Raw genomic sequence first — 56998 nt, 5'->3', positions numbered from 1 at the left:
GGCCAGCAGGCTGCTGAGCAGGGCCTCGTTGAGGTTGTGCACACTGGTGAAATCAACCTTGTTCAGGCCGTCGCCGACGATGGCCAGGCGGTTTTTGCGCTGCATTTTCAACAGTCGCGGGAAGATGCTCATATCCCCGGCCCCGGTGACAAAGCGCGGGCGCAGGGCCAGCACTTCTAGGCCGAACTCCTGGGCACCGAAGACTTTTTGCTCGGCCAGGTACTTGGTGGCCGCATAGGGATGCTTGAAACGCTTGGGCACTTGCTCTTCGGTCAGCCCCAGGTGATCGCGGCCATCGAAATAGATCGACGGCGACGACAAGTGCACCAGGCGCCCGACCCGCTGTTTCAGGCAGGCTTCGACCACGTTTTCGGTCACCTGCACATTGCCCTGGTAAAAGTCCTGGTAACGCCCCCACAACCCTACGGCACCGGCACAATGCACGACGGCTTCGACGTCGCGGCACAGGTTGCGCACCAGATCCGGATCATTCAGATCACCCTGGATAAACTCGGCGCCGCGCCGTACCAGGTGCTCGACACCCTCGGCCCGCCGCCCGTTGACCCGCACGTCCAGGCCCTGCTCCAGGGCGAAGCGCGCAAAGCGCCCGCCAATGAAGCCGCTTGCGCCGGTGACCAGAATTTTCATGTATTACTCCGTGCTCTTTACATTTTTCATCACAGTTGCGTTGACGCCAGCCGTCACCCCAACGGCACCAACAACTGGCCGGTCGCCCGCGCCAGATGCTCGGTCAACAAGCCGAGCAATTGCCCACCACTGCGCCAATGATGCCAGTACAACGGCACATCAATGGGTTTATCTGGCAATAACTCCACCAGCACCCCACGCTGCAGTTGCTCACGCACCTGTAACTCCGGCACCAGCCCCCAGCCCAGGCCGGCCTCGGCCAGGCGGATAAACCCTTCGGAAGACGGGCATAAATGGTGCTCGAAACCGCCGTCCACGCCCAGCGAGGCGAGGTAGCGATGCTGCAGGAAATCATCCGGGCCAAATACCAGCGCCGGGGTCCGGGCCAACTGATCGGCGCGCACCCCGCCGGGAAAGTGCCGGGCGATAAACGCCGGGCTGGCCAGGGCCCGATAGCGCATGGCCCCCAGCAGCAGGCTGCGGGCACCGGCCACCGGGCGCTCGCTGGCGCAGACGCAGGCCGCCACTTCGCCGGCGCGCATGCGCTTGAGGCCGACGGTCTGGTCTTCCACCACCAACTCCAGCAACACATGCTGTTCGGCGCAAAAGTCCCCCACCGCCTGCCCCCACCATGTGGCCAGGCTGTCGGCGTTGATGGCAATCCGCAGGCGCTCCGGCATGCCCTCCTCGTCCAACGCCGGCACCTGGCTTTGCAGGTCGCGCTCCAGCAGGCGCACCTGCTGCACATGGTTGAGCAGGCGCCGGCCGATTTCCGTGGGGGTGGGCGGCGTTGCGCGCACCAGTACTGGCTGGCCGATACGCGCTTCAAGCAATTTGATGCGCTGGGAAATGGCCGATTGCGACACGCCCAGCACCTGGGCGCCACGTTCAAAGCCGGCCTGTTCCACCACCGCCGCCAGGGCAGAGAGCAATTTGTAGTCGAACATCAGTGTTCCTAATGAGCGATGAGCAATATTGGTTTTTCTTATACAGCGCCAGACCGGAGAATGACCAGCATCCCGTGTTTACCTTCTTTCAAGGATCTTCCAATGGCTGGCGAAACCGCCCTGGCAACCCTACTGCGCAGCATGAGCCCACAGCTCAACGCGGGCGACTATGTGTTCTGCACCCTGGCCGACAACCGCCTGCCCGCCTGCGAAGTGATCGGCAGCTTTCGCGAACAGGAAGGCTTGACGGTGATTGTCGAGCGCCAACAGGCCGAACAGGCCGGCCTGGCCTTTGAGTATGTGGCGGCATGGATCACCTTGAACGTGCACTCGGCCCTGGAGGCCGTCGGCCTGACCGCCGCCTTCGCCACTGCCCTGGGACGTGCCGGGATCAGTTGCAACGTGGTCGCCGGCTACTACCACGACCATTTGTTTGTCGGCCGCAACGATGCCGAGCGGGCAATGGATGTATTGAAACAACTGGCAGCGGGCGCGGAGTAAATCCTATGTGGCAAAGTTATGTGAACGGCTTGCTGGTGGCCCTCGGGCTGATCATGGCTATCGGTACGCAAAACGCGTTTGTGCTGGCGCAGAGCCTGCGTCGCGAACATCACCTGCCAGTGGCGGCCTTGTGCGTGGTGTGTGATGCGCTGCTGGTGGCCGCCGGGGTGTTTGGCCTGGCGACGGTGCTGGCGCACAACCCGTTATTGCTGGCGATTGCCCGCTGGGGCGGCGCGGCTTTCCTGCTGTGGTATGGCGCCCTGGCCTTGCGCCGCGCCTGTTCGCGGCAAAGCCTGGGGCAAGGCGAGGGCCAGAAGGTGCGCTCATTGCGCGCGGTGATGCTCAGCGCCCTGGCCGTAACCCTGCTCAACCCTCATGTGTACCTGGACACGGTGTTACTGATCGGCTCCCTGGGCGCCCAGCAAACCGAGCCGGGCGCTTATGTCGCAGGCGCCGCCAGTGCGTCGTTCCTCTGGTTTTCCGCCCTGGCCCTGGGCGCGGCGTGGCTGGCCCCGTGGCTCGCGCGCCCGGCGACCTGGCGCCTGCTGGACCTTTTGGTGGCGGTGATGATGTTCAGCGTGGCCTATCAATTGATCAGCACCTGAGGAATATTCCAAAACGCTCTGGAACCTCTATCCCACACAGTTGTTGCGTGGTTTTGCCGCACCCCCGGTGCTATGATCCAGCCCCTGCGCCGCAAAGAGTACAAACTCCCCGGCGCTTGTTTGGCCGCCCGTGATCGGCCTTGCGCTCACCGCAACTGACCTGATTAGGAGAATTATCATGGCTTTCGAATTGCCGCCGCTGCCCTACGCACACGATGCCCTGCAGCCGCACATCTCCAAGGAAACCCTGGAGTATCACCACGACAAGCACCACAACACCTATGTCGTGAACCTGAACAACCTGGTGCCTGGCACCGAGTTCGAAGGCAAGACCCTGGAAGAGATCGTCAAATCCTCTTCGGGTGGCATCTTCAACAACGCCGCCCAGGTCTGGAACCACACTTTCTACTGGAACTGCCTGGCGCCAAACGCCGGCGGCCAACCGACTGGCGCACTGGCCGAGGCGATCAACGCCGCTTTCGGTTCGTTCGACAAGTTCAAGGAAGAGTTCACCAAGACTTCGGTCGGCACCTTCGGTTCCGGTTGGGGCTGGCTGGTGAAAAAGGCTGACGGTTCCCTGGCCCTGGCAAGCACCATCGGCGCCGGCAACCCGCTGACCAGCGGCGATACCCCGCTGCTGACCTGCGACGTCTGGGAACACGCCTACTACATCGACTACCGTAACGTGCGTCCAAAGTATGTGGAAGCGTTCTGGAACCTGGTCAACTGGAAGTTCGTTGCCGAGCAGTTCGAAGGCAAAACCTTCACTGCGTAAGTAACCCTTGCAGTAAAAAAGAGCCCGGCAATTGCCGGGCTTTTTTGTGCCAGATTGAAACCACCTCACCCCAACACCCGTGGAACTCACCGACAGGAATTGACCACTGAGCCGGTGAGAGAAATAACTCCCTCATCTATTTTAGGAGTATCAACCATGCTTGGAATAATGGAACTCGCCAAGGGCGCCATGCCAGGGATCGGAGAGCTTGTGGGTGCCTTGGCGGGAGTGCTGGGGAATGCAATAAAGGGCAAGTCAGGTGAAGACGAGGAGAAAGAACCCGGCAAAATAGCCGAAGATGTACACGCCAAAGTCGATATGCAGATTACCTACCCGCACCCTTGAGGCCATCGACGTGCTCTTGCGACAGGCAGAAAAGCCTACGCCTGTACGCCCGCCAGCCGTGCAAAAGGGCGGAAGATTTGATCCGCCCATCGCCTTCCAGATCTTGCCCCGCTAGCGTCCAGACGCCACGCACCGCAATGTTCCTTTGACTGCCACCACGGGATTGCCAATACTCATGGCATATTGAGGCTACCCGCATGGAACAAGGAATAACCCTTTGAAGCTGGAACTCAAAAACAGCTTGTCGGTGAAGTTGCTCCGGGTGGTGCTGTTGTCGGCACTGATAGTGGGCGTGGCACTAAGCGTGGCGCAGATCGTCTTTGATGCCTACAAGACGCGCCAGGCGGTGGCAGGCGATGCCCAGCGCATCCTCGACATGTTTCGCGACCCCTCGACCCAGGCCGTCTACAGCCTGGACCGTGAGATGGGTATGCAAGTCATCGAAGGCCTGTTTCAGGATGATGCGGTGCGCATGGCCTCTATTGGCCATCCCAATGAACCCATGCTCGCCGAAAAAAGCCGGGACTTGCAGCAGTCCCCCAGCCGCTGGCTGACGGACGTGATTCTGGGCCGGGAACGCAGCTTTACCACCCCGCTGGTAGGGCGCGGGCCTTATAGCGAGTATTACGGCGACCTGAGCATCACCCTCGACACCGCCACCTATGGCCGGGGCTTTATCGTCAATTCGGGGATCATTTTTATCTCCGGGGTGCTGCGCGCCCTGGCCATGGGCCTGGTGTTGTACCTGGTCTATCACTGGCTGCTGACCAAGCCCCTGTCGCGGATCATCAGCCACCTGAGTTCGATCAATCCCGACCGCCCCAGCGAGCACAAGATCCCGCAACTCAAGGGCCACGAAAAGAATGAACTGGGGCTATGGATCAACACTGCCAACCAGTTGCTGGCGTCTATCGAGCGCAACACCCATTTGCGCCACGAAGCAGAAAACAGCCTGTTGCGCATGGCCCAGTACGACTTTCTTACCGGCCTGCCGAACCGCCAGAAACTGCAGGAACAGCTGGACAAGATCCTGGTCGACGCCGGGCGCCGGCAACGCCGGGTCGCGGTGCTGTGCGTGGGGCTGGATGACTTCAAGAGCGTCAACGAGCAGTACACCTACCAGGCCGGCGACCAGTTGCTGCTGGCCCTGGCCGACCGCTTGCGTGCCCACAGTGGGCGCCTCGGCGCCCTGGCGCGCCTGGGCGGCGACCAGTTCGCCCTGGTCCAGGCCGATATCGAGCAACCCTACGAAGCCGCCGAGCTGGCACAGAGCATCCTCGATGACCTGGAAGCCGAGTTCGCCCTCGACCACGAACAGATCCGCCTGCGCGCCACCATCGGTATCACCTTGTTCCCCGAAGACGGCGACAGCACCGAGAAACTGCTGCAAAAGGCCGAGCAGACCATGACCCTGGCCAAGAGCCGCTCGCGCAATCGCTATCAGTTCTATATCGCCAGTGTCGACAGCGAGATACGCCGTCGCCGCGAACTGGAGAAAGACCTGCGCGAAGCCCTGGGCCGCAACCAGTTTCATCTGGTGTACCAACCGCAGATCAGCTATGCCGATCATCGCGTGGTCGGCGTCGAGGCGCTGATTCGCTGGCAACACCCGGAACACGGCCTGGTGCCACCGGACCTGTTTATCCCGCTGGCGGAACAGAACGGCACCATCATCCCCATTGGCGAGTGGGTGCTGGACCAGGCCTGCCGGCAATTGCGCGAATGGCATGACCAGGGCTTTACCGAGCTGCGCATGGCGGTCAACCTGTCCACGGTGCAACTGCACCACGCCGAACTGCCACGAGTGGTCAACAACCTGCTGCAGATCTATCGCCTGCCGCCGCGCAGCCTGGAACTGGAAGTGACCGAGACCGGCCTGATGGAAGACATCAGCACCGCCGCCCAGCACTTGCTGAGCCTGCGCCGCTCCGGCGCGCTGATTGCCATCGACGATTTCGGTACCGGCTACTCGTCACTGAGTTACCTGAAAAGCCTGCCTCTGGACAAAATCAAGATCGACAAGAGCTTTGTCCAGGACCTGCTGGACGACGACGACGATGCGACCATCGTGCGGGCGATCATCCAGCTGGGCAAAAGCCTGGGCATGCAGGTCATCGCCGAAGGTGTGGAAACACCCGAGCAGGAAGCCTACATCATCAGCGAAGGCTGCCACGAAGGTCAGGGCTATCACTACAGCAAACCCCTGCCCGCCCGTGAGCTGGCGGCCTACCTCAAGCAAGCCGAGCGCAATAACGCCGCCATCCTGTAAAGCCTTAATGCCGCCCAAGGCACGGCCTTGGGCGGCTGGCGCCTGACTATGAAACTTTTCCTGCGTTAACCCTTTACAGAAAATGCAAATCTTTCGCATTATGTTGCAGTTTTGCGCGCTGCACTGCGCCCCGATCCACTACCGAAGCAGGATGTTCGCCATGATTCGTATGCCCCTGGCCACCGCCAGTCTGCTGGCCATCGCCATTTCTCTCGCCGGCTGCGGCGAGGGCAAAGACAAGGCTGCCGCGCCTCAGGCGCCGACGCCAACTGCCAGCACTACCGCTCCAGCGGCTGCCGCTACCGCCGGCCAGGTTGACGAGGCGGCCGCCAAGGCAGTCGTCGCGCATTACGCAGACCTGGTGTTCGCGGTGTACAGCGACTCCGAGTCCACCGCAAAAACCCTGCAGACCGCGATCGACACCTTCCTCGCCAACCCCAACGACGAGACCCTGAAGGCCGCCCGTACCGCCTGGATCGCCGCGCGCGTACCGTACCTGCAGAGCGAAGTGTTCCGCTTCGGCAACACCATCATTGACGATTGGGAAGGTCAGGTGAACGCCTGGCCGCTGGACGAAGGCCTGATCGACTATGTCGACAAGTCCTACGAACACGCCCTCGGCAACCCGGGCGCCACGGCCAATATCATCGCCAACACCGAGATCCAGGTCGGCGAAGACAAGGTCGACGTCAAGGAAATCACCCCGGAAAAACTCGCCAGCCTCAATGAGCTGGGCGGCTCCGAAGCCAACGTCGCCACCGGCTACCACGCCATCGAATTCCTGCTGTGGGGCCAGGACCTGAACGGCACCGGCCCTGGCGCCGGCAACCGTCCAGCGTCGGACTACCTGCAAGGCGACGGCGCCACCGGTGGGCATAACGAGCGTCGCCGCACTTACCTGCGCGCCGTGACCCAACTGCTGGTCAGCGACCTCGAAGAAATGGTCGGCAACTGGAAACCCAACGTCGAAGACAACTACCGCGCCACCCTGGAAGCAGAACCTGCGACCGACGGCCTGCGCAAGATGCTGTTCGGCATGGGCAGCCTGTCCCTGGGTGAACTGGCGGGCGAGCGCATGAAGGTGTCCCTGGAAGCCAACTCGCCGGAAGACGAGCACGACTGCTTCAGCGACAACACCCACAATTCGCAGTTCTACGACGCCAAGGGCATCCGCAACGTCTACCTGGGCGAGTACACCCGCGCCGATGGCACCAAGCTGACCGGCGCCAGCCTGTCGTCCCTGGTGGCCAAGGTCGACCCGGCCGCCGATGCAGCCCTCAAGGCTGACCTGGCGGCTACCGAAGCGAAGATCCAGGTCATGGTCGACCACGCCAACAAGGGTGAGCACTACGACCAGTTGATCGCGGCCGGCAACACGGCGGGCAACCAGATCGTGCGCGATGCCATCGCCGCCCTGGTCAAGCAGACCGGCTCCATCGAGCAAGCAGCTGGCAAGCTGGGAATCGGTGACCTGAACCCGGATACCGCTGATCACGAGTTCTGATCCACGCGGTTTGAATGAGGCGGCCTTCGGGTCGCCTTTTTTGTATTCATCGTTTGCCCTCGCCACCTCCCCTGTAGGAGCTGGCTTGCCTGCGATGGCGGTGGTTCAGTCAAGCATTCGGGCCTGACCCACGGCCATCGCAGGCAAGCCAGCTCCCACACAAGCCAGCTCCCCATTAAGCCAAGTCCTACATCATATCCGCGCCCCCTTTGCAGCCCCCGGTTTACAAGCCCTGCACCGTAGGTAGAATGGCGCCTCAGACTGTTACCCGAGCGCTGTTCATGGCAATGCCGACCCTGCGGATCATTGGTTTCATCATCGGCATCTTCCTGATTACCCTCGCGGTCGCCATGGTCGTGCCCATGGCCACCCTGATATTTTTCGAGCGCACCAGCGACCTGCCGTCCTTTCTCTGGGCAAGCATGATCACTTTTATCGCCGGCCTGGCCCTGGTGATTCCCGGGCGCCCGAAGCAGGTGCAACTGCGCCCCCGGGACATGTACCTGCTGACGGTCAGCAGTTGGGTGGTGGTGTGCATCTTTGCCGCGCTGCCGTTTTTGCTGACCCAACATATCAGCTATACCGACTCGTTCTTTGAAAGCATGTCCGGCATCACCGCCACCGGCGCCACCGTGCTCAGCGGCCTGGACACCATGTCGCCGGGCATCCTGATGTGGCGCTCGATGCTGCACTGGCTCGGCGGCATCGGCTTTATCGGCATGGCGGTGGCGATCCTGCCGCTGCTGCGCATCGGGGGCATGCGCCTGTTCCAGACCGAATCCTCGGACCGCTCCGAGAAGGTCATGCCGCGCTCCCATATGGTGGCGCGCCTGATTGTGGCGGCCTATGTGGGGATTACCATCCTCGGCAGCCTCGGGTTCTGGTGGGCCGGCATGGGCCTGTTCGACGCGATCAACCACGCGATGTCGGCCATTTCCACCGGTGGGTTCTCCACCTCCGATGAGTCCCTGGCCCACTGGAAACAGCCGGCGGTGCATTGGGTGGCGATCGTGGTGATGATCATGGGCAGCCTGCCGTTTGCCCTGTATGTCGCGACATTGCGTGGCAACCGCAAGGCGCTGATCAAGGACCAGCAAGTACAAGGTTTGCTGGCGATGCTGCTGGTGACCTGGGTGGTGCTCGGCACCTGGTACTGGTGGACCACCAACCTGCACTGGCTGGATGCACTGCGCCATGTCGCGCTGAACGTCACGTCCGTGGTGACCACCACCGGCTTTGCCCTGGGCGATTACAGCCTGTGGGGCAATTTCTCGCTGATGCTGTTCTTCTACCTGGGCTTTGTCGGCGGTTGCTCGGGCTCCACCGCCGGCGGGATCAAGATCTTCCGCTTCCAGGTCGCCTATATCCTGCTCAAGGCCAACTTGAACCAGTTGATTCACCCAAGGGCGGTGATCAAGCAGAAATACAACGGCCATCGCCTCGACGAAGAAATCGTGCGCTCGATCCTGACGTTCTCGTTCTTCTTCGCCATCACCATCTGCATGATTGCCCTGGCCCTGTCGCTGCTGGGCGTGGACTGGATGACCGCCTTGACCGGCGCCGCCAGTACCGTCTCCGGTGTAGGTCCGGGGCTGGGGGAAACCATTGGCCCGGCTGGCAATTTCGCGACCCTGCCGGACGCCGCCAAGTGGATCCTGTCCCTGGGCATGCTGCTGGGCCGGCTGGAGATCATTACGGTGTTGGTGCTGTGCATTCCGGCGTTCTGGCGCCACTGACACTCACCGACGTAGCCTGCAGCCGCGCCCGGTATTCGCCGGGCGTGGCATCGAACCAGCGGCGAAACGCGCGAAAGAAGTTACTCGGGTCGGCAAACCCCAGCAGGTAGGCGATTTCCAGTAGGGTCATGCTCGGCTGCGCCAGGTACTGCTCGGCCAGCTCGCGGCGGGTGTCGTCGAGCAAAGCCTGGAAGCTGGTGCCCTCCTCCTGCAAGCGCCGCTGCAAGGTGCGCTGGGACAAGTGCAACGTCTGCGCCACCACCTCACGCTTGGGCTCGCCCTGGGGCAACAGCCGGCACAGCACCTGGCGAGCCTTGTGGGTCACCCGGCTCTCGGAAAACCGCGCCAGGTACTCCCCGGCAAATCGATCGTGCAGCAGCGCCATAGCCTCATTGGCGGTGGGCAACGGCGCTTCCATGTCCGCCCGCTCGAAGATCAGCGCGTCATACGGCGCGTTGAACACCAGCGGTGCATGAAAGGCCTGCTTGTAAGGCTCCAGGTCCACTGGCTGATCACCCTGCACCAACACCTTGCGCGGCTGCAGCGTGCGCCCGGTCAACCAGCCACATAACGCCAGGGCACAGGCCAGTGAAGCCTCGGCGCTTTGCCGGGTGGGTGGCAGATGGTCGCCGTGGACCGTAAGGATCAGCGCATAGCCTTCGGGTAACAGGCGGAAACTCAGGTCGGCACTTTCGGCAATGATTCGCTGGTAACGCACCAGCCGGGCAAAGCCTTCAGCCAGGGTGCTGCTGGACATCAAGGCATAACCCGCCACATGGAAGGACGCCGGACGCACCACCTTGCCCATATTCAAGCCAATGGCCGGATTGCCCGACAGCTCAACCGCGCGCTGCCAGAGCCGGGTCATGGAGTCCTGGGGGAAACGCGCATCGGGGTCATCCAGGGCGCGGTAATCCAGGCCCAGCTGTTGGAACAGGGCACGGCAATCCAGGCCATCGAGCTCCAGCGCCTTGACTATCCCCATCGCCCAACTTGCAGAAGTGGTTCGTTCGTTCATGGCGTTTTCTTGCGCGCGTTCTATGAAGGGACGGCTGAAACCGCAGCCCGGAACCCAAGGATACTAAAGTGGCGTCTATTGTCACTGGCCCTTGCCTGTGATGACTATAGACTCAAATAAGCTCCCCGCCGAACATCCGTCGGGCACAACAACAAACAGAGGGCCGGCCAACGTGGAAAATGTCAGACAATTCAATAGCTTCGCCGAGTTCTATCCGTATTACCTGAGCGAACACGGCAACAGCACCTGCCGGCGCCTGCATTTTATCGGCACCAGCCTGGTGATTTTTATTCTCGCCTTCGCCGTCGGCAAAGGTGCCTGGTGGCTGCTGTGGGTGTTGCCGGTGGCCGGCTACAGCTTTACCTGGATCGGCCACTTCTTCTTTGAAAAGAACCGCCCGGCCACGTTCCAGCATCCGTTCTACAGCCTGCTGGGCGATTTCGTGATGTACCGCGACATGATTCTGGGCAAGGTACCGTTCTAAACCCGCAAAACAATAAGAGACATGTCGATGAGCCAACAGGCCCGCTTTACCCATATGCAGGACGGCACCCAGGAAGACTGGGCAATCATCGCTGCCGACTTCAGTGCCTACGCCCGCCAACTGCCCGGACGGATCCTCGCGCACCTGCGCCTGCTGGAAGGTGACTTCGGCGGTTTCCCGGTGGACCGCCTGACCCATTCCCTGCAAACCGCCAGCCGCGCCTGGCACGATGGCCGCGACGAAGAATATGTGGTCTGCGCACTGCTCCATGACATCGGCGACACCCTGGGCTCCTACAATCACCCGGACATTGCCGCCGCCATCCTCAAGCCGTTCGTCAGCCCGCAGAACCTGTGGATGGTGGAAAAGCACGGGATTTTCCAGGGTTACTATTTCTTTCATCATCTGGGTATGGATCGCCACCTGCGCGAGCAATTTGGCGAACACCCGCAGTACGAGCAAACCATCGAGTTCTGCGCACTGTATGACGCGGCGGCGTTCGACCCCGCCTATGCCACCCTGCCCCTGAGTTTTTTCGAACCGATGCTGGCGCGGGTCTTTGCCCAGCCGAAAAACTCGCTCTACAAGGCAGCCATGGAACGCCAGGCCAGCCTGTGACCTCTTGTCACTTGCGCCGGGTAGATGAAGGTTTGCGCATTTGGCGAGATAAAAGTCTTTTTGTCATTTGCAGTGCTGTATCCTGCCCAGGCTTTGTGAAAAGCGTGGCACATCTGCAATTGCACAACAGACCTTGCGAGGAGCGACGACGATGCACGAGATTCCCAATCTCCCCTTCCCAAGCCTGCACGAGACTGAGCAGCCAACCCCGCAACAGGCCGGCAGTGACAAACAAGCGCCGGCACAGGCAACACCGGTCGACAGCGATAGCGACGACTGACCGCAGCACCCAGACCGTGTGGAAAGCGTGACATTGCGCGCTTTCCACACCGCCTGAATCAAGAGACACGCCACATGCCCGATACCCCCCACAATTCCCCCGATGAAGCGTTACTCGGCGCCGCCCTGCAAATGGTCGACGTCTGGAGCCGCCTCAGCCCGGAAAAACAGGCGCTGCTGCTCAAGCGCTTTGGCACCCAGGAAAACGCCCTGGCCGCGCTGGTGACCACGCGCATGCTCGACCCCGAAACCCCCTGATTTTTATCCTGTGGCGAGGGGGCTTGCCCCCGTTGGGCTGCGCAGCAGCCCCCCTGTCAGGTAAACCGAGGTGGCTGGTTTTGGGGCGGCTACGCCACCCAACGGGGGCAAGCCCCCTCGCCACAGCAAGCCCCCTAGCCACCACAAGCCCTCTGGTTACAGTAAGCCCCTTTGCCACAGTTGCCGTGGTGAATGATTTTCTGGCAGCGTAAAGCACCGGTATCATAAGCAACCTATCTTTTCCTGCCGCGACAGTGGATCTTTCCCATGCCAGATACCCAGCGCCCCATGGCGGTCACGCTGCAAGTCGTTTCCATCGTGCTGTTCACCTTTATCGGCTACCTGAATATCGGCATCCCCCTGGCCGTATTGCCGGGCTATGTCCACAGCGACCTGGGCTTTGGCGCCGTGATCGCGGGCCTGGTGATCAGCGTGCAGTACCTGGCCACCCTGCTGAGCCGGCCCTACGCCGGGCGCATCATCGACAACCGCGGCAGCAAGCGCGCGGTGATGTACGGCCTGGCCGGTTGCGGCTTGAGCGGGGTGTTCATGCTGGCATCCGCCGCCCTGACCCACCTGCCGACCCTGAGCCTGGCCAGCCTGTTGATTGGCCGGCTGGTGCTGGGCAGTGCCGAAAGCCTGGTGGGTTCGGGCTCCATTGGCTGGGGCATCGGCCGGGTCGGCGCGGTGAATACCGCCAAGGTCATCTCCTGGAACGGCATTGCCAGCTATGGCGCCCTGGCGATTGGCGCCCCGCTGGGGGTGCTGCTGGTCAGTCGGTTCGGGCTGTGGAGCATGGGTGCCAGCATTATTGCCCTGGCGGTGCTGGGCCTGTTGCTGGCCTGGCCGAAAGTCGCGGCGCCCATTGTGGTCGGCGAGCGCCTGCCCTTTATGCATGTGCTCGGCCGCGTGCTGCCCCACGGCTGCGGGCTGGCCCTGGGTTCCATCGGTTTTGGCACCATTGCCACGTTTATCACCCTGTATTACGCGACCCGCAACTGGGATAACGCAGTGCTGTGCCTGAGCCTGTTCGGCGCCAGCTTTATCGGGGCGCGGTTGCTGTTCGGCAACCTGATCAACCGGATCGGCGGGTTTCGCGTGGCGATTGCCTGCCTGTCGGTAGAAACCCTCGGCCTGCTGCTGTTATGGCTGGCCCCGAGCGCCGAGCTGGCCCTGGCGGGCGCGGCCTTGAGCGGTTTCGGGTTTTCCCTGGTGTTCCCGGCGCTGGGGGTTGAAGCGGTCAACCTGGTACCCGCCTCCAGCCGTGGCGCGGCGGTGGGGGCCTATTCGTTGTTTATCGACTTGTCATTGGGTATCACCGGGCCGCTGGCCGGGGCGATTGCGGCGGGTTTCGGCTTTGCCTCAATCTTTTTGTTTGCCGCACTGGCGGCCTTCGCCGGGCTGCTGCTGAGCCTGTACCTGTATCGCCAGGCCCCCAAATACCGCGACGAACGTAACGCCGGCTAGAAATCCACCTTGCCGCGCCCGGCCTTGATGCTGCCGCGCTTGGTCTTGGATTCCAGGCGACGCTTTTTCGAGCCCAGGGTGGGCTTGGTCGGGCGGCGTTTTTTCTCGACCTTGGTCGCGCTGAGGATCAACTCCACCAGGCGCTCCAGGGCATCGGCGCGGTTCTGTTCCTGGGTCCGGTATTGCTGGGCCTTGAGGATCAATACGCCGTCGCTGGTAATCCGACTGTCACGCAGTGCCAGCAAGCGTTCCTTGTAGAACGGCGGCAGCGACGAAGCGCCGATATCGAAGCGCAAATGCACGGCGCTGGAGACCTTGTTGACGTTCTGCCCGCCAGCGCCCTGGGCGCGGATGGCCGTCAACTCGATTTCGGCATCGGGCAGGTGCACGTTACTGGAGATCACCAACATCGAAAGCGGGTCCGTGAGCGAGGGTAGAGGCCGGGTTGCCGGCCCCTACGCGGTGGGCTAGGGGTTCAGCGAGGATACAGCACTCACGTCAGCCTGAGCCTTGCGCTTGTTCTTGAGCACATAGCACACCCACATAAAGGCCAGCCAGACAGGAATCGCATACACCGAGACCTGAATCCCCGGAATCAACAACATGACCCCCAGGATAAACACCACAAACGCCAGGCACACGTAGTTGCCATAGGGGTACCACAGCGCCTTGAACAGCGGCACCTGACCGGTGCGGTTCATGTGCTGGCGGAACTTGAAGTGCGAGAAGCTGATCATCGCCCAGTTGATCACCAACGTGGCCACCACCAGGGACATCAGCAGTTCCAGGGCGTGTTGCGGGATCCAGTAGTTCATCAACACCGCCACCAGGGTGACGGCCGCCGAGGCCAGGATCGAACGCACCGGCACGCCGCGCTTGTCGATCTTCGCCAACGCCGCCGGGGCGTCGCCTTGCTCGGCCATGCCCAGCAGCATGCGGCTGTTGCAGTAGGTGCCGCTGTTGTACACCGACAGCGCCGCCGTCAGCACCACGAAGTTGAGGATATGCGCGGCGGTGTTGCTGCCCAGCATCGAGAACACCTGCACGAACGGGCTGCCGCTATAGGCATCGCCGGAAGCATTCAGGGTCACCAGCAGGCTGTCCCACGGCGTCAGCGACAGCAGCACTACCAGGGCGCCAATGTAGAAAATCAGGATGCGGTAGATCACCTGATTGATCGCCTTGGGGATCACGGTGCGTGGCTGGTCCGCTTCAGCGGCGGTAAAACCGAGCATTTCCAGGCCGCCAAAGGAGAACATGATGATTGCCATGGCCATCACCAGGCCGCCGACACCATGGGGGAAGAACCCGCCGTGTTCCCACAGGTTGGTCACCGACGCCTGGGGCCCGCCGGTGCCGCTGACCAGCAGATAGCTGCCCAGGGCGATCATGCCGATAATCGCCACCACCTTGATAATCGCAAACCAGAACTCGGCTTCGCCAAACACTTTGACGTTGGCCAGGTTGATCACATTGATCAGCACGAAAAAGGCCGCCGCCGAGACCCAGGTCGGAATCTCCGGCCACCAGTAATGCACATACTTGCCGACCGCCGTCAGCTCCGACATGCCCACCAGGATATAGAGGATCCAGCAGTTCCAGCCCGACAAGAAGCCTGCGAAACCGCCCCAGTACTTGTGGGCAAAATGGCTGAAGGAACCGGCCACTGGCTCTTCGACGATCATTTCGCCCAACTGGCGCATGATCATAAAGGCAATGAAACCGCAGATGGCATAGCCGAGGATCATCGACGGGCCGGCTGACTTCAGCACCCCCGCCGAGCCCAGGAACAGGCCGGTACCGATCGCGCCACCAAGGGCGATCAATTGAATATGACGATTTTTCAGGCCGCGCTTCAGTTCGCCTGAATGCGAGTTGGGTCCACTCATGAAAAGGGTCTCACGCAAGGTTTGATGATGTTCAATACACGATGCTGCTTTGAAACCGACTCAAGCAGCGCCGATCAAACCCCAGCGCAAACACCAGGAGTCCAGCGTCTTTCTAACGGTCATGCGTCACCTGTTTGTTTTTATCTGTGACGAAATCGAACCCGTCCGGCTTATGGCCGGGCGGAGTTAACAAGGCAGCTAGCCTTGAAGGCCTTTTGCGTGGGTACGCAAGGGGGGTCACAGTAAAACGCGGCGCATTGTACACCGCTCGATCCGCTAAGGAGGGTTGCGGGAGAGATTGTTCGTCAAATGGAAGATTTTCTTTACACAAAAAGTTCATCAAGAGCACGCCCTGCGTAGGCTAGGCCCAATCGTAAAATAATCGTTACATCGCGGAAGCCATTCCTGACACCCCACCGACTCCCCCGTGGCGAGCGGGCTTGCCCGCGCTGGACTGCGCAGCAGTCCCTTGAAAGAACAACCCAGTCAACCAGGCAGACCGACACGGCAGAGTGTGGGGCTGCTGCGCAGCCCGACGCGGGCAAGCCCGCTCGCCACACAGCGCGCAAAAAAAAACGCCAACCCGCAGGTTGACGCTTTTTCTTACAGCTTGAAGCTTAAAGCTTGCTGCTGCTCTTAAGGCTTCTTACGCCCAAACCCCGGACGCTGGCCGGAACCTGCCGGTGCGCCACGGCGCTTGCCCGACGGCTCGTCCGCGACCAGTTTGAGCCCTGGGCGCTTTTTCGGCGCGGGCTTGGCTGGACGCTTGGCACCTTCGGCTGGGCGATCGGTCTGCGGAGCACCACGGCCGGTATCGCCACGGTTGCTGCGACCGCCCGTTGGTGCTTCGCCACGACCGGCAGGCCGCGGGGTACGCGGTGCACGCTCGCCATCCTGACGGGCTGGAGCCGATGGACGACGATCGCCCTCGATCTGCGGCTGACGGGAAATACGACCGCCTGTGGCCGGAGCATCCAGCGCCGGGCGCAAGGTGCGCGCAACGCGTTCGGTACGTGCCACCGGGCGCGACGATTTACGCTGCATGCGCTCCAGCTTGTCTTTGCTCTTGGCATTCATCTGCGGCATGGCCACAGGGGTCAGGCCCACTTCAGCACTGAGGATGTCGACTTCGTACTGACTCATTTCGCGCCAGCGCCCCATCGGCAGGTCCGAGTTGAGGAACACCGGGCCAAAACGCACGCGCTTCAGGCGGCTGACCACCAGGCCCTGGGATTCCCACAGGCGACGTACTTCACGGTTACGCCCTTCCATCACCACGCAGTGGTACCAGTGGTTGAAACCTTCGCCACCGGGGGCCTGTTTGATGTCGGTGAACTTGGCCGGGCCATCTTCCAGCACCACGCCAGCCTTGAGGCGTTCGATCATTTCGTCATCGACTTCACCCCGTACACGTACCGCGTACTCACGGTCCATCTCGTAGGACGGGTGCATCAGGCGGTTGGCCAGCTCACCGTCGGTGGTGAACATCAGCAAGCCGGTGGTGTTGATGTCCAGGCGGCCGATGTTGATCCAACGGCCTTCTTTAGGCTTGGGCATCTTGTCGAACACGGTTGGACGGCCTTCCGGGTCGTCACGGGTGCAGATCTCGCCGTCGGGCTTGTTGTACATGATCACGCGGCGCACCGATTCGGCGGCCTCTTCACGCTTGATGACCTTGCCATCAATGGTGATCGCATCATGCAGATCGACGCGCTGGCCCAGGGTGGCTTCGACGCCATTGACCTTGATGCGCTTCTGGGTGATCCAGGCTTCTACGTCGCGGCGCGAGCCGACGCCGATGCGGGCGAGGACTTTTTGCAGTTTCTCGCCGGCTGGGCCGATTTCCTGGCTGTCGTTCTGGTCTTGGTCTTTCATCTTAAGCACCTCCCGGTGTGTCGATTCAGGCGTGGCCTGAAGGTATTGAAACTGTTGTCTTGGGCGAACGCATCGCCGAAGGGTCGCGAATCATACGCTCATGGCGCGCATTGCGCATCAGAGACTAGTCGATATGGGCCGGCTCATTTGCTTTTCCGCCGACCGGTGGCACCCAGGGCGATCAGCCGCAGCTCGGCTTCGGCCAGCACTGCGCGCTTGTCGACCTTGTCGAGCTTCTTCCAGGCCCGGATCTCACGCTTGCTGCGCCCGCAGCCGACGCAGATATCGTCGCTGAACTTGCAGAGGCTGATGCAGGGGTCTTTGGTGGAGCTCATATACATTCTCCCTGGTGCAAAAGATCCAATGTGGGAGCGGGCTTGCTCGCTCCCACATTTGCTTCTGGGTCAGTCTTCGAATTCGCGGCGTTCGTTTTCGATGGCTTCGGCCAGTGCCCGGGCTTCGGCTTCTTCTTCGCTCAACTCGGGCTGTTCCAGGGCGGCGACGGCGGCCAGCAGTTTTTCGCGGGCTGCGGCCACGCCGAGGATATCCTCCTCGGGGGCCGCTTCCACGTTTACCTCAAGCTCAGGCTCAGACTCAGGCGCCACCGCCCCATCACGCAGCAAGTCATCAAAGTCGGTCTTGATCCCCTGCTCCATATCGTCCAGCTCCAGCAGCAAGGTGTGGAAACTGGTCTCGTCCTTCGGCTCTTCCGGCTCGGCGCTGGCATCAGCCAGCTCCTGCAAGCCGGGCGGCACCGGGGCATCGTCGAAATCGAGCACCGGTTCGGCCTCGATCTCACGCAGCTCGGCCAAAGGCGGCAGGTCGTCGAGGTTCTTCAGGTTGAAGTGATCGAGAAACACCTTGGTGGTGGCGAACATCGCGGGTTTGCCGGGTACGTCGCGGTAGCCGACAATACGGATCCACTCGCGCTCCAGCAGCGTCTTGACGATATGGCTGTTGACCGCCACGCCGCGCACGTCTTCGATCTCGCCACGGGTGATGGGCTGGCGATAGGCAATCAGCGCCATGGTTTCCAGCATCGCCCGGGAATACCGTTGCGGGCGCTCTTCCCACAGGCGCCCCACCCACGGCGAAAATTTCTCACGGATCTGCAAGCGATAGCCCGAGGCCACTTCGCGCAGTTCAAAAGCACGGCCGTCACAGGATTTGCGCAGGATTTCCAGGGCCTTCTTGAACACCGGCGGTTCCGGGCGCTCGGCCTCTTCAAACAGTTCAAACAGGCGCTCCAGCGATTGCGGCTTGCCCGAGGCCAAGAGGAAGGCTTCCAACAGCGGTGCCAGTTCGCGGGGTTCAGTCAGATTCATCAATTCAGCTCGTTATTCGGCTCGCGCCCGCACGTGGATAGCCGCAAAAGGCTCATTCTGCACCAGCTCGACCAAGGATTCCTTGACCAGCTCGAGGATCGCCATAAAGGTCACCACCACGCCCAGGCGCCCTTCTTCGGCGGTAAACAGCTCGACAAACGGCACAAAGCCGCCGCCCTTGAGGCGCTCCAGCACATCGCTCATACGCTCACGGGTGGACAAGGCTTCGCGGCTGACCTGGTGGCTTTCAAACATATCGCCACGGCGCAGCACCTCGGCCATGGACATCAACAGTTCTTCCAGGCTCACATCCGGCAATAATTTGCGCGCCCGGGCTTCCGGGGCGTCGAGCTTGGGCACCACCACGTCACGGCCCACGCGGCTCAAGCCATCAATACCTTCGGCGGCAGCCTTGAAGCGCTCGTATTCCTGCAGGCGGCGGATCAGTTCGGCGCGGGGATCGTCCTCTTCGGCTTCGATTGTCTCGGAACGCGGCAGCAGCATGCGCGACTTGATCTCCGCCAGCATCGCCGCCATCACCAGGTACTCGGCGGCCAGCTCCAGGCGCACCGACTGCATCAACTCGACATAGCCCATGTACTGGCGGGTGATTTCCGCCACTGGGATATCGAGGATATTGATGTTCTGCTTGCGGATCAGGTACAGCAGCAAGTCCAGCGGACCCTCGAAGGCCTCAAGGAACACTTCCAGGGCATCCGGCGGGATATACAGGTCCAGGGGCATTTCCATGACCGCCTGGCCGTAGACCATGGCAAATGGCAGCTCCTGCTGGGCGCCGGCCTGGCTGTCGACGGTTTCCACGGCCGACATTCAGGCCTCGACCAGGAACGGTGCCGGGTCGCCACAACCCACACGGATCACCTCCGGCTCGCCGTCGGCCAGGTTGATCACGGTGGACGCCTTGTTGCCGCCGTACCCGCCGTCGATGATCAGGTCTACGTGCTTCTCCAGGAGCTGGCGCATTTCATAGGGATCTTCCAGCGGCTCAGTGTCGCCGGGCATGATCAACGACACGCTCATCAGCGGCTCACCCAACTCGGCCAGCAGCGCCAGGGCAATGGGGTGCTCCGGCACCCGCAGGCCAATGGTGCGCTTTTTCGGGTGCAGCAACAGGCGCGGCACCTCGCGGGTGGCATTCAGAATAAAGGTGTACGGCCCCGGCGTATGGGCCTTGAGCAGGCGGAAAGTGCCGGTATCGACTTTGGCGAACAGGCCCAATTGCGACAGGTCGCTGCAGATCAGCGCAAAGTTGTGATTCTTGTCCAGTTCGCGCAGGCGTCTTACGCGCTCCACGGCGTTCTTGTCGCCGATCTGGCAACCGATGGCGTAGGAGGAATCCGTGGGGTAGATCACCACGCCGCCGCCTCGAATGATCTCCACGGCCTGCTTGATCAGCCGCGCTTGCGGGTTTTCCGGGTGAATCTGGAAAAATTGACTCACGTTCTCTACCTGTTCAGACGGTGGCGGTAATGGGGTCATGCTTGAATCGCCCCCACAGGAGCGGCAAGTCTTCCGGGACCGGGCGATATTCGCCGATCTCCGACCAGCCGCCTGGGCCATGGAAATCACTGCCGGCACTGACCAGCAGACCAAATTCACGGGCAAGAATCGCCAGGCTGCCAACCTGTTCGGCGGGTTGATGCCCATTGACCACTTCGATGGCGTGGCCACCCGCTTGAATATAGTCGCCTATCAGCTTGCGACGCTTGCTGCGGGTAAAATCGTAATGCCAGGGGTGCGCCAGGCTGACCCAGGCCCCGGAAGCACGCAACGTGGCAACCGTGTCCTCCAGAGTCGGCCAGTGCAACTTGACGTCCCCCAGCTTGCCGGCGCCCAGCCATTTGCGGAACGCTTCGGCGCGGTCTTTGACGAACCCTTCACGCACCATCCAGTCGGCAAAATGCGGACGGGCCGGCGCATTGCCGCTGTCGCCCAGCTCCTGCTGGATCGCTCGGGCGCCCTCCAGCGCGTTGGGCATGCCCTTGAGCGCCAGTTTGCGGCTTATTTCTTCGGACCGCAGCCAGCGGCCATCGTGCAAATTGGCAATGGCCGCCACCAATGGCGGGGCCGTGACGTCAAAACCGTAGCCCAGGACATGAATGGTCGCGCCGCCCCAGGTGCAGGACAATTCGACGCCATTGACCAGATGCATCCCCAGGGCCGTGGCGGCACTACGCGCCTCTTCCAGGCCTTCGAGGGTGTCGTGGTCAGTCAGCGACAGGACTCGCACGCCTTTTTCAAACGCACGCGCAACCAGTACCGCGGGCGCCAGGGCGCCGTCGGAGGCCGTGCTGTGGCAGTGCAAATCAACATTCACGGAAGTGTGTAACCTCAAGTCAGCTGGCGCTTTCGCTACCAAGGATGTTTGTTATTATGCCGCCACATCCAGCTTCTGGCTCTTACTGTGAAACAATTCATCGACTTCATCCCGCTGTTGCTGTTCTTCATCGTTTTCAAAACCGACCCACGGGTCCTTGATATCGGCGGCCATGAGCTGTCGTTCGGCGGCATCTACAGCGCCACGGCGGTGCTGATCATCAGCTCCCTGGTGGTCTACGGTGCGATCTTCATCTCCCAGCGCAAGCTGGAAAAAAGCCAGTGGCTGACCCTGATCGCCTGCCTGGTCTTTGGCGGCCTGACCCTGGCCTTCCACAGCGAGACCTTCCTGAAATGGAAAGCCCCGGTGGTCAACTGGCTGTTTGCCCTGGCCTTTATCGGTAGCCACTTCATTGGTGATCGCCTGCTGATCAAGCGGATCATGGGTCACGCCCTGAGCCTGCCGGAGCCGATCTGGACCCGCCTGAACATCGCCTGGATCGGGTTTTTCCTGTTCTGTGGCGCGGCCAACCTGTTCGTGGCCTTTACCTTCCAGAGCTACTGGGTCGACTTCAAGGTGTTCGGCAGCCTGGGCATGACCGTGGTGTTCCTGGTTGCCCAGGGTATCTACCTGTCGCGCCACCTGCATGACACCGACCCCACCACGCCAAAAACCGAGGACTGACATGCTCTACGCCATCATCGCCACCGACGTCGCCAACTCCCTGGAAAAACGCCTGTCCGTTCGCCCGGCCCACGTGGAACGCCTCAAGGCGCTGCAGGCCGAGGGGCGCTTGGTGATCGCCGGCCCGCACCCGGCGGTCGACAGCAATGATCCGGGGGACGCTGGCTTCACCGGCAGCCTGATCATCGCCGAGTTCGCCTCCCTGGCCGATGCCCAGGCCTGGGCCAAGGCCGACCCGTATGTGGCGGCCGGCGCCTATGCCGATGTCGTGGTCAAACCGTTCAAACAAGTCCTGCCCTGATCGAGGTGGTGCTGAACCTATTGGGCTCGGCAAACGCCTAATCGCTCATTATTCTCGGTAACCTGCCGACAACGCTCTGAATATTCGTGTGGAATCAGGAGTTCCGATGCGCTTACGTCAGTTGTGTCTGTTGGCAGTGTTAACGATCGGGGCTACGGCCCAGGCTGAAGAAACCTCGAACACCGGCAGTTCCACGCCCCTGTCCTTGAGTGCCGGCAGCCAGATCACCGAGTTGCAGCAACGCTTGAAAGAAAGCGAACGCCTGCGCGAAGAGCTGAGCAAACAATTGCAGACTGCCGATGCTACCCGCGAGAGTGCGCAACTGAGCCGGCTGCGCCAGGACAATCAGCGCCTTGCCCAGCAACTCAAGGAAGCACAAGGTGGCGCCCTGCCACGCTGGCTCACTGACCAGCAGCAGTGGTTTGTGATTGGTGCGGGAGTTGCGCTGGTCGCCCTGCTGTGCGGTATCTTCGCCAGTGGCGGGCATCGGCGCCGTCGACAATGGCTAAATTGAGTGAGTCATGAGCGAGCTGTTACTGATAGATGATGACCAGGAGCTTTGTGAGCTGCTGACCAGTTGGTTGAGCCAGGAAGGTTTCCAGGTGCGCGCTTGCCATGACGGCGTAAGCGCGCGCAAAGCCCTGGCCGAAGCCGCGCCGGCGGCGGTGGTGCTGGATGTGATGCTGCCCGACGGCAGCGGCCTGGAGTTGCTCAAGCAATTGCGCGCCGACCACCCGGAGCTGCCGGTACTGATGCTCTCGGCCCGGGGCGAGCCCCTGGACCGGATCCTCGGCCTGGAACTGGGTGCCGATGACTACCTGGCCAAGCCCTGCGACCCCCGCGAACTGACCGCCCGCCTGCGGGCGGTACTGCGCCGCAGCCACCCGACGGCGGTGTCGACCCAGCTGGAACTGGGCGACCTGTGCTTCAGCCCGGTGCGTGGTGTGGTGATCATCGACCATCAGGAACTGACCCTCACCCTGTCCGAAAGCCGCCTGCTGGAAGCCTTGCTGCGCCAGCCGGGCGAGCCCCTGGACAAGCAGGAACTGGCGCAGATCGCCCTGGGGCGCAAGCTGACCTTGTATGACCGCAGCCTCGACATGCACGTCAGCAACCTGCGCAAGAAAATCGGCCCGCATGCCGACGGCCGCCCGCGGATCGTTGCATTGCGCAGCCGTGGCTACTACTACAGCCTCTGACATCCCCTGCAGGAGCTGGCAAGCGGGCGCCTACAGGTTTGTAAGCCCCCACCCAATCCGTCTTTACCCAAGCTTTACCCTTCCCTGACCGCCGCTGACCTTGATCTTCGTAATCTACTCACATCCGGACTCACCGGAACCGAGACAAGGAGAAACACCATGCGCAAGACCCTTATCGCTCTGATGTTCGCCGCAGCCCTGCCGACCGTCGCCATGGCCATGCCAGAAGGCCATGGCCCGATGGGCGGCCCTGAAGGCCACATGATGGGTGGCCCGGGCCACGGCAGTGAACACGGCATGCGCGGCAAAGGCGGCCCGTTCAGCCAACTGGACCTGACCCGCGAGCAGCGCCAGCAGATCGGCAAACTGATGGGCGAACAACGGGAAGGCCGCCAACAACTGGTCAAGAAGTACCTGGACAAACTCCCGGCCGCTGACCAGAAGGCCATGAAGGACGAAATGGCCGCCGCCAAGCAGAAAACCCAGGCGGATATCCGCGCCTTGCTCAAGCCTGACCAGCAGAAGAAGTTCGACGAAATGGCGAAGAAACGCGCCGAGCGTCAAGCCGAGTGGCAGCAGTTCCAGGCCTGGAAAGCGCAACAACCGCAAAAAGCGCAATAATGCGTTAGCAACCTCCCAGCCCAGTGGCCCGTGCCGCTGGGCTTTTCCTGTTTGAGGGTTTCCTGTGCGTTCACTCTTCTGGCGCATCCTTGCCAGTTTCTGGCTGGCTATCGCCCTGGTTGCCGGGCTGTCGGTCCTGCTTGGGCATATGCTCAACCAGGACGCCTGGATTCTCAGCCGCCATCCCGGCCTCAACAACCTGGCCGAAGAATGGACCCAGCGTTATGAAACCCAGGGCGAGGACGCCGCCCAGGATTTGTTGCAACAGCGCAAACGCCAGTACCACGTCGATGTGCAGGTGCTCAACGAGAGCGGCGACCCGGTGGTGCGTGGCACCTTCCCGCGCCGCGCCGCCGCCTTTGAAGCCCGCCAGCATGAGAGCCACGAGGGCCGGCTGCCCTGGCGCCGCCTGACGGCCGAGTACACCAGTGAAAAAACCGGCGATACCTACCTGCTGATCTATCGTATCGCCCTGCCGGAGCTGGATGCCTGGCACCGCAGCAGCCTGCTCTGGCCCTTGAGTGCCCTGGCGATTGCGTTGGTGGTGCTGACCCTGTTCAGCCTGCTGGTGACCCTGTCCATCACTCGCCCCCTCAGCCGTCTGCGCGGTGCAGTGCATGACCTGGGCCAGACCACGTACCAGCAAAACAGCCTGGCGCGCCTGGCCGACCGACGTGACGAATTTGGCGTACTGGCCACCGACTTCAACCGCATGGGCGCTCGCCTGCAAAGCCTGATCGGCAGCCAGCGGCAATTGCTGCGCGATGTGTCCCACGAACTGCGCTCGCCCCTGGCGCGCCTGCGGATCGCTCTGGCCCTGGCGGAACGGGCCACGCCCGAAGCCCGGGAGAAGCTCTGGCCGCGCCTGACCCTGGAATGTGATCGCCTGGAAGCCTTGATCAGCGAGATCCTGGTGCTGGCGCGGGTCGACGCCGACAACGCCAGCGCCGAAGACATCGACCTCAACGCCCTGCTCAAGACCCTGCAAAAGGACGCCCAGCTCGGCGCCCCGGAGCAGTTGGTGCAACTGCAAGCCGAGCCGGCGCTGCAACTCAAGGGCTGGCCCCATATGATCGAGCGGGCGCTGGACAACCTGTTGCGTAATGCCCAGCGCTTCAACCCTCCCACCCAGCCGATTGAAGTCCAGGCCCTGCGCCAAGGCGAACGCATTGTGATCAGCGTGCGCGACCACGGCCCGGGCGTGGAGGCCGAACACCTGCAAAAACTGGGCGAGCCGTTTTACCGCGCCCCCGGGCAAACCGCCCAAGGTCATGGGCTGGGCCTGGCCATCGCCCGTCGGGCCGCCGAACGTCATGGCGGCAGCTTGAGCCTGGCCAATCACCCGGAGGGCGGATTTATCGCCACCCTGGACTTGCCCTTGCAGCCGGGGATTGCAGCACACCCCTGAAGATCTTCTATGATGGCCCCTCTCTTATGGAGGGCCTTTGATGACTGATCTGCTCACCTCGATCCAGCGTGCAATCGATCTGCCGCCCACGCCGCTGGCGACCACTGCAGCCGGCGCCCTGCCGTCAACCTTCGCTGTCACCGAGCTGGCCTGCGCCAGCATCGGGGCTGCCGGCCAGGCCATAGCCCGGCTGCTGGAACAACACACCGGGCGCCTGCCCCTGATCAGCGTCGACCCGCGCCTGGCCTCCTTCTGGTTCTCCAGCTCCCTGCGCCCACTGGGCTGGAACGTACCGCCGCTGTGGGATCCGATTGCCGGCGACTACGCCTGCGCTGACGGCTGGATTCGTCTGCACACCAACGCCCCCCACCACCGCGCAGCTGCCGAGCGTGTACTGGGGCAGGTCGCGGATCGGGCGGCGATGGCGCTCAGGGTCGCCTCCTGGAACGCTGCCGAGCTTGAGCAGGCGATTGTCGATGAGGCCGGCTGCGCCGCGCAGATGCGCACCTGGCAGCACTGGCAGGCTCATCCCCAAGGGTTGGCGGTCAATCAGGAACCGTTGGTGGCATGGGAGCGCTTCGAGGCAGCCGGCAACACCACCTGGCTGGGCAACGTGGCGCGCCCGTTGGCGGGGGTCAAGGTACTGGACCTGACCCGCGTTCTGGCCGGTCCTGTGGCCAGCCGTTTTCTCGCAGGGCTTGGCGCCGACGTATTACGCATCGACTCCCCCACCTGGAACGAACCAGGGGTCGTGCCGGAAATGACCCTGGGCAAACGCTGCGCGCGCCTGGACCTTAAAAACACCGACGACCGGCAATTATTCGAAGGTTTGCTCAAGGATGCCGACATTCTGTTTCACGGTTATCGGGCCGATGCACTGGAGCAACTGGGTTACAACGCGAGCGCACTGCAGCAACTCGCCCCCGGCCTGATCGACGTCAGCCTCAACGCCTACGGCTGGAGCGGCCCGTGGCGCAATCGCCGGGGCTTCGACAGCCTGGTGCAGATGAGCAGCGGTATCGCCCACGCCGGCATGCAATGGAAGCAGGCGGATAAACCCGTGCCGCTGCCGGTGCAGGCGCTGGACCATGCCACCGGTTACCTGATGGCGGCCAGTGCGATACTGGCCTTGGCCGAGCGCTTAAGCAGCGGGCATGGGGGTTCGGCCCGGCTGTCGCTGGCGCGTACGGCGAAATTGTTGATCGAGGCGGGACAAGACGTGAAGCAGCCAGCGTTGCGTGAAGAAGAACCGGGTGATCAGGGGCTGCTGGTGGAGCAGACGGCCTGGGGGCCGGCGCATCGGTTGCTGGCGCCGGTCACTCTTGCCGGGACACCGCTGCAGTGGGATTTGCCGGCTGGGGAATTGGGCGCGCATCGGGCACGGTGGTGACCTTGAAATGGTCATCGTGGGCAAGCCCGGCTCCCACAGTTGACCGGGTACACGGTCAACTGCGGGAGCGGGCTTGCCCGCGATAAGGCCCTCCCCAGCACAATCAATCAGCAGAGATGCTCACAGGGTCAGCACCCCGCTATACAACCCATACGCCGCCAGGCTCGCCCCGGCAATCACGCAACTGAAAATCCCCTTTTCCAGCAAGGTAAACAGCGGCTGGCCCTGCTCGCGCTTGGCCTGGGCAAACAGAATCACCCCAGGTGCATACAGCAACGCCGACAGCAGCAGGTATTTCAAGCCCCCGGCATACAGCAGCCACACCGCATAGCCCAGGGCAATCACGCCGACCAGCAGGTCCTTGAGCCGCTGGCCATGGGCTTCTTCGTAGGTTTCTCCGCGCCCGCACAACAACACGGCATAGGCCGCCGACCATAAATACGGCACGAGGATCATCGACGACGCCAGGTAGATCAACGTGGTGTAAGTGCTGGCCGAAAACAGCGTGATCACCAGGAACAGCTGGATCATCACATTGGTCAGCCACAACGCATTGACCGGCACGCGGTTGGCATTTTCCTTTTTCAGGAAGGCCGGCATGGTCTTGTCATGGGCAGTGGCGTAGAGAATCTCGGCACACAGCAAGGCCCATGACAGCAACGCCCCCAGCAGCGACACCGCCAGGCCGATGCTGATCAACATTGCGCCCCAGGGGCCGACGATATGTTCCAGCACGCCCGCCAGTGAGGGGTTCTGCAAGTTGGCCAACTCGGGCTGGCTCATGATCCCCAGGGACAGCACGTTGACCAGCACCAGCAGGGCCAGCACTCCGACAAACCCGATCACCGTGGCGCGGCCCACGTCCGAGCGTTTTTCCGCGCGCGCCGAGTACACGCTGGCCCCTTCGATACCGATAAACACAAACACGGTGACCAGCATCATATTGCGCACCTGGTCCATCACCCCACCGAACTGCGGGTTGCCCAGGCCCCAGATATCCCGGGTGAATACATCCGCCTTGAAGGCCACGGCGGCGATCACGATAAACATCAGCAGCGGTACGATCTTGGCCACGGTGGTGACCTGGTTGATAAACGCTGCCTCCTTGATCCCGCGCATCACCAGAAAATGCACAGCCCACAGCAGCAACGACGCGCAACCGATCGCCACCGGCGTGTTGCCTTGGCCGAACACCGGGAAAAAATAGCCCAGGGTGCTGAACAGCAACACGAAATAGCCGACGTTGCCCATCCAGGCACTGATCCAGTAGCCCCAGGCCGACGAGAAGCCCATGTAGTCGCCAAACCCCGCCTTGGCGTAGGCATACACCCCGGAGTCGAGGTTGGGCTTGCGGTTGGCCAGGGTCTGGAACACGAACGCGAGGGTCAACATACCCACGGCAGTGATCCCCCAACCGATCAGGATCGCCCCCACCTCGGCCCGCGCAGCCATGTTCTGCGGCAACGAGAAGATTCCGCCGCCAATCATCGAGCCCACCACCAATGCCACCAGAGCACTGAGACGCAGCTTTTGTGCCGGTTGCGACATAGAAACTCCTGCAGATAAAACAGTTATTGAGCGCTGCACTCGGCTAATTTATCGAAATCAATCAATGTTTATTAGCTATAGCGAATAAAACTGCTCGCCTCATAACTTAATGACATTTCAATTAATCGAGTTTAGGTAAATTTAGAATTTAAATACGGCTTGTCTTTTATCCATGGGAGGTATTTGGCAAAGCCTCTGAAAAAGTTTGCACATCTGCGAAAACGGGCTAGCTTCAAGCGTCCACGTCTTGCGCACAAAAGGATTAACCCGAACGGAGAGATGCTCTGAAATGAGCATATCCGGGCAATTATACGCCTGTAGCATTTATTCATAAGTCTTTAATTCACAATGGAATGTGCCAATGAAGTGATCTAAGTCAGCTATTTGAACAGCGCACAGTTTTATTCTGTGGTCTCTCTTCTCCTGCATTGGAGTCACGCAATGTCTGAATCTCCCGGAAAACTTCGATTAGGCGCCCTTGTTGCTCTTGTTGTGGGCTCAATGATTGGCGGCGGGATCTTCTCGTTGCCGCAAAATATGGCCGCCAGCGCCGATGTCGGTGCGGTGTTGATTGGTTGGGTTATCACTGCCGTGGGTATGTTGACCCTGGCCTTTGTATTCCAGACCCTGGCCAATCGCAAACCTGACCTGGACGGCGGCGTGTACGCCTACGCCAAGGCCGGTTTTGGCGACTACATGGGTTTCTCGTCAGCCTGGGGCTACTGGATCAGTGCCTGGCTGGGCAACGTCGGCTACTTCGTGTTGCTGTTCAGCACCCTGGGCTACTTCTTCCCCATCTTCGGCGAAGGCAACACCCCGGCGGCGGTGATCGGCGCCTCGGTGCTGTTGTGGGCCGTGCATTTTCTGGTATTGCGCGGGATCAAGGAGGCGGCGTTTATCAACCTGGTGACCACCGTCGCCAAGATCGTACCGCTGGTGCTGTTTGTATTGATCGCGCTGTTCGCGTTCAAGCTGGACATCTTCACCGCTGATATCTGGGGCCTGAAAAACCCCGACCTGGGCAGCGTAATGAACCAGGTGCGCAACATGATGCTGGTCACCGTCTGGGTATTTATCGGTATCGAAGGCGCGAGCATCTTCTCGTCCCGTGCCGAAAAACGCTCGGACGTGGGCAAGGCCACCGTCATCGGCTTTATCACCGTGCTGCTGTTCCTGATGCTGGTGAACGTGCTGTCCCTGGGCATCATGACCCAACCGGAACTGGCCAAGCTGCAGAACCCGTCGATGGCCGCCGTGCTGGAGCATGTGGTCGGCCACTGGGGCGCGGTGCTGATCAGCGTCGGCTTGATCATCTCGCTGCTGGGTGCGCTGCTGTCGTGGGTGCTGCTGTGTGCAGAGATCATGTTCGCCGCTGCCAAAGACCACACCATGCCGGAGTTCCTGCGTAAGGAAAACGCCAACCATGTGCCGGTCAACGCCCTGTGGCTGACCAACGCCATGGTCCAGGTCTTCCTGGTGATCACCCTGTTTTCCGCCAGTACCTACCTGTCGCTGATCTACCTCGCCACCTCGATGATCCTCGTGCCCTACCTGTGGTCGGCGGCCTACGCGCTGCTGCTGGCAGTGCGCGGCGAGACCTACGAGGCGGCCCTGGCCGAGCGCAAGAAAGACCTGTTTATCGGCGCCGTCGCTCTGATCTACGCGGTCTGGCTGTTGTATGCCGGTGGCACCAAGTACCTGCTGCTGTCCGCCCTGCTCTACGCCCCTGGCGCGATCCTGTTCGCCAAGGCCAAGCGTGAACTGGGCAAACCGATTTTCACCAACGTCGAGAAGCTGATTTTCGCCGCAGTGGTCATTGGCGCCCTGGTGGCGGCCTATGGGCTCTACGACGGCTTCCTGACCCTGTAACACCTGAATCTTTATGTTCACTGGAGGATCTGTAATGACCACGGAAAAAGTTAAGTACGGCGTACATTCCGAAGCCGGCAAACTGCGCAAAGTCATGGTGTGTTCCCCAGGTCTGGCCCATCAGCGGCTGACCCCCAACAATTGCGACGAACTGTTGTTCGATGACGTGCTCTGGGTTGCCCAGGCCAAGCGGGACCATTTCGACTTCGTCACCAAGATGCGCGAACGCGATATTGATGTGCTGGAAATGCACAACCTGCTGACCGACATTGTTGCCATCCCCGAAGCCCTGGACTGGATCCTGGAGCGCAAGATCACTGCCGATACAGTTGGCCTGGGCCTGGCCGATGAAGTCGGTTCCTGGCTGCGCAGCCTGGAGCCGCGCAAGATCGCCGAGTTCCTGATCGGTGGCGTGTCGGCCGATGACCTGCCGAGCAGCTTTGGTGGCAAGACCATCGAGATGTTCCGCGACTTCCTCGGCCACTCAAGCTTTATCCTGCCGCCGCTGCCCAACACCCAGTTCACCCGCGACACCACCTGCTGGATCTACGGTGGCGTAACGCTCAACCCGATGTACTGGCCGGCGCGACGTCAGGAAACCCTGCTGACCACCGCCATCTACAAGTTCCACCCCGAGTTCACCAACGCCGACTTCCAGATCTGGTACGGCGACCCTGACCTGCAACACGGTGCAGCCACCCTGGAAGGCGGCGACGTGATGCCGATTGGCAACGGCGTGGTCTTGATCGGTATGGGCGAGCGCTCGTCCCACCAGGCCATCGGCCAACTGGCGCGCAACCTGTTCAAGAACAAGGCCGTGGAAAAAGTCATCGTTGCCGGCCTGCCGAAATCCCGCGCCGCGATGCACCTGGACACCGTGTTCAGCTTCTGCGACCGCGACCTGGTCACCGTCTTCCCCGAAGTGGTAAGCCAGATCGTTCCTTTCACCCTGCGCCCTGACGAAAGCAAGCCCCACGGCATTGATATCCAACGGGAGAAAACCAACTTCCTCGACACCGTGGCCGCAGCCCTTGGCCTCAAGACCCTGCGCGTAGTGGAAACCGGCGGCAACAGCTTCGCCGCCGAACGCGAACAGTGGGATGACGGCAACAACGTGGTAGCGGTAGAGCCTGGCGTGGTGATCGGTTACGACCGCAACACCTACACCAACACCCTGCTGCGCAAGGCCGGTGTGGAAGTCATCACTATCAGTGCCGGTGAACTGGGTCGCGGCCGTGGCGGTGGCCACTGCATGACCTGCCCAATCATCCGCGATCCTATCGACTACTAAACGACCGTCTCCCCGGTCGGCACCTACCCGATGCCGACCGGGCCGATTACCGAATCCAAGGAGAATCATCATGGCGTTCAACATCCACAACCGTAACCTGCTGAGCCTGGAACACCACACCCCGCGCGAGCTGCGCTACCTGCTGGACCTGTCCCGCGACCTCAAGCGCGCCAAGTACACCGGCACCGAGCAGCAGCACCTCAAAGGCAACAACATCGCGCTGATCTTCGAGAAAACCTCGACCCGCACCCGATGTGCCTTCGAAGTCGCAGCCTATGACCAGGGCGCCAACGTCACCTATATCGACCCGAACTCGTCGCAGATCGGCCACAAAGAAAGCATGAAAGACACCGCCCGCGTACTCGGGCGCATGTACGACGCCATCGAATACCGTGGCTTCAAGCAGGAAATCGTCGAAGAACTGGCGAAATTTGCCGGGGTACCGGTGTTCAACGGCCTGACCGACGAGTACCACCCAACCCAGATGATCGCCGACGTGCTGACCATGCGTGAACACGCTGACAAGCCGATCCACGACATCAGCTACGCCTACCTGGGCGACGCCCGTAACAACATGGGCAACTCGCTGCTGCTGGTCGGCGCCAAACTGGGCATGGACGTACGCATCTGCGCACCCAAAGCCCTGTGGCCCCACGATGACCTGGTCGGTCGCTGCAAAAAATACGCGGAAGAAAGCGGTGCACGCATCACCCTCACCGAAGACCCGAAAGCGGCGGTCAAGGGCGTGGACTTTATCCACACTGACGTCTGGGTCTCCATGGGCGAGCCAGTGGAAGCCTGGGCCGAGCGTATCGAGCAACTGCTGCCGTACCAGGTCAATGCCCAACTGATGAAAGCCACCGGCAACCCACGCACCAAGTTCATGCACTGCCTGCCGGCGTTCCATAACAGCGATACCAAGATCGGCAAACAGATTGCCGAGCAGTATCCGCACCTGGCCAACGGCATCGAAGTGACCGACGACGTGTTCGAGTCCCCAGCCTGCATCGCCTTCGAGCAAGCGGAAAACCGCATGCACACCATCAAGGCGATCCTGGTTTCGACGCTGGCTGACTTGTAACCCAACACCGCTCCCACTGATGTAACACGGTCAATGTGGGAGCGGGCTTTATGCGGCCTTGCCCGCGATGCAGTCACCTCGGTCTGCCAGGCATATTGAGGTGATGCCATCGCAGGCAAGCCAGCTCCCACATAAAGCCAACTCCGACATTTTGTCCGGTGTTCACAAAGCCGCACTCTAAAAGGACAACCGCTATGCGTATCGTCGTTGCTCTGGGCGGTAACGCCCTGCTCCGCCGTGGTGAACCCATGACTGCGGACAACCAACGCGCCAATATCCGGATCGCCACCGAACAGATTGCCAAGATCCATCCCGGCAACGAGTTGGTGATCGCCCACGGCAATGGGCCGCAAGTCGGCCTGCTGTCCCTGCAAGCCGCCGCCTACACCCAGGTTTCGCCCTACCCGCTGGACGTGCTGGGTGCCGAAACCGAAGGCATGATCGGCTACATCATCGAACAGGAACTGGGCAACCTGCTGGACTTTGAGGTGCCATTCGCCACCCTGCTGACCCAGGTTGAAGTGGACGCCAACGACCCGGCCTTCCAGAACCCGACCAAGCCGATCGGCCCGGTCTACTCCAAAGCCGAAGCGGAAAAACTGGCCGCCGAAAAAGGCTGGGCGATTGCCCCCGATGGCGATAAATACCGCCGGGTGGTGGCCAGCCCACGGCCCAAACGCATCTTTGAGATCCGCCCGATCAAGTGGCTGCTGGAAAAGAGCAGCATCGTGATCTGTGCCGGCGGCGGCGGCATCCCGACCATGTATGACGAGAACGGCAAGCTCAAGGGCATCGAGGCCGTGATCGACAAAGACCTGTGCTCCTCGCTGCTGGCCCAGCAACTGGAAGCCGACCTGCTGGTGATCGCCACCGACGTCAACGCCGCCTTTATCGACTTCGGCAAGCCGACGCAAAAGGCTATCGCCCAGGCCCACCCCGACGACATGGAAACACTCGGCTTCGCCGCCGGCTCCATGGGGCCCAAGGTCCAGGCCGCCTGCGAGTTCGCCCGCAACACTGGCAAAACCGCAGTGATCGGTTCACTCTCGGACATCGAAGCGATCGTCCAGGGCACCGCCGGTACCCGTATCAGCACGGCAAAACCTGGCATCACCTACTTATAAATACACCCCGGGCGGCTGTTGCAGCCGCCCTTCTCCAATGCCTTGTTAGGGAGAGACGCCTATGGCCATTTTTGAACCCGGTCACTTGCATGTTGAACGCCACGCCTTGAATGCCCAGGACCACAGCTACGACCTGTGCATCGACTATGAAGTCAGCCAGGATCCAAAGGAAGGCAAGGGAATGCTCTTCAAGATGCATGGTTCGGTGCAGGGCAAAGAGCTCAAGGAAGAATTCTTCCTGCCCAAGGACCAGGCCTTCGACTTTGCCCGCCATGCCATGAACATCGCGCAGAAATACGGCATGCCGAAAACCGCGGTCCTCAACGGAGGCATGCATAAACAGTACGACTTGATGTTCGAGGATGTGCGCCACCAACTGGATGTAAAGCCGGGCGATCCGATCAAGCCTGAACACCTGGAATAACCCCTGCTCCACGGCCAAAACAGATCAAATGTGGGAGCCAGCTTGTGTGGGAGCTGGCTTGCCTGCGATGAAGGCACCTCGATGTATCAGTCACACCTCGATGAGGCTATCGCAGGCAAGCCAACTCCCACATTTTTGATCTCCACCGTCGCTCAGGCATACTGGCCACCCTCCGCATTGCAGAATCAAAGTCCGCCCCATGCGTATCCACGTCAGCTTCATCGACCGCGTCGGCATTACCCAGGAAGTCCTGGCCCTGCTCGGTGGGCGCAATCTCAACCTGGATGCGGTGGAGATGATCCCGCCCAACGTCTACATCGACGCGCCGACCCTGAGCGTGGAGGTGCTGGAAGAGTTGCGCGACGCGCTGTTCAGCGTCCATGGCGTACAGGCGGTGACGGTGGTGGATATCCTTCCCGGCCAGCGCCGCCACCTGCAACTCGACGCCCTGCTGGCGGCCATGACCGACCCGGTTCTGGCCCTGGACAGCGCCGGCAAGGTGCTGCTGGCCAACCCGGCGCTGATCGCCCTCTATGGCCGCGAGCCGGCTGGCGAAAGCATCGCCGAGCTGTTTGACGATCCGGCGCTGCTGGAAGCCTTGCTCGAACATGGCTTTCGCCTGCCCCTGCGCGAGATCAGCGTCAACGGCCAGACCTTGCTGCTGGATGCCACGCCGATTACCGATGCCGGCGCGCTGCTGACGTTGTACCAACCCAATCGCATCGGCGAGCGGCTCTCGGCGCTGCACCATGACCATGCCGAAGGCTTCGACGCGTTGCTGGGCGAGTCCATGGCCATCCGCACCCTCAAGACCCGTGCGCAACGGGTGGCGGCCCTCGACGCCCCGCTATTGATCCAGGGCGAGACCGGCACCGGCAAAGAGCTGGTGGCCCGTGCCTGCCATGCCATCAGCGCACGCCACAGCTCACCGTTCCTGGCGCTGAACTGCGCGGCGCTGCCGGAAAACCTCGCCGAAAGCGAGCTGTTCGGCTACGCCCCCGGCGCCTTTACCGGTGCCCAGCGCGGCGGCAAGCCAGGGCTGATGGAACTGGCCAACCAGGGCACGGTGTTTCTCGATGAGATCGGCGAGATGTCGCCGTACTTGCAGGCCAAGCTGCTGCGTTTTCTCAATGACGGCAGCTTTCGCCGGGTCGGCGGCGACCGCGAGGTCAAGGTCAATGTGCGCATCCTCAGCGCCACCCACCGCGACCTGGAAAAGATGGTCAGCGAAGGCACCTTCCGCGAAGACCTGTTCTACCGCCTCAATGTGCTGAATGTGGAAGTACCGCCCCTGCGCGAACGCGGCCAGGACATCCTGCTGCTGGCCCGCTACTTCATGCAGCAGGCCTGCGCGCAGATCCAGCGCCCGGTCTGCCGCCTGGCACCGGGCACCTACCCGGCGCTGCTGGGCAACCGCTGGCCGGGTAATGTGCGCCAGTTGCAGAACGTGATCTTCCGCGCCGCCGCCATTTGCGAAAGCAACCTGGTAGACATTGGCGACCTGGATATCGCCGGCACCTCGGTCGCCCGCCAGAGCGACGGCGAAGTGAACAGCCTGGAGCAGGCCGTCGAGGACTTTGAGCGCAGCCTGCTCGAAAAGCTCTACAGCACCTATCCCTCGACACGTCAGTTGGCCAACCGTCTACAGACGTCTCACACCGCTATCGCCCATCGGTTGCGCAAATACGGCATCCCCGGCAAACCCTGATCACCACAGGACCCTGCGTCCACGCTGGATCACCGCCCCCGTCGCACTGAAAAACAGCTGCTGGGCCATGGCTGGGCTGATCCGCGAATAGTAGATCGCAATCACATCGCTGTCGGTCTTGTCGGCCAGGCTGCGAAAGCTCATAAAGCGTTGTTCCGGCCGTTTCAAATGGCCGGCGCTGTATGGCGCGTTGGCCGCCTCGCGTGTGCGGTAATGAAAATGGGCGTAGGCCAGTACCTTGCCGCCAGTGTCCTTGACCAGGTATTCCTGCAGGAAATCATTCTCCCGTTTAAGCGCTATGCGCCCCTCTATCGGTAGGATTTGCACCTCATTCTGGCTCTTGAGGTAGGCAATCCCCTCTTCATCAGGCGCCAGACGCTTGACCATTTCGATACGGATCAGCCTGCCGTGCTCCGCCAGGCGGCTGGAGGCCTGCCCCAGCTCCTTGAGCAGGGGCTCCTGCGTTTGGCTTTGCTCCTGCCCCAGGGCCTTGCGGATCTTATCGGCCACCCCATTGATTTTCCCGGCATGCCGTAACAACCGGGCCTCGACGCTGGCGGGCTGGCTGGAGAGGCGCGCTTCGTTACGCGCCTGCTCAAGCACAGTCGACTGGCGCGCCAGCAGCTTGCGCCCATCGTCCCTGAGCCTTTCCAGGGAGCGCACCGGGCGCACTGGCGGCGTACTGGCCTGGGTGATTGCCTCAAACTCATCACTGCCAGGTGCCTGCCGAAAGCTCGCCACCACACTCTGATCGACCGGGTTGATGACATCGACAATGTGCTCGTTCATCTGCGGCGTACGCGCCCGAACCTGGCCCACCAGATAGCGGCTCTTGCGGTCACGGATCAGGCGCTTGCCAGAGCCAAGCGCGGGCCCGGGCGCGCGTGCAGGAGTCTGCTCACGCTCACGCAGCAGCGCCGCCAGTGAACCGCGCGCTTCATGCTCCAAGGCGTTGAGCATGCGATTCAAGCGCTCGATGCTGCCCTCATAGAGCAGGTCGGAATCCATGTCGCCGTACTCACGCAGGGACGCTTGGGTGTTGTCATAGTCGAGCAAAATCGCGTCATAGCCGTCGATGCGCTGTTGCACACTCAGGGGGCCTGCCTCCTGCAGGTTTTTTTGTGACTGCACCGATTGGGTCGCCTCATCGACCAACGAGCCGATCCGGATGAAATCCTCATATTCCTCGGGCTTCGGCGGCCTGCGCACTATCACCCCGCCCAATGCCTTCAACTGCAGCGACTTCCAGTCCAGCGGCGTGCCAAGTGTGGAGGGAAGCAAGGCTTCAGGCCGCGATTCATACCCGGGTACTTGGGCCAGCCTGGCATAGTTGTTTCGCTCCAGGATGCTCAAGTCGATCAGTTGCTCGTTGTAGCCAATAATTGTCTGCATCGACTCGACGAGCGTGTGGTGCGCAGCCTGAACAACGGCTACGTCTTCATGCTCCAGCTGTTCACCCAACTGGCTGCGACGCTCACCGGGAAACACCTCGTTCGAGCGGTTTGCGATCAGCATCACCATCTGCACACGCAGGGTCTGGACAAGGTCCTCCAACTGCAGGATCTTTTCCGGCTCGAACCGCTCCACGGGTTTGTTGGCATTTTTTGCGATCAACGCGTCCAGCCGGTTGAACTGCGCCCGGCTTTGTTTCTCCAGGGCGGTCAGATAGCTGGCCCGCAGCGCTTGCAGGGATGGATCAAAGAGTTTTTGCTGATCGCCGCCGTGGGCGTGTTCAAAGCGCTCTTCAGCGGCCGCCGCGGCTTTTTCAGCCTCCATCAGGCGTTCCGTCATCTCTTGATAATGACGTTCAAACATCTGGTTCTGACGCTGGATATTGGCGCGGCGGCTGGCAGCCGACAGCTTGGGATGGCCACCGAGCAATTGCAGGCCCAGGTCGACTTTCCACACCCCGCGTGAATCTTTCCTGAGCCAGGGGCCGGCGCGCAGGGGATTTCTCAGGTCCACGATGCGCCAACGCCCATCCACCTGCTTGCCCCCATACAGCTGGCTGTCAATTAACAGGTAATCTTCATGGCTGACCGTGCCGCCGGCGCGCCGCACCGCGACCCGGCCGCGTATAGGGCTGTCTGGCGAGCTGACCGTGGGCGTTCCCGGCCACTGCTCGCCCTGCCCTGGGGACCAGCGGAAGGTCTCAAGCTGTGCCTGTTGCGCGGGATCAAGGCGCAACCGCGCGTTGGCCCAGGAAAAGTCCATGCCCGTGACATCGGCCAGTGAACGCTGCCAGGCAAACGTCGACGGCGTCTGCTGGACATGCCTGACCGCCGTGGTTTCGATCGCGCCAGTAGACAGTGACCGGGTCTCACTCAACCGCAAACGCTGATCAAGACTGACCACCGGGCTCAACAGCAGGCCGGCCAGGCTGCCGAGCAAATCGACCAGGGCACCGGCGGTGTCTTCCTGACTGGCTGCGGCCGGCAAAGCCAGCACCGTGCGAAAGCTGACATACACCTGGGACAACCACCCCGCCACTGCCACCGATCCCCTGAGCAGGGGCAGCAGGGCATTGAAGATCTGCCAGAGATTATTCTTGAACAGCGTCCAACGCAGCACCTCGATAGAGGTGGCGCGCTTTTCGGCGGACTGCCAAAGGCTCCTGGCGTTTTCATCAAATACCGTCTCAAGAAACACCCCAGGTACTGGCTCGTCGCTGAGCAATACCGGGCTCGCCGCAGCGTGCTCGCTGTATTCGTCCCCCTGTAGAAAGCGCTGGACATGGGGGCTTGAAAACCCGCCGTTGGCAAACAATGCGCGGCTGTTTTCAGACAGTTGCTCAAGCACCACCGCCTGCAGGTCACTGCCCGTTCGAGTGATCTCGTCGAGCAGCGCCTGGCGGCTGGCGAACTGCTGGAGCAGCGCCTCGGCCTGATCAGGCCGGTACAGAATATGGGGCAACGGGCTGTTGTCCCGCGGACCGATGACAAACAGGTTGCTGGCTTTATGCACCGTTCCCCCGGCATGCGTCAGAAAAGCCAAGGGCCGGGCGATGATCACTTGGTTCCCGACCGCCCGCTTGAGCGGGTCGCTCTGCAGCAAGGCTTGCACCACCTCTGCGCCGGGCGGGGTAAACCCATTGCGTTGGCGCAGGCTGTTCTCAAGGGCGCGCAATGGAAGCTGCAAGGCCATCTGCTCGACAAACAAGCGTCGGCGCCGTGCAGACTCTGCCGGGTCCGACACCAGCGCCCGCTTGAGTAGCGCGGGGTAATGCCGCCCCACATCGACCGTCTCAATCAGTTTTTCCAGGTACGCCGGCCTGATCCACTGGGGAACCTCCTGCCCCGGCGCCGCCTGATGGGCGATCTGCACACTGGCATAGGGGGTAGCAAAGGGGTTTTCCAACGACCATGAGGTCAAGGTCTTGGTGGTGCGCTGCGTCCAGCCCACCGTGGCGCCTTGGGTGCGTTCAAACGTCAGCAGGTAATCATCCGGATTGATCGCGGCTTCTTGCGGGAAATCCAGGCGCATCTGGCGTTGCAGCGCTTGGCGGGCATACACGTCAATCGGCTCCAGCCCGTCGAGAAACGATGCACCGCCCGTGCGTTTTTGCAGGTGTGCCAGACGCTCCAGCCATTGGCCGTAGGTGTTCCGGTCGGCCCCGCTGGCGACCTGCAACCACAGCGGCAACTGCTCTTCGTGGGGCTGCTGGAGGTAATCGCCCTCGAACCACACCTCGGGTGCGGTGAGTTGGCTGAACAGGCGCTTGTAGCTGTCGACGCCGGGCAGGGCCGACCAATTGAGCTGCTGCAACGCCCTTAACTGGCGCTCCAGCAAGGTCTGGGCCTGTGCATCGAACACATCACCTTGCGGCTCCTTGAGCACCCAATTGACGAGCAGTCCAGGGGTGTAGTGGCTCATGTAGCGTGGCAGCAGGCTGCCCAACTCGTCCAACGCAGTCAGTTTGAGCAGGCTTATCGCGGGAACATAAACCAGGTTGACCTGTTGCTGCGCGACCTGACGCTGCAAGACCAACAACGGCAGCCACTCGCCGGGCCGCCCCTCCTGGCCGGCATAGACTTGATAGATCCGCAGCACATCGGCCCCGCCCAGCGCTTGCCGGTCCACCTGATGGCCCCACAGTTCCTGCGGCCCGTCCCCCAGCCCCAGCAGCGCGCTTGCTTGCTGCGGTGTCAGGGGCGGAGTCTGCCGGGCGCTGAGCAAACACTCACGCAACTGCGTGCCGACTGCGCCCCAGCGACTAAGCCCTGCATCGCCGGGGGCAGGCGCGTTCCAGTAGGCCACCAGCCTTGCGTTAAAACCGGCGAGCAACTGGGGGGCCAGGGCGTTGAGCATGAACTCAATATCATCGACCGACACCACATCGGTTATCGGCACGAGGCCATGGCTTATGGAACTGACCAACAGGTAGTGATGACCGGCCACGTAGTTCAGCACTTCGCTGCTCATGCAGCGCCTGATCAAGGCATCACCCAGGGTCGTGAGCTGGGTATAGCTGTCAGCGCCGGCTTGAGCGGGCTGCCTCACGCCGATCCAGGTGATGTTGGCCCGTAAACGGGAGGCCGCGAACCCGTCGGCGATCCAGTCCTGGACCATGGACTCGGCCACTTGCGTCAACGTCGGGCGCTGGGCAAACAGGCGCCGGAGAAAGTCGCGGGATGCGTTTAGCTGGGAAGTGCCCTGAAATGCCGCTATTGAATGGCTCATGCCGCGCGTCCTAATCATTGGATAACGGCAAAATAAGCCGCACCCTGCCGGCCCGTGCGCTACATACATCTCGCGCAGCCGTATCGAAAACGCTACAGCGGAACGTTTTCAATACACGTCTGGTCCGCCTTCGCCATGCAAGGCTTTGATCCAAATAGGCTTTTTTTCGACTGTCGATCCGTAGCGATTTCGCTACAGGGCGTGTCCCTCACTCACCACCACATATCTATAAACAATTGATTAATAACAATAAATTTATATTGGCCGCATTTTTGCTAAGGACTCTCCCATTCCAATCCCGTCCACCAGACGATTCTGGCCCTGAGGAGTTTCCATGAGCGAATTGCGTTTTACTGAAGATCACGAATGGCTGCGTGCCGAAGCTGACGGCAGCGTCACCGTAGGTATTACCGCGTTCGCGCAAAACGCCCTGGGTGATGTAGTTTACGTGCAACTGCCGGAGCTGCAGGCCTACGAGCAGGGCGCCGAAGCCTCCACTGTGGAATCGGTCAAGGCCGCCAGCGGCGTGTACATGCCCCTGACCGGCGAAGTGCTGGAAGTCAACGACCAGCTCAGCGAAAGCCCGGAACTGGTCAACGAAGACCCGACGGGCGAAGGCTGGTTCTTCCGCTTTAAACCGGCTGACGCCGATGCAGTAGCTAAGCTGTTGGATCAGGATGCGTACGACCGCCTGATCAAAGCCAACGCTGAAGCTTGAGGAGCGCGCCATGAGTATCAACCTGAGCACCGCCAACGAATTTATCGCCCGCCACATCGGCCCGCGCCAGGACGACGAGCAACAGATGCTCGCGACGCTGGGTTTTGACTCCCTGGAAGCCTTGAGCGCCAGCGTGATCCCGGAAAGCATCAAGGGCACCGCCGTGCTGGGCCTGAGCGACGGCCTGAGCGAGGCCGATGCACTGGCCTCGATCAAGGCCATCGCCGCCAAGAACCAACTGTTCAAGACCTACATCGGCCAGGGCTATTACAACTGCCACACGCCGTCGCCGATCCTGCGCAACCTCCTGGAAAACCCGGCCTGGTACACCGCCTACACGCCTTACCAGCCCGAGATCTCCCAAGGCCGCCTGGAAGCGCTGCTGAACTTCCAGACCCTGATCAGTGACCTTACCGGCCTGCCGATCGCCAACGCATCCCTGCTCGACGAAGCCACTGCCGCCGCCGAGGCCATGACCTTCTGCAAGCGTCTGAGCAAGAACAAGGGCAGCAACCAGTTCTTTGCCTCCGTGCACAGCCACCCGCAGACCCTCGACGTGCTGCGCACCCGTGCCGAGCCGCTGGGCATCGAGGTGGTAGTGGGCGACGAGCGTGAACTGACGGATGTCAGCCCGTTCTTCGGCGCCCTGCTGCAATACCCGGCCAGCAACGGTGATGTGTTCGACTACCGTGAATTGACCGAGCGCTTCCACGCCGCCAACGCACTGGTGGCCGTGGCCGCCGACCTGCTGGCCCTGACCCTGCTGACCCCACCGGGTGAGTTCGGTGCCGACGTGGCCATCGGCAGTGCGCAGCGCTTCGGCGTGCCGCTGGGCTTTGGTGGCCCGCACGCCGCTTACTTCTCCACCAAGGACGCGTTCAAGCGTGACATGCCGGGGCGTCTGGTCGGTGTGTCCGTAGACCGTTTCGGCAAGCCGGCCCTGCGCCTGGCCATGCAGACCCGCGAGCAACATATCCGCCGCGAAAAGGCCACCAGCAACATCTGCACCGCCCAGGTACTGCTGGCCAACATTGCCAGCATGTACGCGGTGTACCACGGCCCCAAAGGCCTGGTGCAGATCGCCACGCGCATTCATCACCTGGCCGCAATCCTCGCCAAAGGCCTGGGTGCCCTGGGCTTCAAGGTTGAACAAGAGACGTTCTTCGACACCCTGACCCTGGCCACCGGCGCCAACACTGCGGCCCTGCACGACCAGGCCCGTGCCCAGCGCATCAACCTGCGCGTCGTGGACGCGGCACGCCTGGGCCTGTCGGTGGATGAAACCACCACCCAGGCCGATATCGAAACCCTGTGGAGCGTGTTCGCAGGCGGTAAAGCCCTGCCGGACTTCGCCGCCCTCGCCGCCAGCGTCGACAGCACTCTGCCGGCCGCGCTGCTGCGCCAATCGCCGATCCTCAGCCACCCGGTGTTCAACCGCTATCACTCGGAAACCGAGCTGATGCGCTACCTGCGCAAGCTGGCCGACAAGGACCTGGCGCTGGACCGCACCATGATCCCGCTGGGCTCGTGCACCATGAAGCTCAACGCCGCCAGTGAAATGATCCCGGTGACCTGGGCCGAGTTCGGGGCCCTGCACCCGTTCGCCCCGGCCGAGCAAAGCGCCGGCTACCTGCAACTGACCACTGAACTGGAAGCCATGCTCTGCGCGGCCACCGGCTACGACGCCATCTCCCTGCAGCCGAACGCCGGTTCCCAGGGCGAGTACGCGGGCCTCTTGGCGATCCGTGCCTATCACCAGAGCCGTGGTGAAGAACGCCGCGATATCTGCCTGATTCCTTCGTCGGCCCACGGCACCAACCCGGCCACCGCCAACATGGCCGGCATGCGCGTAGTCGTCACCGCGTGCGATGCCCGTGGCAACGTGGACATCGAAGACCTGCGCGCCAAGGCCATCGAGCACCGCGAGCACCTCGCCGCGCTGATGATCACCTACCCGTCGACCCATGGCGTGTTCGAGGAAGGCATCCGCGAAATCTGCGGGATCATCCATGACAACGGCGGCCAGGTGTATATCGATGGCGCCAACATGAACGCCATGGTCGGCCTGTGCGCCCCGGGCAAGTTCGGCGGCGACGTGTCGCACCTGAACCTGCACAAGACCTTCTGCATCCCCCACGGCGGTGGCGGCCCGGGCGTTGGCCCGATTGGCGTCAAGTCGCACCTCACGCCATTCCTGCCCGGCCACGCGGCCATGCAGCGCAAGGAAGGCGCAGTCTGCGCGGCGCCATTTGGCAGTGCGAGCATCCTGCCGATCACCTGGATGTACATCAGCATGATGGGTGGTGCGGGCCTCAAGCGCGCTTCGCAACTGGCGATCCTCAATGCCAACTACATTTCCCGTCGCCTGGAAGAGCACTACCCGGTGCTGTACACCGGCAGCAACGGCCTGGTGGCGCACGAGTGCATCCTAGACCTGCGCCCGCTCAAGGACAGCAGCGGCATCAGCGTGGATGACGTGGCCAAGCGCCTGATCGACTTTGGTTTCCATGCCCCGACCATGTCGTTCCCGGTGGCCGGCACCTTGATGATCGAGCCGACCGAAAGCGAATCCAAGGAAGAACTGGACCGCTTCTGCGACGCCATGATCGCTATCCGCGAGGAAATCCGCGCGGTGGAAAACGGCACGCTGGACAAGGACGACAACCCGCTGAAAAACGCGCCGCACACGGCAGCTGAAATCGTCGGTGAATGGAGCCACCCGTACAGCCGTGAACAGGCGGTGTATCCGGTAGCGTCGTTGATCGAAGGCAAGTACTGGCCGCCGGTCGGCCGGGTCGACAACGTGTTTGGCGATCGCAATCTGGTGTGTGCGTGCCCGTCGATCGAGAGCTACGCGTGATCTGACTGAAGAGACGCAGTCAGTGTAGGAGCTGGCTTTGTGTAGGAGCTGGCTTGCCTGCGATAGCCTCACCTCGGAGCTACTGATAGACCGAGGTGTCTGCATCGCAGGCAAGCCAGCGCCTACACAAGCCCGGCTCCCACAGTGATCGCATTGCGCAGAACAGCTTGCTTCCAATAATAAGAAACCGGAGAACAACTCATGTCTTTAAGCGTGTTCGACCTGTTCAAGATTGGCATCGGCCCCTCCAGTTCCCACACCGTTGGCCCGATGCGTGCCGCCGCCCGCTTCGCCGAGGGCCTCAAGCGGGACGACCTGTTGCACGCCACCACCTGCGTCAAGGTGGAACTCTACGGTTCACTCGGCGCCACCGGCAAAGGCCACGGCAGTGACAAGGCCGTGCTGCTGGGCCTGGAAGGTGAACACCCGGACACCGTCGACACCGAAACCGTGGCCGCGCGCCTGGTGCAGATGCGCGGCGACGCTCGCTTGAACCTGCTCGGTGAACACAGCATTGCGTTCAACGAGAAAGAACACCTGGCGATGATTCGCAAACCCCTCGCCTACCACCCCAACGGCATGATCTTTCGTGCGTTTGACGCAGCCGGCATCCAGATCCGCAGCCGTGAGTACTACTCGGTGGGCGGTGGTTTTGTGGTGGATGAAGACGCGGCCGGCGCCGACCGGATCGTCGAAGACGCCACGCCCCTGACCTTCCCTTTCAAGCACGCCAAGGATTTGCTTGGCCATTGCACCACCTACGGGCTGTCCATCAGCCAGGTGATGCTGACCAACGAAAGCGCCTGGCGCCCGGAAGCCGAGACCCGCAGCGGCCTGCTGAAGATCTGGCAGGTCATGCAGGACTGCGTGGCGGCCGGCTGTCGCAATGAAGGCATCCTGCCCGGAGGCTTGAAGGTCAAGCGCCGTGCGGCCGCGTTGCATCGCCAGTTGTGCAAGAACCCGGAATCGGCGCTGCGCGACCCGCTGTCGGTGCTGGATTGGGTCAACCTGTATGCCCTGGCGGTCAACGAAGAAAACGCCAACGGCGGGCGCGTGGTCACGGCGCCCACCAACGGTGCCGCCGGGATTGTGCCGGCGGTGTTGCATTACTACATGCGCTTTATCCCCGGCGCCAATGAGGACGGGGTGGTGCGCTTCCTGCTGACCGCCGCGGCCATCGGCATCCTCTACAAAGAAAACGCCTCGATCTCCGGGGCTGAGGTCGGCTGCCAGGGCGAAGTGGGCGTGGCCTGTTCCATGGCCGCCGGAGCCTTGTGTGAAGTGCTGGGCGGCACCGTCTCCCAGGTGGAGAACGCCGCCGAAATCGGCATGGAGCATAACCTCGGCCTGACCTGCGACCCGATTGGCGGCCTGGTGCAGGTGCCCTGCATCGAGCGCAATGCCATGGGTTCGGTGAAGGCGATCAATGCGGTGCGCATGGCCTTGCGCGGTGATGGGCAGCACTTCGTGTCCCTCGACAAGGTGATCCGCACCATGCGCCAGACCGGCGCCGATATGAAAAGCAAATACAAGGAAACCGCCCGTGGCGGTTTGGCCGTCAACATTATCGAGTGCTGATGCTTATAAACGCGCCAGCACGTTTTTCAGGAGCTGAATATGTCCACCGAAACCCTGTTGAAAACCCCGCTGCACGCCCTGCACCTTGAACTGGGCGCACGCATGGTGCCGTTCGCCGGTTATGACATGCCGGTGCAATACCCCCTGGGCGTGATGAAAGAACACCAGCACACCCGTGAACAGGCCGGGTTGTTTGATGTGTCGCACATGGGCCAGATCCGCCTGACCGGGTCCAACGCCGCCAAGGCCCTGGAAACCCTGGTGCCGGTGGATATCATCGACCTGCCCGTGGGCATGCAGCGCTACGCCATGTTCACTAACGACCAGGGCGGCATCCTCGATGACCTGATGGTCGCCAACCTGGGTAACGACGAGCTGTTTCTGGTGGTCAACGCCGCCTGCAAGGATCAGGACCTGGCGCACCTGCGCCAGCATCTGGGCGAGCAATGCCAGATCGAGCCACTGTTTGAAGAGCGCGCCCTGCTGGCCCTGCAAGGCCCGGCAGCGGTGAAAGTACTGGCGCGCCTGGCGCCGGAAGTGACCAAGATGACCTTTATGCAGTTCGCGCCCCTGCGCCTGCTGGGGGTCGAGTGCTACGTCAGCCGTTCCGGCTATACCGGCGAAGACGGTTTTGAGATCTCGGTGCCTGCGGCCAGTGCCGAAAGCCTGGCCCGTAGCCTGCTGGCCGAAACTGAAGTCGAAGCTATCGGCCTCGGCGCCCGCGACTCCCTGCGCCTGGAAGCCGGGCTGTGCCTCTATGGCCACGATATGAACACCGAGACCACGCCGATTGAAGCCAGCCTGCTGTGGGCGATTTCCAAGGCCCGTCGCGCCGATGGCGCGCGTGCCGGGGGCTTCCCGGGGGCAGATCGGATTTTCACCCAGCAGCAAACCGGCGTCAGCCGCAAACGCGTTGGCCTGCTGCCCCAGGAACGCACCCCGGTCCGTGAAGGCGCCGAGATTGTCGATGAACACGGCACCGTGATCGGCCGTGTGTGCAGCGGCGGCTTTGGCCCGAGCCTCGGCGGCCCGCTCGCCATGGGCTACCTCGACACGGCCTTTACCGCGCTGGAGAGCGAAGTCTCTGCATTAGTGCGTGGGAAAAAGGTGCCACTTCGTGTAAGTAAAATGCCATTCGTGCCACAACGTTACTACCGTGGCTGATCGACTGTTCCTATAAGTAACGCGGTTGTGTTCATTTGCACTAATCTGTAACGCAACCGCCATAAAATAGTGCACTGACGATAGTCAATATTATATCGATTAACCTATAACAAGTGACCCACGCTATCGAATAACACAGTGCCGCAATGTTGACCGAAGTGTCATGAAGGCGAGTAAATACGTGGCTTGCAGAGGGCTTGTTTTTTCTGTGTTAGTTGTCGTAGAGTTTGCCCACTGTGTTTGCATGGGTCGCTTTGAACCTGGACCTGGGCAGTAGCCAAAGTTTGCTACAACCCGTTCGACGTCTCTTACTTTCCTGCAACCCAGCCCAGTACTCTTTCAGGTGAAAGGGGCTGTCATTAATTTTTAGCGTCAAGGAAATAAGAAAATGGCTGAACGTCAGAGCGGTACCGTCAAGTGGTTTAACGACGAGAAAGGTTTTGGTTTTATCACTCCAGAAAGCGGTGCGGATCTGTTCGTGCATTTCCGCGCTATCCAGGGCAACGGTTTCAAGAGCCTGAAAGAAGGCCAGAAAGTGACCTTCATCGCCGTGCAGGGCCAGAAAGGCATGCAGGCTGACGAAGTACAAGCAGAAGCCTGATCCTTACTGCGACAAAAAGCCTCTGATGGTGACATCAGAGGCTTTTTTATGTGCGTTTGTCCGTAAAATGGCTTTTTTCCTCCAGAGAGCCGAGCCATGTCGAAACACCTGCTAAGCCCCCAAGGCGAATTCCCCGCCGTTGGCCTGGGCCGTCGTCTGGCAGCGATGTTCTATGACTTCCTGTTGTGTACCGCCCTGCTGATCGTCACCGCCTTCCTCTATAAGCTGGTGTGGATTGCCTTTGTCGGTGAAGCGAAGATGCGCACGCTCTCGGAGTCCGGCGCCCTGGACGGTGATCCGTTGCTGTCGACGATTCTGTTTTTTGTGCTGTTTGGCTTCTTCGCCAAGTTCTGGACCCATTCCGGACAGACCCTGGGCATGCAGGTGTGGGGCGTACGTGTGCAGAATGCGGACGGCTCGCGCATCAGCCTGTGGCAGGCGCTGTTGCGTTTTGTGGTGTCGATTGCGTCGTGGTTGTGCGCGGGGCTGGGGTTTATCTGGTCGCTGGTGGACAAGAAACAGCGGGCCTGGCATGACATCTATTCGGACACGCAATTGGTGCGGATCCCGAAGAAAAAGAAATAGCCCCAGGCCAATAAGATCCAAATGTGGGAGCGGACTTGCCCGCGATGGCGGTGTGTCAGTCACTACATGTGCAGACTGATCCACCGCTATCGCGGGCAAGCCCGCTCCCACATTTTTTGCTGCATCAGCCGTGGATCAGGCGTTGCCCGCCAGCTTCAGGCGGGCCGCCTGGGTAAAGTCCAGCATGCGCTTGAGTGGGCGCACGGCATGGGGGATCAAGGACGGCTCGACAAAGATCTCGTTGCTGCCTTCCCGCAGGCATTGCAACGTGCGCTCCAGGGTATTCATCGCCATCCACGGGCAGTGCGCACAACTGCGGCACGCCGCGCCGTTGCCGGCGGTTGGCGCTTCGACAAACACCTTGTCCGGGCACAACTGCTGCATCTTGTAGAAAATGCCGCGGTCAGTGGCGACGATAAACGTCTTGTTCGGCAAGCGCTGCGCCGCCGCAATCAACTGGCTGGTGGAACCCACGGCATCGGCCAACTCGATGACCGAGGTCGGTGACTCCGGGTGTACCAGGATCGCTGCGTCCGGGTACAGCGCCTTCATGTCTTCCAACTGCTTGGACTTGAACTCCTCGTGGACGATGCAGGCACCGTCCCACAGCAGCATGTCGGCACCGGTCTGGCGCTGGATATAGGTGCCCAGGTGCTTGTCCGGGCCCCAGATAATGGTCTCGCCGTTATCCATCAGGCTTTCGACGATTTCCAGGGCGCAACTGGAGGTCACCACCCAATCGGCACGGGCCTTGACCGCCGCCGAGGTGTTGGCATACACCACCACGGTGCGTTCCGGATGCTGGTCGCAGAACGCCGAGAACTCTTCCACCGGGCAACCCAGGTCCAGGGAGCATGTGGCTTCCAGGGTCGGCATCAGGATGCGCTTTTCGGGGGTGAGGATTTTCGCTGTCTCGCCCATAAAGCGCACGCCGGCGACCAGTACGGTCTTGGCCGGGTGGGCGGCGCCGAAGCGGGCCATTTCCAGGGAGTCGGAAACACAGCCACCGGTTTCTTCGGCCAGGGCCTGAATCACCGGGTCACAATAGAAGTGCGCCACCAGCACCGCGTCTTGAGCCTTGAGCTCGGCAGCAATGGCAGAACGTAAGCTTGCCTCTTGCTCGGCACTGAGCACCTTGGGCTGCTTGGCATCGAGGTGGGCTTGGACCAGAAGGCGTTCGGAAATTTGCGTCATGTTCGCAAGACCTGCAGGCGCAGTTGCGCGAAAGTCGAGTGTACCACCGGCTCCGGAGCCCTTCGGGCGCCGCCGGACGAAGTGATTGTGTTCATCAAGCACGGGTTAAGGTGAAGCTGCGCAAGGCTACAGAATATCGAATGGATTCAAAAGCCTAATATGCCGCAAAACGCCTACCCGGCGGGAGCATACGGGTGATATCCCGCGACATTGGCATCGTTTAGGGCGCAGGGACATTGCCCATTTCCCTGGCCAGGTCCAACCAGGCTCGTGCAGCCGGCGGCAGATGAGCATTGCGCCGCCAGGTCAAAGCAATATGCCAGTCGGTCTGAGGCTCATCCAGGGCAATCAGGGCAATGCCGGCATGCAAGTGTTTGTAGGCCAGCATGCGCGGCAGGAAGGCGACTCCCAGGCCCGCGCCCACCAGGTCGACGATAAAGTCGATCTGGGCGCTGCGCACCGAAACCTTCGGCGATACACCGCGACGCTCGCAGGCGGAAAGAATGATGCGGTTCAAGGCAAAACCGGCTTCGAACAGTATGAATGGCGAGTCGGACAGGTCGGAAAAATCCACACTCTCACGCCCGGCCAATGGGTGGCTGCTGGGCAGGACGACCATCAGCGGCTCGACGCGCACGTCCTGATACTCAAACTCGCCCTCCACCGGCACCAGTAGCGCAGCCACATCCACCTCCCCCGCTTGCAGGCACTCGCCCAGCTTCTTGCTGCCGTGCTCGATCAGCTCAATCTCTATCTGTGGGTAACGCTGGCGGTACACTGCAAACATCGCCGCAAACAATTCACCACTGCCCACCGGCGGCAAGCCAATACGCAATACGCCACGCTTGAGCCCCAGCAGGTCGTTGATCTCGGCGACCAAGTCACTGCGCTCGGCGAGCAACACCAGGGCGCGGCGGTAGGCAATTTCACCGGCTGCTGTCAGTTCGCTCTTATGGCCGATACGACTGAACAACGGCGTGCCCAACTCTTCTTCAAGGGTCTTGACCGCTTTGCTGACGCTCGATTGGGTAAGCGAAACCATCTCGGCCGCCTGTGAGAAACTGCCTTGGCGCACCACTTCGACAAAGGCTCGCAGCGTTCGCAGGTTCATGACTATTCCATTTGCGACTTGAATGAAGTTGTAAAAGTTGTTTTTACCATGAAATGCCTTTGACTATCCTCCACCCACCGTTTTCTTTATTCCGGGGCCTCACTGTTCATGATCATTTCGTCCGCATCGGATTACCGCGAAGCCGCACGCCGCAAACTGCCGCGTTTCCTGTTCGACTATATTGACGGTGGCGCGTACGCCGAGCACACCCTCAAGGCCAACAGTTCGGACCTGGCAGACATCAGCCTGCGCCAGCGTGTCCTGCGCAACGTCGAGAGCCTGAGCCTGGAGACCACGCTGTTCGACCAACCGCTGGCGATGCCGGTGGTCATGAGCCCGGTGGGCCTGACCGGCATGTTTGCCCGACGCGGGGAAGTCCAGGTGGCCAACGCGGCGGCCAATAAAGGGGTGCCGTTTTGCCTGTCGACCGTGTCGGTGTGCCCGATCGAGGAAGTAGCGTCGCAGACGGCGCAGTCGATCTGGTTTCAACTGTATGTATTGAAAGACCGCGGCTTCATGAAAAACGCCCTGGAGCGTGCGCAAGCCGCCGGGGTGAAAACCCTGGTGTTTACCGTCGACATGCCCACCCCCGGCGCCCGCTACCGTGATGCCCATTCCGGCATGTCCGGCCCGTACGCCGCCCAGCGGCGCATGTTGCAGGCCGTGACCAAACCGGCCTGGGCGTTTGATGTAGGGCTGATGGGCCGCCCCCACGACCTGGGCAATATCTCCAAATACCTGGGCAAGCCGACCCACCTTGAAGACTACATCGGCTGGCTCGCTACCAACTTCGACCCCTCCATCAGTTGGAAAGATCTGGAGTGGATCCGCGAGTTCTGGAAGGGCCCGATGATCATCAAGGGCATCCTCGACCCACAGGACGCCAAGGACGCGGTGAGTTTCGGCGCCGACGGCATCGTCGTGTCCAACCACGGCGGCCGCCAGCTCGATGGCGTGTTGTCCACCGCCAAGGCTCTGCCTGAGATTGCCCAGGCGGTTGGCAGCGACCTCACGGTGCTGGTGGACTCCGGGGTGCGTTCGGGGCTGGACGTGGTGCGCATGCTCGCCCTCGGCGCCCGTGGCGTATTGCTGGGACGAGCGCCTGCCTATGCGCTGGCTGCCGATGGCCAGCGCGGTGTAGAGAATCTGCTGGATATCTTTGCCAAGGAAATGCGCGTGGCCATGACCCTGACCGGGGTTACGTCGATTGCGCAGATTGATGAGTCAATCCTGGTGCGCGGGCAGATCTGACCCGCCAGCCTCAGGCTTCGCTGATTTTGCTGACACTGGTGATCTGTCCATTCCAGACCATCTCGTAATGGGCGGCCTGGACAATCGACGACACCGGCCTGGGTGTCAGCAACGCCCAGCAGTGATCGCCTTCTGAGCGCACCGACAGGTAACGAAGGCCGGGACAACCGGCCTTCTTTAGCGCGCCCCCCAAGCGCTGGGCGTGGCTGTAGTCGTCAGGGTCGTAGATCGGATCGCTCATCGGCACCGACGTCGCATCCTTCATGGCGTCGCCGGCAAAGGTGCAAGACAGCCCACGAAAAACAAAGCGCTCATAGTTAAGGCCACGAACTCCGGACCAATACTGGTTCTGGTGATAACGCACTTCTGCCAGTGCCGTCTCGACCGTGGCCGCCAGGTACAGCACGCCAAAATCACCCGCGCTGAAACGCGATCCGGCCGGATTGACGTGGGTGAACGGGGCAATGGCGTAGGAACATCCCACAATCCCGAAGGGGATTTCCCTACGGGGTATCAGCTCGATCCGACCGACCTCATTGCCCAGTCTTGGGTTGGTCAGGGCCTGGATCTGATAGAGCGCCTCAAACTCGTCGGCATCCGCCACATCGTCAAACAACGCAATCGGCGGGAATTTGGAATTGACCAGGCGATAGGCGTGCAACGGCCCGCTGGGCAAATCGCCCAACTGGCTCACCTTCACCATTGCGCACCACGCAACACGTCAATACGGCGGAAGGTCTCGTACAGGGAAATCATATCGCCCTGGGCCATAACCTCGAGGGGCGAGCGCCCGTTGAAAAACGCGTTGTCGTTGGCCATCGCCGCAAAGCCGTACACGTTCTCGGGGTTATCGAACACCATGCGCAGCGTGGCGTGGATGTTCAGCACAAAGCTGATGCGCTGCATCTGGTCGGCATCCAGGCTCACCGACCACGCGGCATCGCGCTGCCGCGCACGGGTATAAGTGCTGCGCGAGATACGCAGGATGCGACAGGCCTGGTCGCTGCTGGCCTGCCATTTTTCCAGGATGCCCACGGCCGCCCGGAGTCCGGCGACACATTGCTCCCGGGTGAAGGGCTGTGCTTGAAGGGCTAGGCTCATGGTTGCCACCTCGGAATTAATCTATAGATTCAAATATAGACAATATGAGTCTACAGAGCAAACCAGCGCTGGATAAACGTCAGCGATTACAACCAAAACCATCAGCAGTGTGGTTTTTGTATTTCGAATCGCACTTTACCGCCTGATGGGTGAGAATGGTTCCCGTCTACCTCTTCCCAATCTCTTTGTGCACGAGCCCCCAAGAAATGGAATTCAACGCGCCTTCTTCGTCCCGCTGGCTCCTGGCCTTGCTCGGTGCAAGCCTGCTGTCACTGTCCGGCTGCCAGAGCCACACCCCCGAACAGGCGGCAGCCTTAGCGGCAGCACAGCTGCAACAAAAAGACGAAAAATTCGTCACTACGTTCCAAACGATATTGCGCGGCTATGCCCTGGCCGCCAATGAACAGGAACTGACGGGGGTGATGAATATGATCCTGACCGTCGATGCGCAGAGCCACGTAGTGGACTGCTCAGCCCAACGCGGAACCCTGCTGCCCAACGAGGGCCAGAACAACCTGCGCCAGGCCAAGCTGGCCAAACTGGTCACCGAACTGTGCTGGACCACCTTGTTTCCCGAAGTCTCGCCCAAGGTCTTCGCCGATGCCAAGGACACCCAAAAGATTATCGCCCCCATGGTGTTCACCCCTCTGATTGGGCTTTCGGAAGAACAGCAACAACTGCAGAAAAAGCGCATCGACCTCTACCGGCAGATCCGCTTCTTCCGTGAGCAATTGTTTGTCGGGCATGACCCCCAGAGTATTGGCGTCGCGAGCTTCCACTTCATCGCCGATGCCCAGGGCAAAGTGAGTGAGTGCATGGTCAACCTGAATCAAAGCCCGTACCGCTCACAAGGCTTCAAGGTAGATAGCGCGTTGCAGCAGCGCCTTGTCACGCAGTGCAAACGACTGGACTTGCGACAGATGCCGGGGTTTGCCAACTACCCTCAAGGCCTGCCCCAGGGTTATGTGGAGGTGGACTACAGCCCTTGGATGAATGGAGCCAAGCAGCTTTGAGCCTAGGATTGGGGCGCGGTTCAGGGGCAGCCGAAGCCCATCTTCGGCCAATCGACATCAACCCACCCACGAAATGAATGGTCGCCGCAGACGGCTGCATGTCTAACCGGCAAGCAGCACGTCACGCTCCCAGAGAGCCCTGCGCGTGCTTTTGCACCAGGCAAAAAAAAACCCGGAAATCCTCACTTGCGTGGGCCTTCCGGATTTTCTAAACCGCCAAAAATGGTGGGTCGTGTGGGATTCGAACCTACGACCAATTGGTTAAAAGCCAACTGCTCTACCAACTGAGCTAACGACCCGCTGTGTGGTGGCGCGTATAATACTGATTTCTAAGGATTATTCAACACCTTATTTTAAATAAATCAGAAATAACGCGTTGGGTCAGTAATTCCGGCCGCTTGGAAGCCTTCAGCGCGCAGGCGGCAGCTGTCACATTTCCTACAGGCACGACCATCATTGTCCGCCTGGTAGCAGGAAACAGTCAGCGAGTAGTCGACACCCAGCCTTACACCCGCCTTCACGATATCCGCCTTGCTCAGGTTTTGCAGCGGCGCCTGGATACGGAAGCCGTGGCCTTCTACGCCGGCCTTGGTCGCCAGGTTGGCCATACGCTCGAACGATTCGACGAACTCTGGGCGGCAGTCCGGGTAGCCGGAGTAGTCCACGGCGTTGACGCCGATAAAGATGTCACGGGCGTTGAGCACTTCTGCCCAGCCCAGGGCCAGCGAGAGGAACACGGTGTTACGGGCCGGCACATAGGTGACCGGAATGCCCTCTGTGGGCGCCTCAGGCACGTCGATGGTGTTGTCGGTCAAGGCCGAGCCGCCAATGCCATTGAGGTTCAGGCCGATTACCTTGTGCTCCACCACACCGAGGTCGCGGGCAACCCGGGCGGCGGCGTGCAACTCGGCATGGGAACGCTGGCCGTAGTCGAAGCTCATGGTGTAGCAGCTGTAACCCTCGGCACGGGCCATCGCCACCACGGTGGCGGAGTCAAGGCCGCCGGACAGCAGGATTACCGCACGTTTTTGATCAGTCGTTTGTTCAGTCATTTCAGCGTCCCGGCTCGTCATTCCAAAGGTATTTATGCAGCTGCAATTGCAGGCGCACCGGCAGGTTGTCCGCAACCACCCAATCAGCGAGGTCGCGAGCGTTCAAGTCATGGTGGCTTGGAGAGAACAACACCTCGCCGGCGCGTCGGTCCAGGCCGTACTGGATCAGCTTGGAGTTGGCCCAGTCATAGTCGTCCCGCGAACAAATGACGAACTTGACCTGGTCGTTGGCCGTCAGCAGCTCGATGTTCTCATAACGGTTGCGATGCGCCTCCTTGGAGTCCGGGGTTTTCAAGTCAACCACTCGGCTGACGCGAGGATCGACCGCGGAAATGTCCAGGGCACCACTGGTTTCCAGCGACACTTCGTAACCGGCGTCACACAGTTGCTTGAGCAAAGGAATGGCATTGGGCTGGGCCAGGGGCTCGCCGCCTGTCACGCAGACGTAGCGCGGCCGGAAGCCTGCAACCTGCTCCAGGATGTCGTCGAGGGTACGAATGGTGCCGCCGCTGAAGGCGTAGGCGCTGTCACAGTACTGGCAGCGCAGCGGGCAGCCAGTGAGGCGCACAAATACTGTGGGCAGGCCGGCAGTGCGCGTTTCACCCTGTAACGAGTAAAAAACTTCGGTGATGCGTAATGTGTCTTGCATAGTCGCCACGGGCGTAACAGCTAAACAGGCTGTCCGCCTCCGTCAGGCACTTCATGGGATCCCGGCAAAGCGTGAACCCCAAAAAGCGTATTTCATAAAAGGGCGTGGATTCTAACGAAAAAACCCGCGACAGGCGCGGGTTTCTTCCAAGCGGGACAGCACTGCTTACAAACGCTGCAAATCGCGCTGAGCCAACTGGGCAGCAGAGGTCCCAGGATATTGGGCCACTACTTGCTGCAGAATGCCTTTGACCTTGTCGGTATGACCCAGGCGGCGCTCTACGTCAGCCAGTTTGTACAACGAATCAGGCACCTTGGCATGCTTGGGGTAAAGCTGGCTGACCTTGGCAAACGCCTGGCCTGCACCTTGCAAATCACCCTTGGCCAGGTTGACCTCACCCAACCAGTACTGGGCGTTGCCCGCGTACTGGCTGTTTGGATAACGTCCCAGGAAAGCGGTGAACGCTTTGCTGGCCCTGTCGAAATCCTTGGCTTTGATCAGGTCGAAGGCTGCATCGTAATACAGCTTTTCCTTGGCCGGATCAGCCGGTTCACTGCTGGCCGCTGGGGCCTGGGCGGCTGCACCACCGGCGGCGCTTGCAGCGCCACCGGCAGAAGAATTCTCAGGAGTCGCGGCAGGTGTAACGCCGGTTCCTATACGCCGATCAAGATCCTGGTATCGCTCCAGGCCTTCTTGCTTCAGGCGGTTCACTTCATTTTGCAGAACCTCAATCGCACCTTGTTGCTGTGCCAATTGATCCTGCATGCGTTGCAGCTGGTTGAACAGCTCGCCCTGTGCCGAGGGAGCGGCAGTAACCGCTCCCCCTGCATAGGCGCCGTTCGTGCCATAACCTGCTGGTGGATAACTACTCCCACTATTGTTATAGCCAGAGTTGCTATCTTCCACGGGAACCGCAGCCCACACCGCAAGCGGTGCGAGGCTGAGAGCCAATACGGTTACTACACGACGGCACGTTCGCATGACGAATTACTTACGCAGTTCGACGCGACGGTTTTGAGCCCAGGATTGCTCGTCGTTGCCGGTAGCAACTGGACGCTCTTCACCGTAGGAAACCAGTTCCAGCTGAGCTGGGGAAACACCTTGCAGTACCAGGTAGCGCTGAACGGCTTTCGCACGACGCTCGCCCAGTGCCATGTTGTACTCACGAGTACCACGTTCGTCGGTGTTGCCTTCCAGAACAACGCGAGCGCCGTTACCTTTCAGGTCTTTCGCGTGAACGTCCAGAGCGCGCATGGCTTCTGGCTTCAGGTCCGAACTGTCGTATTCGAAGTAGAAAGTGGTGATTGCGCGCAGAGCAGCTTCTTCGCTCAGGGAGCCGTCAACTGCACCAGTGTTAGCGCCGTAACCAGCGTTTGGATCAACAGCTGCGCCTTCACCGGCATTGTCGCCGCCTTTAGACGAGCAACCAACGGCTACGGACAGAGCCAGAGCCAGAGCAGCAAACTTACCAAACTTCAGCATTTCCATCGTGAAACTCCTAATGAACCCCAGTGTGTTAAGTACTTCTTTTTGTAGCGCCGCGTCAGTTCAGGTAAGGGGACCAGGATGGTTCTCTGACTTCGCCTTGTGCGGTAGGAAGCGGGAGCCTTACGCGTCCATTAATGGACACGAGCATCAAGACTCCCCGGCCCTGCTGGCGGGTGGCGTAGATTACCATGGTGCCGTTGGGCGCAACAGTAGGCGACTCATCAAGAGTGCTATCTGTGAGGATTTTTACGCTTCCGCGCTGCAAATCCTGGGCCGCCACCTTGAAATTAGTGAAACCATCCTGGCGATGGATCATTACCAGGGTCTTTTCATCAGCCGAAAGCTTCGGATTGGCGTTGTAGTTACCGATAAAGGTCACACGCTCCGCACCGCCACCGCCAACACTGCTCTTATAGATCTGCGG

At 61.1% G+C, this 56998-nt stretch carries 55 protein-coding genes and 1 tRNA gene (2 of these 56 running past the window's edge); 33 read left to right on the top strand and 23 right to left on the bottom strand.

The annotated features are described in order from the left end of the window. Positions 1–648: the 5' portion of an NAD(P)-dependent oxidoreductase gene (locus tag JFT44_RS10220; protein ID WP_057439972.1), read on the bottom strand. The gene continues 351 nt to the left of window position 1, outside the view; the window shows 648 of its 999 coding nt (coding positions 1–648); the start codon lies at positions 646–648; its stop codon lies off the left edge, out of view. Positions 649–701: 53 nt separating this feature from the next. After that, positions 702–1595 (bottom strand): LysR family transcriptional regulator ArgP, encoded by an 894-nt coding sequence (locus tag JFT44_RS10215; protein ID WP_057439973.1) that lies wholly within the window; start codon positions 1593–1595, stop codon positions 702–704. Positions 1596–1697: 102 nt separating this feature from the next. Between JFT44_RS10215 and JFT44_RS10210 the strand changes: the two genes are divergently transcribed. The 7 genes from JFT44_RS10210 (at position 1698) to JFT44_RS10180 (ending at position 9330) form a co-directional block, all read left to right on the top strand. Continuing rightward, positions 1698–2096 (top strand): ACT domain-containing protein, encoded by a 399-nt coding sequence (locus tag JFT44_RS10210; protein WP_057960493.1) that lies wholly within the window; start codon positions 1698–1700, stop codon positions 2094–2096. 5 nt (positions 2097–2101) lie between these two features. Next, positions 2102–2701: a LysE/ArgO family amino acid transporter gene (locus JFT44_RS10205; RefSeq protein WP_057439975.1), complete on the top strand. Its 600-nt coding sequence runs from the start codon at positions 2102–2104 to the stop codon at positions 2699–2701. A gap of 178 nt (positions 2702–2879) precedes the next feature. Further along, complete coding sequence (locus tag JFT44_RS10200) at positions 2880–3476, top strand: superoxide dismutase (protein WP_003212997.1); 597 nt, start codon at positions 2880–2882, stop codon at positions 3474–3476. A 156-nt stretch (positions 3477–3632) separates the two neighbouring features. Next, complete coding sequence (locus JFT44_RS10195) at positions 3633–3821, top strand: hypothetical protein (RefSeq protein WP_057439976.1); 189 nt, start codon at positions 3633–3635, stop codon at positions 3819–3821. A gap of 217 nt (positions 3822–4038) precedes the next feature. Next, positions 4039–6090: a bifunctional diguanylate cyclase/phosphodiesterase gene (locus JFT44_RS10190; RefSeq protein ID WP_057960494.1), complete on the top strand. Its 2052-nt coding sequence runs from the start codon at positions 4039–4041 to the stop codon at positions 6088–6090. 160 nt (positions 6091–6250) lie between these two features. Beyond that, positions 6251–7594, top strand: coding sequence for an imelysin family protein (locus JFT44_RS10185; RefSeq protein WP_198830611.1), 1344 nt, complete (start codon positions 6251–6253; stop codon positions 7592–7594). 281 nt (positions 7595–7875) lie between these two features. Beyond that, a complete protein-coding gene (locus JFT44_RS10180; RefSeq protein WP_057960495.1) occupies positions 7876–9330 on the top strand; it encodes a TrkH family potassium uptake protein in 1455 nt (484 codons plus the stop codon). Here the strand turns inward: JFT44_RS10180 and JFT44_RS10175 are convergent. Next, positions 9287–10348, bottom strand: a complete 1062-nt coding sequence (locus tag JFT44_RS10175; protein ID WP_057960496.1) for an AraC family transcriptional regulator — start codon at positions 10346–10348, stop codon at positions 9287–9289. The genes JFT44_RS10180 and JFT44_RS10175 overlap by 44 nt on opposite strands. Positions 10349–10520: 172 nt before the next feature. Between JFT44_RS10175 and JFT44_RS10170 the strand changes: the two genes are divergently transcribed. The 5 genes from JFT44_RS10170 (at position 10521) to JFT44_RS10155 (ending at position 13454) form a co-directional block, all read left to right on the top strand. Next, on the top strand, positions 10521–10832 hold the full coding sequence (locus JFT44_RS10170) for a DUF962 domain-containing protein (RefSeq protein WP_198830610.1): 312 nt from the start codon (positions 10521–10523) through the stop codon (positions 10830–10832). A 27-nt stretch (positions 10833–10859) separates the two neighbouring features. Next, positions 10860–11450: an HD domain-containing protein gene (locus JFT44_RS10165; RefSeq protein WP_057960497.1), complete on the top strand. Its 591-nt coding sequence runs from the start codon at positions 10860–10862 to the stop codon at positions 11448–11450. Between the two features lie 151 nt (positions 11451–11601). Continuing rightward, positions 11602–11730 carry a hypothetical protein gene (locus JFT44_RS28875; RefSeq protein ID WP_258558642.1) on the top strand — a complete coding sequence of 43 codons (129 nt, stop codon included), beginning with the start codon at positions 11602–11604 and terminating at the stop codon, positions 11728–11730. Positions 11731–11804: 74 nt separating this feature from the next. Then, a complete protein-coding gene (locus tag JFT44_RS10160) occupies positions 11805–11987 on the top strand; it encodes a hypothetical protein (protein WP_115128812.1) in 183 nt (60 codons plus the stop codon). A 267-nt stretch (positions 11988–12254) separates the two neighbouring features. Next, positions 12255–13454 carry an MFS transporter gene (locus JFT44_RS10155; RefSeq protein WP_198830609.1) on the top strand — a complete coding sequence of 400 codons (1200 nt, stop codon included), beginning with the start codon at positions 12255–12257 and terminating at the stop codon, positions 13452–13454. On the opposite strand, the gene arfB is transcribed toward JFT44_RS10155, so the two are convergent. From arfB to JFT44_RS10115, 8 genes are all read right to left on the bottom strand, one after another. Further along, complete coding sequence (gene arfB / locus JFT44_RS10150) at positions 13451–13864, bottom strand: alternative ribosome rescue aminoacyl-tRNA hydrolase ArfB (RefSeq protein ID WP_057439984.1); 414 nt, start codon at positions 13862–13864, stop codon at positions 13451–13453. The genes JFT44_RS10155 and arfB overlap by 4 nt on opposite strands. Before the next feature lie 57 nt (positions 13865–13921). Next, the gene (locus tag JFT44_RS10145; RefSeq protein WP_057439985.1) at positions 13922–15343 is read right to left on the bottom strand and encodes an amino acid permease; all 1422 of its coding nucleotides are present in this window, start codon (positions 15341–15343) and stop codon (positions 13922–13924) included. Positions 15344–15979: 636 nt separating this feature from the next. After that, positions 15980–17218, bottom strand: coding sequence for a 23S rRNA pseudouridine(2605) synthase RluB (gene rluB / locus JFT44_RS10140; protein ID WP_057960500.1), 1239 nt, complete (start codon positions 17216–17218; stop codon positions 15980–15982). A 143-nt stretch (positions 17219–17361) separates the two neighbouring features. Beyond that, entirely contained in the window at positions 17362–17553 is a 192-nt protein-coding gene (locus JFT44_RS10135) for a DUF1289 domain-containing protein (protein ID WP_057439987.1), read from the bottom strand. Between the two features lie 69 nt (positions 17554–17622). Next, complete coding sequence (gene scpB, locus JFT44_RS10130; RefSeq protein WP_120733994.1) at positions 17623–18543, bottom strand: SMC-Scp complex subunit ScpB; 921 nt, start codon at positions 18541–18543, stop codon at positions 17623–17625. A gap of 12 nt (positions 18544–18555) precedes the next feature. Then, the gene (locus tag JFT44_RS10125; RefSeq protein WP_169851199.1) at positions 18556–19254 is read right to left on the bottom strand and encodes a ScpA family protein; all 699 of its coding nucleotides are present in this window, start codon (positions 19252–19254) and stop codon (positions 18556–18558) included. Between the two features lie 120 nt (positions 19255–19374). Beyond that, positions 19375–20004: an L-threonylcarbamoyladenylate synthase gene (locus JFT44_RS10120; RefSeq protein WP_057439989.1), complete on the bottom strand. Its 630-nt coding sequence runs from the start codon at positions 20002–20004 to the stop codon at positions 19375–19377. A 13-nt stretch (positions 20005–20017) separates the two neighbouring features. Beyond that, on the bottom strand, positions 20018–20881 hold the full coding sequence (locus tag JFT44_RS10115) for a PHP domain-containing protein (protein WP_057960503.1): 864 nt from the start codon (positions 20879–20881) through the stop codon (positions 20018–20020). Positions 20882–20968: 87 nt separating this feature from the next. On the opposite strand from JFT44_RS10115, the gene JFT44_RS10110 reads away from it, so the two are divergent. The 7 genes from JFT44_RS10110 to JFT44_RS10080 all read left to right on the top strand — a co-directional run bounded on the left by JFT44_RS10110 (position 20969) and on the right by JFT44_RS10080 (position 26484). Further along, on the top strand, positions 20969–21565 hold the full coding sequence (locus JFT44_RS10110) for a septation protein A (protein WP_057960504.1): 597 nt from the start codon (positions 20969–20971) through the stop codon (positions 21563–21565). A 1-nt stretch (position 21566) separates the two neighbouring features. Continuing rightward, positions 21567–21866, top strand: coding sequence for a YciI family protein (locus JFT44_RS10105; protein ID WP_057439992.1), 300 nt, complete (start codon positions 21567–21569; stop codon positions 21864–21866). Between the two features lie 106 nt (positions 21867–21972). Then, positions 21973–22380 carry a translation initiation factor 2 gene (locus JFT44_RS10100; RefSeq protein ID WP_170060098.1) on the top strand — a complete coding sequence of 136 codons (408 nt, stop codon included), beginning with the start codon at positions 21973–21975 and terminating at the stop codon, positions 22378–22380. A gap of 7 nt (positions 22381–22387) precedes the next feature. Then, on the top strand, positions 22388–23065 hold the full coding sequence (locus JFT44_RS10095) for a response regulator transcription factor (RefSeq protein ID WP_057960506.1): 678 nt from the start codon (positions 22388–22390) through the stop codon (positions 23063–23065). Positions 23066–23224: 159 nt separating this feature from the next. Next, entirely contained in the window at positions 23225–23686 is a 462-nt protein-coding gene (locus JFT44_RS10090; RefSeq protein WP_057960507.1) for an LTXXQ domain protein, read from the top strand. A 64-nt stretch (positions 23687–23750) separates the two neighbouring features. After that, positions 23751–25094: a HAMP domain-containing sensor histidine kinase gene (locus tag JFT44_RS10085; protein WP_057960508.1), complete on the top strand. Its 1344-nt coding sequence runs from the start codon at positions 23751–23753 to the stop codon at positions 25092–25094. A 40-nt stretch (positions 25095–25134) separates the two neighbouring features. Beyond that, positions 25135–26484, top strand: coding sequence for a CoA transferase (locus JFT44_RS10080; RefSeq protein WP_198830608.1), 1350 nt, complete (start codon positions 25135–25137; stop codon positions 26482–26484). 120 nt (positions 26485–26604) lie between these two features. On the opposite strand, the gene arcD (JFT44_RS10075) is transcribed toward JFT44_RS10080, so the two are convergent. Beyond that, positions 26605–28032, bottom strand: coding sequence for an arginine-ornithine antiporter (arcD, locus tag JFT44_RS10075; protein ID WP_057960510.1), 1428 nt, complete (start codon positions 28030–28032; stop codon positions 26605–26607). A gap of 441 nt (positions 28033–28473) precedes the next feature. On the opposite strand from arcD (JFT44_RS10075), the gene arcD (JFT44_RS10070) reads away from it, so the two are divergent. The 6 genes from arcD (JFT44_RS10070) to JFT44_RS10045 all read left to right on the top strand — a co-directional run bounded on the left by arcD (JFT44_RS10070) (position 28474) and on the right by JFT44_RS10045 (position 35529). Continuing rightward, the gene (gene arcD / locus JFT44_RS10070; RefSeq protein ID WP_057439997.1) at positions 28474–29901 is read left to right on the top strand and encodes an arginine-ornithine antiporter; all 1428 of its coding nucleotides are present in this window, start codon (positions 28474–28476) and stop codon (positions 29899–29901) included. A 34-nt stretch (positions 29902–29935) separates the two neighbouring features. After that, the gene (gene arcA / locus JFT44_RS10065) at positions 29936–31192 is read left to right on the top strand and encodes an arginine deiminase (RefSeq protein WP_057960511.1); all 1257 of its coding nucleotides are present in this window, start codon (positions 29936–29938) and stop codon (positions 31190–31192) included. Positions 31193–31262: 70 nt separating this feature from the next. Next, positions 31263–32273 carry an ornithine carbamoyltransferase gene (locus JFT44_RS10060; protein WP_029296316.1) on the top strand — a complete coding sequence of 337 codons (1011 nt, stop codon included), beginning with the start codon at positions 31263–31265 and terminating at the stop codon, positions 32271–32273. 194 nt (positions 32274–32467) lie between these two features. Beyond that, the gene (arcC, locus tag JFT44_RS10055) at positions 32468–33397 is read left to right on the top strand and encodes a carbamate kinase (RefSeq protein ID WP_057439999.1); all 930 of its coding nucleotides are present in this window, start codon (positions 32468–32470) and stop codon (positions 33395–33397) included. A gap of 61 nt (positions 33398–33458) precedes the next feature. After that, positions 33459–33821 carry a DUF5064 family protein gene (locus JFT44_RS10050; RefSeq protein WP_057440000.1) on the top strand — a complete coding sequence of 121 codons (363 nt, stop codon included), beginning with the start codon at positions 33459–33461 and terminating at the stop codon, positions 33819–33821. Between the two features lie 199 nt (positions 33822–34020). Further along, entirely contained in the window at positions 34021–35529 is a 1509-nt protein-coding gene (locus tag JFT44_RS10045; RefSeq protein WP_057960513.1) for a sigma-54-dependent transcriptional regulator, read from the top strand. On the opposite strand, the gene JFT44_RS10040 is transcribed toward JFT44_RS10045, so the two are convergent. Then, positions 35530–40209 (bottom strand): hypothetical protein, encoded by a 4680-nt coding sequence (locus tag JFT44_RS10040; protein ID WP_198830607.1) that lies wholly within the window; start codon positions 40207–40209, stop codon positions 35530–35532. It abuts the gene before it with no gap. A 334-nt stretch (positions 40210–40543) separates the two neighbouring features. Here JFT44_RS10040 and gcvH point away from each other — a divergent pair, with 334 nt between their 5' ends. The 6 genes from gcvH (at position 40544) to JFT44_RS10010 (ending at position 47715) form a co-directional block, all read left to right on the top strand. Beyond that, positions 40544–40927, top strand: a complete 384-nt coding sequence (gcvH, locus tag JFT44_RS10035) for a glycine cleavage system protein GcvH (protein WP_057440003.1) — start codon at positions 40544–40546, stop codon at positions 40925–40927. Between the two features lie 10 nt (positions 40928–40937). Beyond that, a complete protein-coding gene (gene gcvP / locus JFT44_RS10030) occupies positions 40938–43787 on the top strand; it encodes an aminomethyl-transferring glycine dehydrogenase (RefSeq protein WP_115128821.1) in 2850 nt (949 codons plus the stop codon). 201 nt (positions 43788–43988) lie between these two features. Beyond that, positions 43989–45365, top strand: a complete 1377-nt coding sequence (locus JFT44_RS10025; RefSeq protein ID WP_057960516.1) for an L-serine ammonia-lyase — start codon at positions 43989–43991, stop codon at positions 45363–45365. A gap of 39 nt (positions 45366–45404) precedes the next feature. Then, positions 45405–46529 carry a glycine cleavage system aminomethyltransferase GcvT gene (gene gcvT / locus JFT44_RS10020; RefSeq protein ID WP_057960517.1) on the top strand — a complete coding sequence of 375 codons (1125 nt, stop codon included), beginning with the start codon at positions 45405–45407 and terminating at the stop codon, positions 46527–46529. Between the two features lie 388 nt (positions 46530–46917). Then, the gene (locus tag JFT44_RS10015; RefSeq protein WP_029241865.1) at positions 46918–47130 is read left to right on the top strand and encodes a cold-shock protein; all 213 of its coding nucleotides are present in this window, start codon (positions 46918–46920) and stop codon (positions 47128–47130) included. A 96-nt stretch (positions 47131–47226) separates the two neighbouring features. Next, positions 47227–47715 carry an RDD family protein gene (locus JFT44_RS10010; protein ID WP_029300279.1) on the top strand — a complete coding sequence of 163 codons (489 nt, stop codon included), beginning with the start codon at positions 47227–47229 and terminating at the stop codon, positions 47713–47715. A 135-nt stretch (positions 47716–47850) separates the two neighbouring features. On the opposite strand, the gene nadA is transcribed toward JFT44_RS10010, so the two are convergent. Together nadA and JFT44_RS10000 are read right to left on the bottom strand one after the other, a co-directional pair. Beyond that, a complete protein-coding gene (gene nadA, locus JFT44_RS10005; RefSeq protein ID WP_029300280.1) occupies positions 47851–48909 on the bottom strand; it encodes a quinolinate synthase NadA in 1059 nt (352 codons plus the stop codon). A 220-nt stretch (positions 48910–49129) separates the two neighbouring features. Then, a complete protein-coding gene (locus JFT44_RS10000) occupies positions 49130–50020 on the bottom strand; it encodes a LysR family transcriptional regulator (protein WP_057440005.1) in 891 nt (296 codons plus the stop codon). Between the two features lie 108 nt (positions 50021–50128). Between JFT44_RS10000 and lldD the strand changes: the two genes are divergently transcribed. After that, positions 50129–51271, top strand: coding sequence for an FMN-dependent L-lactate dehydrogenase LldD (gene lldD / locus JFT44_RS09995; RefSeq protein WP_057440006.1), 1143 nt, complete (start codon positions 50129–50131; stop codon positions 51269–51271). 10 nt (positions 51272–51281) lie between these two features. On the opposite strand, the gene JFT44_RS09990 is transcribed toward lldD, so the two are convergent. Beyond that, positions 51282–51974, bottom strand: a complete 693-nt coding sequence (locus JFT44_RS09990; protein WP_198830606.1) for an RES family NAD+ phosphorylase — start codon at positions 51972–51974, stop codon at positions 51282–51284. Further along, positions 51968–52372: an antitoxin Xre-like helix-turn-helix domain-containing protein gene (locus tag JFT44_RS09985; protein ID WP_057440007.1), complete on the bottom strand. Its 405-nt coding sequence runs from the start codon at positions 52370–52372 to the stop codon at positions 51968–51970. Before JFT44_RS09985 ends, JFT44_RS09990 begins: the two co-directional genes overlap by 7 nt. A 206-nt stretch (positions 52373–52578) precedes the next feature. Here JFT44_RS09985 and JFT44_RS09980 point away from each other — a divergent pair, with 206 nt between their 5' ends. Next, positions 52579–53385 (top strand): hypothetical protein, encoded by an 807-nt coding sequence (locus tag JFT44_RS09980; RefSeq protein WP_198830605.1) that lies wholly within the window; start codon positions 52579–52581, stop codon positions 53383–53385. Positions 53386–53608: 223 nt separating this feature from the next. Here JFT44_RS09980 and JFT44_RS09975 read toward each other — a convergent pair. The 6 genes from JFT44_RS09975 to tolB all read right to left on the bottom strand — a co-directional run. After that, positions 53609–53684 (bottom strand) — tRNA-Lys (locus JFT44_RS09975). A 63-nt stretch (positions 53685–53747) separates the two neighbouring features. Next, complete coding sequence (gene queC, locus JFT44_RS09970; protein WP_057960521.1) at positions 53748–54437, bottom strand: 7-cyano-7-deazaguanine synthase QueC; 690 nt, start codon at positions 54435–54437, stop codon at positions 53748–53750. Position 54438: 1 nt separating this feature from the next. Continuing rightward, positions 54439–55086 carry a 7-carboxy-7-deazaguanine synthase QueE gene (gene queE, locus JFT44_RS09965; RefSeq protein ID WP_057441364.1) on the bottom strand — a complete coding sequence of 216 codons (648 nt, stop codon included), beginning with the start codon at positions 55084–55086 and terminating at the stop codon, positions 54439–54441. Between the two features lie 165 nt (positions 55087–55251). Then, on the bottom strand, positions 55252–56067 hold the full coding sequence (gene ybgF / locus JFT44_RS09960) for a tol-pal system protein YbgF (protein ID WP_057960522.1): 816 nt from the start codon (positions 56065–56067) through the stop codon (positions 55252–55254). Positions 56068–56073: 6 nt separating this feature from the next. Further along, on the bottom strand, positions 56074–56574 hold the full coding sequence (gene pal / locus JFT44_RS09955) for a peptidoglycan-associated lipoprotein Pal (protein WP_029300299.1): 501 nt from the start codon (positions 56572–56574) through the stop codon (positions 56074–56076). 55 nt (positions 56575–56629) lie between these two features. Then, on the bottom strand, positions 56630–56998 hold the 3' end of the coding sequence (gene tolB, locus JFT44_RS09950) for a Tol-Pal system beta propeller repeat protein TolB (protein ID WP_154220440.1). The gene runs 912 nt beyond the window's last position; the window shows 369 of its 1281 coding nt (coding positions 913–1281); the start codon falls outside the window, past its right edge; its stop codon occupies positions 56630–56632.

Source organism: Pseudomonas sp. MF5691 (assembly GCF_016405645.1).
Lineage (GTDB): Bacteria > Pseudomonadota > Gammaproteobacteria > Pseudomonadales > Pseudomonadaceae > Aquipseudomonas > Aquipseudomonas shahriarae.
The sequence above is the reverse complement of the archived record's forward strand: the minus strand, read 5'-3'. Positions and strand labels throughout refer to the sequence as shown.

Bases quoted from the DNA above. Each gene is read 5' to 3' on its own strand.
- arfB (WP_057439984.1), bottom strand. From the start codon at position 13,864: ATGTTGGTGATCTCCAGTAACGTGCACCTGCCCGATGCCGAAATCGAG.
- JFT44_RS10195 (WP_057439976.1), top strand. From the start codon at position 3,633: ATGCTTGGAATAATGGAACTCGCCAAGGGCGCCATGCCAGGGATCGGA.
- JFT44_RS10000 (WP_057440005.1), bottom strand. From the start codon at position 50,020: ATGAACCTGCGAACGCTGCGAGCCTTTGTCGAAGTGGTGCGCCAAGGC.
- JFT44_RS10155 (WP_198830609.1), top strand. From the start codon at position 12,255: ATGCCAGATACCCAGCGCCCCATGGCGGTCACGCTGCAAGTCGTTTCC.
- queC (WP_057960521.1), bottom strand. From the start codon at position 54,437: ATGACTGAACAAACGACTGATCAAAAACGTGCGGTAATCCTGCTGTCC.
- gcvH (WP_057440003.1), top strand. From the start codon at position 40,544: ATGAGCGAATTGCGTTTTACTGAAGATCACGAATGGCTGCGTGCCGAA.
- arcD (WP_057960510.1), bottom strand. From the start codon at position 28,032: ATGTCGCAACCGGCACAAAAGCTGCGTCTCAGTGCTCTGGTGGCATTG.
- JFT44_RS10165 (WP_057960497.1), top strand. From the start codon at position 10,860: ATGAGCCAACAGGCCCGCTTTACCCATATGCAGGACGGCACCCAGGAA.
- JFT44_RS10095 (WP_057960506.1), top strand. From the start codon at position 22,388: ATGAGCGAGCTGTTACTGATAGATGATGACCAGGAGCTTTGTGAGCTG.
- JFT44_RS10215 (WP_057439973.1), bottom strand. From the start codon at position 1,595: ATGTTCGACTACAAATTGCTCTCTGCCCTGGCGGCGGTGGTGGAACAG.
- ybgF (WP_057960522.1), bottom strand. From the start codon at position 56,067: ATGCGAACGTGCCGTCGTGTAGTAACCGTATTGGCTCTCAGCCTCGCA.
- JFT44_RS10090 (WP_057960507.1), top strand. From the start codon at position 23,225: ATGCGCAAGACCCTTATCGCTCTGATGTTCGCCGCAGCCCTGCCGACC.
- arcA (WP_057960511.1), top strand. From the start codon at position 29,936: ATGACCACGGAAAAAGTTAAGTACGGCGTACATTCCGAAGCCGGCAAA.
- pal (WP_029300299.1), bottom strand. From the start codon at position 56,574: ATGGAAATGCTGAAGTTTGGTAAGTTTGCTGCTCTGGCTCTGGCTCTG.
- JFT44_RS10050 (WP_057440000.1), top strand. From the start codon at position 33,459: ATGGCCATTTTTGAACCCGGTCACTTGCATGTTGAACGCCACGCCTTG.
- arcC (WP_057439999.1), top strand. From the start codon at position 32,468: ATGCGTATCGTCGTTGCTCTGGGCGGTAACGCCCTGCTCCGCCGTGGT.
- JFT44_RS10200 (WP_003212997.1), top strand. From the start codon at position 2,880: ATGGCTTTCGAATTGCCGCCGCTGCCCTACGCACACGATGCCCTGCAG.
- JFT44_RS10040 (WP_198830607.1), bottom strand. From the start codon at position 40,209: ATGAGCCATTCAATAGCGGCATTTCAGGGCACTTCCCAGCTAAACGCA.
- JFT44_RS09980 (WP_198830605.1), top strand. From the start codon at position 52,579: ATGGAATTCAACGCGCCTTCTTCGTCCCGCTGGCTCCTGGCCTTGCTC.
- JFT44_RS10015 (WP_029241865.1), top strand. From the start codon at position 46,918: ATGGCTGAACGTCAGAGCGGTACCGTCAAGTGGTTTAACGACGAGAAA.
- JFT44_RS10210 (WP_057960493.1), top strand. From the start codon at position 1,698: ATGGCTGGCGAAACCGCCCTGGCAACCCTACTGCGCAGCATGAGCCCA.
- JFT44_RS10205 (WP_057439975.1), top strand. From the start codon at position 2,102: ATGTGGCAAAGTTATGTGAACGGCTTGCTGGTGGCCCTCGGGCTGATC.
- rluB (WP_057960500.1), bottom strand. From the start codon at position 17,218: ATGAAAGACCAAGACCAGAACGACAGCCAGGAAATCGGCCCAGCCGGC.
- JFT44_RS10025 (WP_057960516.1), top strand. From the start codon at position 43,989: ATGTCTTTAAGCGTGTTCGACCTGTTCAAGATTGGCATCGGCCCCTCC.
- JFT44_RS10060 (WP_029296316.1), top strand. From the start codon at position 31,263: ATGGCGTTCAACATCCACAACCGTAACCTGCTGAGCCTGGAACACCAC.
- lldD (WP_057440006.1), top strand. From the start codon at position 50,129: ATGATCATTTCGTCCGCATCGGATTACCGCGAAGCCGCACGCCGCAAA.
- JFT44_RS10105 (WP_057439992.1), top strand. From the start codon at position 21,567: ATGCTCTACGCCATCATCGCCACCGACGTCGCCAACTCCCTGGAAAAA.
- arcD (WP_057439997.1), top strand. From the start codon at position 28,474: ATGTCTGAATCTCCCGGAAAACTTCGATTAGGCGCCCTTGTTGCTCTT.
- gcvT (WP_057960517.1), top strand. From the start codon at position 45,405: ATGTCCACCGAAACCCTGTTGAAAACCCCGCTGCACGCCCTGCACCTT.
- JFT44_RS10045 (WP_057960513.1), top strand. From the start codon at position 34,021: ATGCGTATCCACGTCAGCTTCATCGACCGCGTCGGCATTACCCAGGAA.
- JFT44_RS10010 (WP_029300279.1), top strand. From the start codon at position 47,227: ATGTCGAAACACCTGCTAAGCCCCCAAGGCGAATTCCCCGCCGTTGGC.
- JFT44_RS09990 (WP_198830606.1), bottom strand. From the start codon at position 51,974: ATGGTGAAGGTGAGCCAGTTGGGCGATTTGCCCAGCGGGCCGTTGCAC.
- JFT44_RS10080 (WP_198830608.1), top strand. From the start codon at position 25,135: ATGACTGATCTGCTCACCTCGATCCAGCGTGCAATCGATCTGCCGCCC.
- gcvP (WP_115128821.1), top strand. From the start codon at position 40,938: ATGAGTATCAACCTGAGCACCGCCAACGAATTTATCGCCCGCCACATC.
- JFT44_RS10185 (WP_198830611.1), top strand. From the start codon at position 6,251: ATGATTCGTATGCCCCTGGCCACCGCCAGTCTGCTGGCCATCGCCATT.
- JFT44_RS09985 (WP_057440007.1), bottom strand. From the start codon at position 52,372: ATGAGCCTAGCCCTTCAAGCACAGCCCTTCACCCGGGAGCAATGTGTC.
- JFT44_RS10175 (WP_057960496.1), bottom strand. From the start codon at position 10,348: ATGAACGAACGAACCACTTCTGCAAGTTGGGCGATGGGGATAGTCAAG.
- JFT44_RS28875 (WP_258558642.1), top strand. From the start codon at position 11,602: ATGCACGAGATTCCCAATCTCCCCTTCCCAAGCCTGCACGAGACTGAG.
- queE (WP_057441364.1), bottom strand. From the start codon at position 55,086: ATGCAAGACACATTACGCATCACCGAAGTTTTTTACTCGTTACAGGGT.
- JFT44_RS10180 (WP_057960495.1), top strand. From the start codon at position 7,876: ATGGCAATGCCGACCCTGCGGATCATTGGTTTCATCATCGGCATCTTC.
- JFT44_RS10100 (WP_170060098.1), top strand. From the start codon at position 21,973: ATGCGCTTACGTCAGTTGTGTCTGTTGGCAGTGTTAACGATCGGGGCT.
- JFT44_RS10135 (WP_057439987.1), bottom strand. From the start codon at position 17,553: ATGAGCTCCACCAAAGACCCCTGCATCAGCCTCTGCAAGTTCAGCGAC.
- JFT44_RS10145 (WP_057439985.1), bottom strand. From the start codon at position 15,343: ATGAGTGGACCCAACTCGCATTCAGGCGAACTGAAGCGCGGCCTGAAA.
- scpB (WP_120733994.1), bottom strand. From the start codon at position 18,543: ATGAATCTGACTGAACCCCGCGAACTGGCACCGCTGTTGGAAGCCTTC.
- nadA (WP_029300280.1), bottom strand. From the start codon at position 48,909: ATGACGCAAATTTCCGAACGCCTTCTGGTCCAAGCCCACCTCGATGCC.
- JFT44_RS10160 (WP_115128812.1), top strand. From the start codon at position 11,805: ATGCCCGATACCCCCCACAATTCCCCCGATGAAGCGTTACTCGGCGCC.